Source organism: Paenibacillus sp. FSL H8-0315, from assembly GCF_038005365.1.
GTDB classification, from domain to species: domain Bacteria; phylum Bacillota; class Bacilli; order Paenibacillales; family Paenibacillaceae; genus Paenibacillus_AQ; species Paenibacillus_AQ odorifer.
Genome location: NZ_JBBOTA010000001.1, coordinates 5,767,145 through 5,824,815 on the forward strand (window position 1 = coordinate 5,767,145; position 57,671 = coordinate 5,824,815).

Below are 57,671 nucleotides of genomic sequence, written 5' to 3' on the forward strand. Positions count from 1 at the left end.
GGGCCAAGTCACTAATGCTAACCTTTCGGTATGTGTGAGCAATGGTTTTATGAAGGCTGTAAAAGAAGATCTGGACTGGGATCTCGTATTCCCGGATACAACCGATCCTGAATATAACGAAATGTGGGATGGCGATCTCGACAAGTGGAAAGCTGCCGGCAAAAACGTTATCCATTATCGCACCGTAAAAGCGCGTGACGTGTGGCGTACGATCATTGAATCGGCATGGAAATCCGCTGAGCCAGGCGTCGTGTTCATGGAATACTATAACCAGATGTCTAACAGCTGGTATTTCAACCCGATTATTTGTACGAATCCTTGTGGAGAGCAAGGCCTGCCAGGCTGGGGAGTCTGCAATCTGTCTGCGGTGAACCTGTCCAAGTTCTACGATGAGAAAAATCATGATGTAGATTGGGAAGATCTTGCGACTACAACCCGTTATTCGGTCCGTTTTCTGGACAATGTAATTGATAAAACACCTTATCATTTCCCGGAAAATGAAGCGAATCAGAAAAAGGAACGCCGCGTGGGTCTCGGAACCATGGGATTGGCGGAGCTGATGATTAAATTGAACATCCGTTACGGCAGCCCGGAATCGTTGGAGTTTCTGGACAAGCTATACGGCTTTATGGCTCGTGAAGCCTACCTTGCTTCGGCAGAAATTGCTGGAGAGAAGGGTTCCTTCCTAGCTTTTGATACTGAGAAATATCTAATGAGCGGCTTTATGAAAAATATAGTCGAAGCGTATCCAGAGGTTGGCGAAGCGATTCGTGAACATGGTATGCGTAACGTTACAGTGATTACACAAGCACCTACAGGTAGTACAGGTACAATGGTAGGTACTTCTACGGGAATTGAGCCTTATTTTGCCTTTAAATATTTCCGTCAAAGTCGTCTTGGCTATGATGAACAGTTTGTTCCAATCGCTCAAGAGTGGCTGGAAGCTCATCCGGGTGAAGAGCTGCCTGACTACTTTGTAACTTCGATGGATCTGTCAGCTAAAGATCATATCCGTGCGCAAGCAGCGATCCAACGCTGGGTAGATAGCTCTATTTCCAAAACAGCGAACTGCCCGTCTGACTTTACGGTTGAGGAGACGGCTGAGCTATATGAAATGGCCTTTGATCTAGGATGTAAGGGTGTTACGATCTACCGCGATGGAAGTCGTGATGTTCAAGTTCTGGAAACCACGAAGAAGGAAGACAAAAAAGAAGCTGCTACGGTTGCGGCAGAGGAAGCTACAACTACTGTAGAAGCAAGTACAAGTGTGGTAGCAGCAAGTCCAGCGCCTCAAGTGACTACAAAAGAGGCGGATAAACAATACAAAAAACGTCCGCAGGTTCTGCGCGGCGCTACCTATAAAATCAACACACCATTTGGGATGGCATATATTACGATCAATGACCTTGATGGAATACCGGCTGAAATCTTCCTGAATGTAGGTAAAGCAGGTTCTGACGTCTTTGCTATGGCTGAAGCATTAGGCCGTGTCTGCTCCTTGTTCCTCCGTTACGGAGATCATGGTGAGAAAGTGGAGCTGTTGATTAAACATCTGAAAGGCATTGGCGGATCAGGAGCTATCGGCTTCGGCGCGAACCGGGTTGAATCCATTGCTGACGCTGTAGCTAAGGCACTGGAATCACATGTGCTGAACAATGCTCATGATGATCATGTACCTGCTCCGATTGCGGCAACTTTGGAGCTGGAGGATTTCAATGAAGCATTAAATGCGGAGTTGAAATCGAGCGTTCCGTCAGCTACGGAAGATGGACATGGTGGTCATCATGGACATAACCATGCTACGGCTTCCCGTGACCTTTGCCCATCCTGCGGCAGCGCCTCGCTGATTAATATTGAGGGTTGTAAGACTTGTGGCAATTGCGGGTATAGTCGTTGCGGGTAAACGTTAGAGCCAATAAGTGTTTTATGGGAAAACTAGAAATGTGACTATGCATAGCTAAAAGCAAGTGATCATCGAGTGGAAGTGTTAACCTTTTATCTCAATGGATCGCTTGTTTTTTTATTATTGATGATGTTCATTGAGAGGTTTTAACTATATGAGTTTTAGATACTATAGAACTACATACAGACTATGATAAAGAATTTATTGAATTTAGGGTAAGAAATGCTTTGGAAATGATAAAGGTAGTATTTAAAGAAAAAGATAAGGTTGGAATTGCGATTTGGTAAGTAACAACGTATTTACGCGGTGTGTCTGATCTGTGAACTCGTGTCTAGCTAAGCTTTTTAACACAAAAACACGCGTACTTGTCTAACAAAGGTACGCGTGTTTTTGTTATTCCACTACGAGAGGAATTATTTTTACATATCTAAATTTTTGAATGCATAAGGCAATAAATCCCTTAAACTCAGCTCTAAGATTTCTTTTTTCTCATTGGTTAAATAGACAGGCATGTCGGGCAAACAGAATTCCGATAATACTTGTCTGCAGATACTGCATGGCGGCAGAAAATCCATTGTGTCACCTGCTACAGCTATAGCCTGAAAATCACCTTTAGTATAGCCCTTTGTAATAGCTGTGAAGATTGCTGTTCTCTCTGCACAATTAGTAGCGCCAAAAGATACATTTTCTACGTTTACTCCATTAATAACATTTCCATCTTTAAGCAATAAGGCTGCTCCAACTGGAAATTTAGAATATGGGGCATAAGCAGCTTTCTTTGTGTTACGTGCGCTTTCCATTAATTCTTCTTTATTCATAATACTCACCCTTTTTAAATAAGAATGAACCTTTCGGTCCCCTTATCGCCAACTTTAAGGTTGGCAGGACTTCTAATATTATAGTCACACCAAATGGTTGTCAACATGTACTACTCGAAAAGCATCTTTAGTGAATCATAGCTTTAAAATATAACTAGATATAGCAAATAGAAGTTACACATATTAAGCCTGCCATGGTAACCTTATCTTAAAAGCGACGAGTAGAGGGGTTTTGTAATGTGGGAGCGGCAGAGAATACATTTAAACAAAAAATATTGAGCAAAAAACCGGGTATTATAACATATGGGATGACACCACCGAAGGCAAGCCACGCACCAGAAAAGGTCTCGGAAATCGCCCAGAAACAGGTTGAGAGACTTAAAAACCTTGATTTAGATGCGTTAATTCTGTACGACGTTCAGGAAGAAGTAGACAGAGTGGATCATGAAAGACCTTATCCCTATTTACCAACGATTGATCCGGCTGTCTATGGTGATAAATATCTAAGACAGGTGGAGGTCCCGAAAATAATTTACCGGTGCGTTGGTAATGATACTAGAGCTCAGTTCGAGGATTGGGTTAAAACTGACGAAAATGAAGATAGATTTTCCGTGTATGTGGGCGCTTCGTCAAGTAAACAAGAGGTGAAATTGAATTTACCAGAGGCTTATAAGCTAAGTAAACAGCTAAATAACAATTTAACTTTTGGCGGAGTTGTCATTCCGGAAAGACATATAAAAAAGAATGATGAGCATATACGGGTTGTCGAAAAGACCAACAATGGGTGCAACTTTTTTATTACACAGGCAACTTATAATGTAGAGGCATCTAAGAATTTATTGTCTGATTTATATTATTACTATACAAATAACGGTTTTGAGATGGTTCCTATTTTATTTAATCTTGCACCATGCGGCACCGCGAAAACATTACAATTTATGAAGTGGTTAGGGATCAGTATCCCGGGATGGTTAGAAAACGAGTTAAAATACTCGAATGATATTTTGGATAAATCAATCCAGCTATCGCAAAAAATCTTTGAAGAATTACTAGATTTCGGGCTGGAGAAGGGAATTCCTATTGGTTGCAGTATTGAAAGTGTTTCAACAAGTAAGTTGGAGATTGAAGCGTCCGTACAGCTTGTTAAAGATGTGAAGGCTATTTTGGATAAGAAGCTGCCTACCAAATAGAAAAAGATTCCTCAAATTATTGAGAAACCCAGGTCATTTAAAGACCATGGGTTTCTTTTTAGGTTATATGCCACTAGGTCAAATTATTAAACATTATAGCCGAAGCCCAGTATAGTAAAAGACTTGTCCTGATCTTCCGGCACCATTCTGATTTCTACCTGATGCTCCCCACTAACCTCATTTTGATAAAGAATTACCGGATTGCAATGTGTCCAGTTATTCTCATGTGGATCAGCGGTGACTACAAGACAACCATCGACGTAAATGTTCGCCTTGCCAAATTCGCTGCTGCCAGAATCCTTGTATACGAGGATGAGATTTTTGCTTGTTATCGTCAGCTTGAAGCTGTGTTCCCCAGAAGACGCTGAATGCATCCAATTATGAGGGAATTCCGGAGTTCCGAAAGGATTGGCATCCATTTCTACCCGCTGCAAATCGGTATCGATCCCCGAAAATCCGCCCACCTCGATCCTGCCTGCGTCAATATGGCTTTTGCGGTCCAGCAGGAGGGTTCCCGCAAAATCATTCCCGATGACCGGATGTTGATCCAATAGGAGATCATCTTCGTCCATTAGCGTTTTGTGGGTTTCGGAGAATAAATAAGCCAGACAATCAGCCATCACCTGGTGACCATCATTAGTAGGATGATAGATATCATAGAAAAATTGCCGTTTCGAGAGGATGTTCCCCTCATTTTTGCTTAGGCGGAACTGCCCGGATACCGCATCTTTTACACTAACCATAGGAAGATTATAACGCCGCCCAATGGGGGAGAGCCGTTCCTGCAGGTTCCAGTCATTCATAAACACGCTGAACAGGAGAACTACTGCCGGTCTATTATCGGCGGAAAGTATTTTTAGGCATAAGCTTTCAAAACAGTTGCCTTTCGTTTCATCTCCTTCGTCGTTTACCGCAAATTCTACCACCACGATATCAGGTGTTACAGAACCTTCTCGGAGAATATCCCTTTCATAACGGATGACCCCAAGCTCGGACGGAGTTCCACCTACCCCAGCCTTCACAAAATGGATGTTCTCGCCACCATTCGTACCGAATAATTCCTTAAATCTCAGATACGATTGGTAGGCATAACATTCTGTATGGATCGGTTTAGCGCCTGCTCCCTGAGTAATGGAACCCCCAATATAAGCAATCGTGATATCCTCACCTTTTATAGCCTTATGGATGGTCGTTTTTAATCTTTTATTATTGCCCGGATGAAGCAAGGATTGGGTAATGATCTCCCGGTATTCGTTAGAATCAAACGCTACAGGCGGTTCAATGATTAGCTCTGGTACAGAATAACCGTCATGCAAATAAAAAATTATACTCGCGATGGCCAGTTCGCCTTCATGTTTAAATTCAAAAGCGAATTTGCCGAGCACTGCATCCTCTTCAGACCATTCCAAATCCTCTAACTTCAAGAGGACTTCTGAACCGTCGGAGGGACAGGGCACACGTATGCTGCTGCCTGTTTCGTATTTGCTGGTTTTGCCCCAGTTCTGCAATAGAAAAGAGATGGGCTCGTTCTGCTCATGATCCCTTCTCACAGACACTCCGATACTATGGACTAATTTGCGAAATCCAACGCAGTTTCCTAGTAGCTCCAGTATTGTCTCATCAGTGACGCCGCCAATATATCTGGCCTTGTCGATTAGATAGTTACCTTCCAGATAAACTTCCTGTGAAGGTGGACCTTCGGCCCGGGCTGTCGCCTCAATCGTGGTTTCGTAGAGCACAAAAAAACCGTTCCTGCGTTCAGCCGGATCCTTGGGCGCCTTTGGACCTTCAATCTTGCCTCCTGTAATGATCCCGTTATTGTTTTTCATATTGATCATCCTCGCTTTTTGTATAAGCTTTTCTTGTTATGGATGCGCTTGCAAAAAACATATTTTTATAAGAAGGAATACCTGTTAACAGTAACACCAAATATCCAGATTGTTCAACCAATAAACAAAGTTTCATTTAATAATTACAAAAAGTTGCTAGTTTACACATGGATGTTGAAATCGCTTACTTATATAATGTGCCTAGTCATACGAAAATAGGATGCTTAAGGGGAGAATTATCATGCCTACGAAGGAATTGCACCTTGTGAAGCAGGGCAGTGCTGCCAAGATTTACGTAGACCCCAAGGGGAAAGATTATGAGGGATTACACCGGGTGGCACAGTCTTTTGCAGTAGATGTTAAACAGGTAACAGAGGTTGAGCCTGAGATATATACACAATTGAACGAATTGGATGGAACAGTCATAATCGCTGGATCGATAGGGAGTAATGATTTTATCGATGATTTAATCGCGGAGGGAACCGTTGATGTATCGGTCATCCAAGGTAAAAGAGAATGTTATAAAATTCAGGTGGTTGAACAACCCACAGCGGGAGTGGACAAGGCGCTCGTCATTGTAGGAAGTGATAAACGGGGGACGATTTACGGGTTGTATTCGATCTCCGAAAAGATTGGAGTTAGTCCTTGGGTGTACTGGGCGGATATTGTGCCGGAGAAGAAGCCGGCATTGTCCATTCCTGATAACCAGCTTCATGTGATCTCCAAGGAGCCTTCGGTTAAATATAGAGGTATTTTTTTGAATGACGACTGGCCGTCTTTAGGTTCTTGGGTAACTCAAAGATTTGGTGACTTTAATGAAGATTTCTATGACAAGGTATTTGAACTCATTCTTCGCTTGAAGGGGAATTATTTATGGCCGGCGATGTGGAGCGCCGAATTCAGCCTGAATGGTAAAAGCAGCCCGATTGCCAACGCCAAGCATGCACAAGAATACGGAATTATTATGGGGACCTCCCATCATGAACCCTTATTCCGGGCAGGCAGTGAATGGCAGAAGGTATACAGCCAATACGGAACAAGTAACCTATGGGATTTCGCCCGTAATAAACAGGCGATTACAGATTTCTGGGAAGACGGAATCAAGCGCAATCAGGACTTTGATAACTTGATTACTCTAGGCATGCGGGGGGAAAGTGACTCTGCGCTGGAGGGCTCCGACCAGGAGAATATTGATCTGCTGAAGGACATTATACTTACGCAAAAAGAACTATTGAAGAAATACAATCTTGAACATGCGCCGCAAATTTTGGCCGTTTATAAGGAAGTTGAGAAGTACTGGTATGGCACTGCCGGGGTGGAAGGGTTGAAGGACTGGGATGTTCTGAATGACGTTACGATCCTGCTTGCTGACGATAACTTTGGCAATCTCCGCAAAATCCCGACGAAAAACGAACGTAACCGCAGCGCAGGATGGGGGATGTATTATCATTTTGACTATCATGGTGGTCCGCATTCCTATGAATGGTTAAATACGACCCCGCTTGAAAAAGTCTGGGAGCAAATGTGTATGGCATTCGACTATGGCATCCGTGATGTATGGATTGTGAACGTCGGGGATTTGAAGCCTATGGAATTGCCCATTTCCTACTTTCTGGATTTGGCCTACGATTTTGAGGCATGGGGGACAGGTGCAATCAATCGGACTGTGGAATACACCAACCGTTGGGTAGAGCAGCAATTCGGATATGTGCTGGAACAAGAGACATGTCTGGGAATCGCACAATTGTTAAGTGATTATACCCGGATGAACGGTCGGCGCAAGCCTGAAATTATTTATCCGTCCACCTTCAGTCCTATCCATTACAATGAGGCGCACAGAGTTCTGGAGCAAGCGGTGATGATCGAGAAGGCTGCCGGCAAATACGATGAGCTAATCCCGGAACAACTAAAGGATGCTTACTTCCAGCTCGTATATTTCCCTGCTGTTGCCTCGGCCAATGTGGTCAAAATGCAAATTTATGCTGGACTGAACCATCTATACGTTAAGCGAAATAGTATGTTGGCAAATACTTACGCTGCTCTGACCCGCGAAACCATCGAACGGGATAAGTATCTGGAGCTGGTTTATAATAGCGGAATTTCGAATGGAAAATGGCAGGGAATGATGAGTTCCCCTCATGTAGGGTATATACATTGGAATGCAGAAGGGTGGAAATATCCGGATGTAAACACCTTGACGCCCGCCAGAGGTTCTTTAATGATTGTGGATGTGGAAGGAACGGAACAAGCGTATGTTTCCGGCACGGCTAATCTTCCGGTAATTACAAATCTTCAAAAAGAAAACTATCGCATCACAATCAGTAACGGTGGAGATGCGGGTTTTGAATATCAGGTGCGGAGCAGCGTGGATTGGATCAAGCTTGAGAAAATACGCGGCTGGATTGAGGCAGGGGAGACGCTTCAGGTTTCCGTAGATTGGGAGAAGGTCAAAGAAGCATCGACGGGCGAAATTACGATCTCCGGTGCCGGAAATATAGTTAAGGTGAAGGCAGCCGTGGATTGGATAGACATTCCGGATATGCCACCGATGACATTCATCGAGACCCATAATATCGTGTCCATTGAAGCGGAGCATACCATAACTCGTGTTTCGAAATCAGGGGTGGTATGGAAGACCATTGACAGCTATGGACGTTCTTTATCCTCGGTTAAAATGTTTCCGGATGCTGTATCTTTTGAACAACCGGAGGATGCTCCTTGTCTGGAATATCAGATTCTAGTGCAGCAGGACACCGATTATAGCTTAACCGCGTATATTGCGCCGACAAACAATCTGTCACAAACTAGCGGGTTAAAATATGCGATAAGCTTCGATGATGAGGCACCCGTGATTAAGGATGCTTTACCAACGAACTTTGAAGGCGGCAATCATGATAATGAACCATGGTGCCGCGCGGTTATGGACAATATTCATGCTGTGACCACCAGCCATGCTTTAACGAAGGGTCTTCATACCCTCCGCTTTTACGGATTGGATGCGGGTCTGGTTCTGCAAAAGCTTGTATTGTCCGCTGCCCAGCTTCCTTATTCCTATTTAGGGCCGGAGGAGAGCTTTTATACTAGCGGGACGGCGTCCATTCTTAGTTAGGTTGAATTAAAAGGGCGAACAACTAGGTTGTTGCTTCGAATCCTCCGTTATTTCAGGGCAGATGACGGAGGATAACCCTTTATATTTTTGAAAACGTTGCTGAAGTAGGCGACATCTTGATAACCACAGTGCGCTGCCACTTCGGACACATTAAAACCACCTGCCGATAGAATCATCTCAGCATTGTTCACGCGCACCTTGTTTATAAATTCTTTACAGGTGGAGCCAGTGTTCTGCTTAAACAGCTTACCAAGATATACGGGATTTAGGGCAACCAAATCTGCCAGCTCCTTGATCGTAACTTCCTCCGAATAATGATCCATGATATAGGTCATCACTTTTTGGATTCTTAGATCTATCAGAGGTGTTTCTTGATGGTGGGCGATACTTAATAAGCGGTACACAATCAGTTGAAAGATGGCCCGGGCCTTCATTTTGTAGAAAGGTTGTTTGCCCATCCAGATATGTGAGAATTCTTTAATATCCTCTAGAATCTCTTTAGTTCTCCAATTCCTAGTTACAGTCTCAAAAGGGAGCTGCACATGATTGTCCTCACCCTCCCAGAAGAAATTGAAGGCAAAGGAACGCATGGGTGCCTCCTTGAAAGTCTGAGCTTCCCGAATGCTGCCAGAAGGGGCATAGAGCATATCCCCGGCTTCAACCGTGAATTTCTCTCCATTAATAAAATAGTCAGACTTCCCTTCTACGATGAAGGTAAGATCATGGAAATCAATTTTACTCCTCGTAATCTCCCAATCCGGGAAGGATCGGCGATCAACGAACAAAAAAACACGGGGAACAAGATTTTCGTATTTGGTAATGTCCATTTCTACCATCCCTCTTTCCTTATAAATAGATCCGCGCTAATGCCGATTGGTATATTATACAAAAATGAATCCGATTAAGAAATGGGATTGTAAATTGACTTTGCGCAATCAGAAGAATACAATAGTTTTATGACTATCGAACAATATTCCTTAAAAGATGATGAAAAGCGAGTGAAGATTTTTAAAGCATTAGCAGAAGTGAAACGAATTGAAATGATTCGTTATCTTCATCTCCATAAGGAGAACAATACATGTGGGTCCATTGGTGAATCTATGGGAATGGATAAATCCAATGTGTCGTACCATCTGAAGATTTTGTATGAAGCTGATTTAGTAAGTGTCACACGTATGGGGCAGAATAAGATTAGCCAGCTTCGAGAGGATACGTTTAGCGAATTATTACCGGGTTTCTTGGACAGTTTATAATATGTCCGGAAACCTATAATTTTTTCTTGATAGTTTGATAGTTTTATAACTATTTGATAATCATGTACAGGATTTGGTTAATAGTTATAGGTAGCAGCAAAAATAAATATTAATGGAGTAGTGATCTATGAATCAGTTGAAAAATAAACAGGTCCTGTTAATTTCACGTCCTGTAGGCATGCCAACCCAGCAAAATTTCGAGTTCAAAGATATTCCTGTAGTTGAAGCAAAAGAAGGACAAGTTGTTGTACGAACGTTGTATTTGTCAGTGGATCCTTATATGCGCGGAAGAATGAATGATTCTAAATCGTATATTCCTCCGTATCAGCTTAATGAAGTCATCGCTGGAGGACTTGTGGGAGAGATCGTAGAATCCAAATCGGAGCGATTCAAAGCTGGAGATAAAGTCATCGGTATGCTGGGCTGGCAGTTATATAATACTGTAGATGCTAAAGCAGTAACCAAAATCGATGATTCGATTGCACCTGTATCGGCTTACTTAAGTGTTCTAGGTTTAACAGGGCTCACTGCATATTTCGGTTTACTTGATATCGGGCAGCCGAAAGAAGGAGAGACTGTCGTAGTGTCTGGAGCAGCGGGTTCAGTGGGGATGTTTGTTGGACAGATTGCCAAAATCAAAGGCGCTCGTGTCGTTGGGATCGCAGGTAGCGATGATAAATGCGACTATTTGAAAAAAGAACTTGGCTTTGATGCAACCATTAATTATAAAACAACGGAAAATTTAGGCCAGGCTTTGGAAGAAGCATGTCCAAAGGGTGTGGATGTTTATTTTGACAACGTGGGTGGATCGATTTCAGATGCTGTGATGAGCTTGCTTAATGATTATGCACGTATTCCCCTATGTGGCGCTATTTCTTCCTATAATAGTACAGATGGAGATATGGGTCCACGTATTCAGAGCAGATTGATCAAAACCCGCTCCCTTATCAAAGGATTCGTTCTTAGTGATTACGCAGCCCGCCAGTCAGAAGGACTTCAAGAGCTTGGAAAATGGCTAACAGAAGGTAAATTAAAATATGAAGAAACAGTTGTTGAAGGATTCGACAATGTGGTTGAAGCATTCCTGCAATTGTTCCAAGGTGCGAACCTCGGGAAGATGCTTGTTAAGGTGAGCGACTCCGAATTCTAAAACAACACAAACAGCTCTGGTAGAGATTTTTATATATCAGGGCTGTTTGTATTATTACCAATCAAATCCGTTCAGACCATACCCTGTTTGGACTTCATGCATTTAAGATTGTATGTGCGGCCATAGGCTTTTGCATATTTGACGATTCGCTCAATCATGCTGGTGTCATTCAGTTTGGTAAACGGGCACGGATCGGGGGCAGTATTTACTTCCAAGATCCATGGTTTAAGGCGTCGATCCAAAGCAATATCCACACCGATTTCCTGCAGGCCGGGATAGGCTGTGCTCAGCTGTCTGGCGGAGTTCACTCCGATTTGTTGCATGGACCGGATCAACGCGCTACTATTCTCTACGTTTGTGTAGGATTCTAATAATGCCTCTACCGGATAAATCGTTCCCCCTTGGCTCCCATTCGTAACCACTTTGCGAGGATGAGCTACGCGACCCGCAATGCCTGTAGCTTCCCACCCACCCTTAAGATTTCTTTGCACCATAACCCGGATATCAAATGGCCTTCCCTCATAAACCAAAAGCCAAATCCCTTTTTGCACCAAATAGGACTTTCCTTGGGTCTCGCTAGAGATTGCCCGATAAGCCATCTCGTAATCAGAAAATGTATGTTTATGCGTACCGGACTGATAGCTGTAGGCTGGTCGTTTTTTGGAGGAATGATCTTGCGATCTTTCAATCCGGATTACACCCTGTCCCAAAGATCCACAGCAGGGCTTAATGTACACCATTTTATGTTTTTGCAACATCTCATAGAGTACGTTTTTATTCATTTTTTTCGTTACCGGGATATACTTCCTTAGCTCTTGTTTTCTAAGCAGTACCCTTGTTTTCGTCAGCTTATTGGATATCCGCCGTATTGGCTCCTTCATTTTGTTCCTCCGTTCTATATATCTATAGGCTATATTACGGGAATACGCAGTTTTTGCTTGGGCAACCACAGAATAATAGAACACATGCAAAGAATTCTACATATGAATATTGGAGGCATTTATTAAACTTGGGCTGCAGCATGCGGTCAACGGGAGGCGGCTATGATGCTGCTCGGGAAATTGCAGAATAAGGTGCAAGAAGTAATGGACGAATACCCTTGGTACAAGGGGCTGATCGATGGGGAGAAAACGAATTATAACCTGCAGAACTTACCTCTTATGTCTTCGAAAACACTTGAAACCTTCTATTATAACCAACCCATCGATCCTTCTTGGACTGTCTATAGGACGTCTGGTACAAGCTCAGGCCGTAGAAAAGCAATCCTTTACTCTGAGGAAGATGACAAACACTATGTGGATATTAAAACGAAGCTATTCGGCGAGCTTATTGCGGGAAGCGGATGTAACAGAGCGTTGGCGGATATGGGCACTGGACATGCAGCAAATACTGCGCTGACCATTTTTGAAAGGTTAGGATTGGAGAAAAGTTCAATACCCTTTGAACTGCCAATCGAACAGCATATTGAACAGCTTAAAGCTTTTAAACCTGACTTGCTCTATACGATGCCGTCCATCCTTGACCATATCGTATATGCTGCCGGAAACCCGCGTGAATTCGGAATTCGCAAGATTATTTTGGTAGGGGAAATTGCTCCGCCTGAGTGGCAGCGGAATATGGCTGGCTTGTTTGGTATTGATCCTAGAGATATCATCGATACTTACGGCTCCATTGAAATCGGTACGATCGCTTATTACTCCCATGATCATGGCAGGTACATTTTTGCCGACGGAATTTTTGCGGAAGGAATCGGGGTTCAGGAGTTAGACGAAGAAGTAAGGCCGCTTCGAAACAATGAAAGTATTCTGGTGCTTACCTCAACTGTCCGCAAGATGCTGCCAGCTCTTCGTTTTGTTACTTATGACGTTGTAAGGGATTTTAGGCCTGTGATGATAGACGGGGTTGAACAACAAAGCTTTGAGTCCATTGTAAAAAGAGTGGGTCAAGAACTGAAGCACGGTGAGAAGATCAGCCTGTACGATATCGAGCAGGTCGTATACCGTCATATTGAAGATGCGATCATTCGGGTCAAGGTAAAAAACAATGCGCTCTCTATTTATATCAAGAGTAAATCTGTGAAGCCCTCTATTATCCCGGTAATCAAAGAGGAAATCAGGGAGTGTATTCCGGAAATCGGGATGATGATTCGCAACCATCTGCTTGATGATATTGAGATCATTATAGTAGCTAAAGGGGAGTCGCTGGCCAGCGGGCAGGTCAAGAACAAGAAGTTATATTATCAGAAGGACAAAGCTAAGGTGGACATAAATATCCAAGGCGGTATCTTGTCGACTATCGGAAAAACGCCATTAATCAAGCTGAATAATTTGTTCCAGAACAGTGAGTTCGAAGTCTACGCAAAAATGGAACTGCTAAATCCGGGAGGAAGTGTGAAAGACCGTCCAGCTCTGCGGATGATCCATGAGGCATGGAAGGAAGGGAAAATCGGGCCGGGAACTACTATTATTGAGTCAAGTTCGGGAAATATGGCGATTAGCTTGGCGATGATTTGCCAATATTTAGGGCTGCGGTTTATTAGCGTGGTTGATCCAAGAACCACCACAACAAATCTGCAGATTCTGAAAACATTAACTGCAAAAATTGACTTTGTTAGCGATCCTGACCCTGATACCGGTGAATATCTACCTGCCAGACTGAATCGAGTGCAGCGACTCTTGGAGGAAATACCGGGCAGCTACTGGCCGAATCAATATGCAAACGCAAATAACTATTTGTCCCACTACCATACGACCATGAAAGAAATCGTGACTGAGCTTGGCGAAGTAGATTATTTGTTTTGCAGCGTAAGTACATGCGGCACGATTCGAGGTCTCGCGGAATATGTAAGGGATCATGGTCTGAAGACTAAGATTGTTGCCGTCGATGCGGAGGGAAGTACTATTTTTGGTGGCAACAAAGAGAAACGGCGGTTCCCGGGACTGGGTGCTGGCATCGTACCCCCTTTCTGCAGAACGGATTTAATCGACCGTATCGTGCATGTCTCAGACTTGGATATCGTAAAAGGATGCCGAGCACTCGCTCAGAATGAATCGATTCTGGCCGGTGCATCCTCAGGGGCTAACCTTGCCGCTGTTAGGCGTATGGAGCAAGAATTGGCTCCAGGATCTGTCTGTGCGGTGATCCTGCATGACAAAGGGGAGCGTTACCTCGATACGGTATACTCTGACCCATGGATTCAGAATGAATTTGGGCAGGAGTTCTCGGCTGACGGTGGAGATGTCCTTGCTTAACGAACGGCAAAAGGAGGTTGTGGAATGCTGTATTTAAACGATCGGGACATCCGGGAGGTGGGGCTTGATTGGCCTTCTCTCGTGGAATCGATAGAAACTACGGTGCGCATACTTGATTCTGGAGATTACGCGCAGCCCGTAAAACCTTATCTAAGGTATAAAAATCCTCAAAATCGTATTATTGCAATGCCCGCATACGTAGGGGGGAACGTGAACGCAGCAGGGATCAAATGGATTTCCAGCTTCCCGGATAATATCCAGGTTGGTCTTCCCCGCGCGCATAGCATCATTGTCTTGAATGATCCCATTACGGGCGAGCCTATATCCGTCCTAAGCTCTCCGCTCCCCAGCATCGTAAGGACAGCTTCCATCAGTGGACTGATGATTGGCTACTTTTTGCAGGCACGTTCACTTGAACGGATTTATCTTGGCATTATCGGCTGGGGACCAATCGGGCAATATCATTTTCAAATGGTTATGGCATTGTACGGAGATCGAGTTGAACGTGTCCGCATCTTTGATATAAGGGAAGTAGATTTGTCAGACATCTCATCTATATATAAGGATAGGATAGAAGTGGAGGAGACGTGGGCGGACGTTTATCGAAAGTCCAATATCTTTATCACCTGTACCGTATCCAATCATAGATATATCGATATGCTTCCGGCGGAAGGTAGTCTTCTACTGAATATTTCACTGCGTGATTATAAGCCTGAGGCATTAGCTTCGGTGAAGGCCATAATCGTCGACGACTGGGATGAGGTGTGCCGCGAGAATACTGACATACAGCAGCTCCATCTGAAACATGGGTTAACTCGTGCCGATACCCGAATGATTACCGATGTCGTCTCGCGCCATTGCCTGAATGAACTCAGAGCAGATGAGCCGATTTTCTTTTGTCCGATGGGGATGGCGGTTTTTGATATCGCAACAGCGGTATACTTCGTGAAGAAGGCTAGAGAAAAAGGGATCGGGACTGAGCTACAGTAAGGTTGTAGGCATACGTTCGCTATGGGATTTTTTATAGATTTTTCTGATGTAACTAGACTATGATCCGTCACTTTTAAGGGTGGATTGCTGTCTAGTTTTTTTATTGTCTTGTTAACGTTCCATTCATAATACTCTGATAATCTCTATAAGTGTTAGGCGGATGATCATCCACCCCAATAAATGATGACTCGGAGGATAATAATGTTGACACCTATGAAAAAAAGGCTGATCGCTGGTCTGACCCTATTGGCTGTGATTAGTGCCGGCTTTGGCGCAAGCTTGGTATTTCCTGGGAAACAGGCCTCGGCTGAGAACCAAACGGGTCAAACCGGACTGCCGGCAGCGCAAATTGAAGCATTTGCCAATCTCGATGATACCGCGGGACTGACTAGCTTCGTTGATGGAATTATGGAAAAAGATATGAACCGGCTGCAAATTCCGGGAGCGGTTATCTCCATTGTAAAAGACGGCAAGATTATTTTGGCCAAAGGTTATGGCAGTTCCAATCTGGAAGAAGCGGCACCGGTTAATCCGACAACCAGCATGTTTCGAATCGCTTCAACAACAAAGCTGTTCACCTGGACAGCGGTGATGCAAATGGTCGAACAAGGTAAGATAGATCTGGACACTGATATTAACACCTACCTGAAATCAGTGAAGATCCCTGTTACTTATCCTGAGCCGATCACGATGCGCCATTTGATGACACATACAGCGGGGTTTGAAGAGGGTGGAGTGGGTTATCAAATCACTACCGACCCTGCCAAATTGCCGGGATCAATCTCGGAAACACTCAATAAGCATATGCTGGCACGGGTAAGACCCCCCGGAGAGATGAGTTCTTATTCGAACTTCGGGGCTACTCTCGCGGGTCTGATTGTGGAGGAAGTCAGCGGTGTTCCTTACAATGACTATATACAAAAGTATATTTTCGATCCGCTCGACATGAAATATTCGACGGTGGTAGAGCCTTTGCCGGAGTCATTCATACCCAATCAAGTTGTAGGGTACACGAGTGAGAACGGTAGCTTTATTCCTGGCACACTTACCTTCGAGGGCGGCTTTCGTCCTGCCGGCTCGGGTACAGTATCAGCAGTAGACATGGCGCACTTTATGATTGCCCATCTGCAGAACGGGAAATATGGTGACCAGCAGATTCTTAGAACGGAGACTGCAGAACTAATGCATTCAACGGCGTACCAATTCGATAAACGTATGCCGGGAGTAGATCTGGGGTTCTCTGAGAAACGCATCAATGGTCTTAGACTAATCACTCATGGTGGTTCCGACCCCATGTTTAATACAGAGTTTTATCTTGTGCCTGCCAAGCATGTAGGTATCTTTGTTTCCTATAACGGCGGTCAGGGCGGTGATTCCGCGGCAGGCCTAGTCCATGCCTTTTTTGAGCGCTATTATCCCGATCCTGAAGCGAAGCAGCCTGAATTCTCCACTTCTGCAGAATCTGTTCAGAAATATGCGGGAACCTATCAATTCACACGCCGTAACCACAGTGATATTGATAAATTTTTCAATTTTTTTGCCCAGCTAAATGTTAAGGTAAAGGACAATAAGCTATCTTTGGGAAGTGGTAGTGAACAACAGTTGTATAGAGAAATCGCTCCGAATCTGTTCCAGCTCGAGGGAGGCACCGAACAAATCGGCTTCCGCACAAATGATACCGGTAAGGTTACACATATGCTCTTAGGTATGGCACCGGAAATGCCACTGGAGCGTACGCCACTCTTGAATCAGAATAAGTTTTGGCTTATCGTACTTGGCGGCTCGGGGTTGATTTTCATCACTGCATTGCTTGGACTAATCTTCTCCAGACGCAAGATCAAGGCGATGACGCCTCCGGAAAAGTGGGCCATCCGCTTATCTGCGGGAACTGCTGGGTGGGCGCTGCTATCTTTCGTTACGATATTTATGGTGGTTATGTCCATGGATACGATGCAGAAGTTCAGCGGTATCAGTCTTTCGCTTTCGCTCAGTTTAGTTATGCCAATCCTTTTGGTTGGACTGACTTTAGCTTTGCTAATCTCGGCTATACTGGTTTGGAAGAATAAATACTGGACAGCTTTCAAGCGTGTGCATTATACACTAGTGGCACTTTCGGCTGTAGTGATGACTCTGTTTTTCTACTATTGGAACCTGTTGGGTTGGCAGTTCGGATAACTTCGTTTCTTGTCAAGAATATATCATATATAATGTAAGCTTAAGAGAGGAGGACAATCGTGGCTACTATACTTATTGCTGATGATGATGATAACATCCGAAAGCTAATGTCTTTGTTTTTGCGAAAAGAAGGTTTTGACCTCAAAGAAGCCAGGGATGGCACCAAAGCGCTGTCCATTATAGAGAACTCGCGAGTCGATCTCGTCATCCTAGATATTATGATGCCAGGATTGGATGGTTGGGATCTGTGCAGAGAAATCAGGCGCTCTGATGCCAACATTCCCCTCCTCATGGTGACGGCTAAAGGAGAATCTGCACATAAAGTGAAAGGTTTTCAACTCGGCACGGATGACTATCTGACCAAACCGTTTGATCCGCTTGAACTGGTGATGCGAGTAAAAGCTTTGCTTAAACGCTCGCTGGTTGTTTCTTCCCAGTCTGTGCAGTTGGGCAATGTGGTGCTTAACCGCCGCACTTTCCAGGTTACGCGTGATGAAGAACCGGTAACGATTCCTTTGAAGGAATTTGAGCTACTGTTTCTGCTGGCTAGTCACCCTAGGCAAATCTTCACAAGAGAACAGTTGATTTCTCAAATCTGGGGATTGAACTATGAAGGAGACGGCCGGACTGTAGATGTGCATATAAGCCGGTTGAGGGAGAAATTCTGCGGTAACGACGAGCAATTTCAAATCGAAACGGCCCGCGGCCTAGGATACCGGCTGATCCCTGCGCTATGATCAAGACATTGTATGTACGCGTCGTTCTCACGTTTCTAGGCATCATTATCTTTAGTCTGATCTGTTCCTTTTTCATTGGTTTGTATGTCTTTCAGAAACAAATAAGTTACGAGGGACAGAATGAAATGATCACAGTGGGGAAGGAGATCATTCACCGTTATGATGACGCCAAGCCTGAGGATACAGACGAGTTCTTGAATAGTATGGTTAAGGTATCTGCATACCCTATCCACTTGTATAATCATTCCGGGGAATATACCTTTTATGGGCTCAAGGATAGTCCGGCCGTCACTATCACCCCCGAGGCTGTGAAACAAGTGCTGCAAGGAAAACTCTATCGTTCCTCCGCGAAAGATAAGGATACCTTTATCGGGATGCCCTTTATGTTTAACGGGGAGTGGCAAGCAATGTTCTTGCAGTATTCTGCCGAGAACGAAAATATCGTCAATCGGATGCTGCTCTTTGTGCTTTTACTCGTGCTTTTACTGGGTAGTCTATGCATTCTTATTGCCGCCAGATATTTGGTGGAGCCGATCAAAGCTTTGACGAATGCGACAAGAAGGCTGGCCAAGGGTGATTTCGAGGTAGAGCTTAAAGTAAACCGAGTAGACGAAATAGGGGAACTGACACAAAGCTATGTGGAGATGGCCGGGGAGCTGAAGCAGCTGGAACTGATGAGGCAGGATTTCGTATCCAACGTTTCTCATGAAATTCAGACACCGCTTACGTCTATTTCCGGCTTTGCCAAGGCATTGCAGAACAATGATCTAATCGTGGAAGAGGAACGTTCTGAATATCTTGATATCATCATTGCAGAGAGTGAACGTCTGTCGAGGTTAAGTGATAATTTGCTGAAGCTCGCTTCCCTGGATTCTGAACATCATCCCTTTAATGCAGGTTCCTTCAATCTTGACGAGCAGATTAGAACCATCGTTGTGACCTGTGAGCCACAATGGTCAGCCAAAGGCATCGTTATCGATCTTGAGCTGCCGGAAGCTGTCAAAATTAAGGGTGATGAAGATCAGCTGAAGCAAGTATGGATGAATTTGCTGAGCAACAGCATCAAGTTCACACCTGAAGGCGGGAACATCCGCATTAGTATAGATGACAGTGCAGCAGATGTATCGGTCACCATCAGTGATAACGGGATCGGGATTTCCCCGGAAGAGTTCAACGCCGTATTCCAAAGATTTTATAAAATAGACAAGTCACGGAATGGAAACAACAATGGCAATGGCTTGGGACTTGCAATCGTTAAAAAAATTGTCTCCCTGCATCAGGGAAACATAGAAGTGGACGGTGCGGTTGGAGCGGGAACGACGATTATCGTCAGGTTGCCCCATAAGTGAAATTAAGGGTTTGTCTGATTCTTGGATTGCCGTACGCCAAACATAATGAAATCCTTGAATTGCCGGTCCATAACCCGATCTTCCTCCGTAACCACACCCCCCCGCTGATGAGTAATAATGACGGCTTTTTGTAAATACATGAAATACAGGTGGGTGGACTTGTGCAGAATGTCCAGCCACTTATTTTTTTCCTCCGGAGCGACTGATATGGACTCAAGGAGAATTAACCGTGAATACCAGCCTTCCATAGCCTGCTTAAAGTCAGGAAGTTCCGCGGGATTTTTGGAAAGCGTGCTGTAGTAAACTCCAAAAATGGCATCATAGTAGATCAGGGCTTCCTGCTGATCTCTTAATGCCAGATATTTATCGAGAATGTTCTCCAATGACTGTACAGGGTGTTTAAAATCAAAATCAAACAGCAGCTGTCCAAACATCCGCTCCAGATTAAGGACATAGATTTGAGCGGCTAACTCTTCCTTGTCTTTATAATGATGATACAAAGTACGCCGGGAGATGCCGGCTTGTTCCGCAATCTGTGCCATATCCGTGCGCTCAATACCTTGAGCACAGAATAAGCTAAGCGCTGTATCCTTAATGATCTCCCTTGTCATTTGCATTTGCTTTTCCCGCAAATTCATTGATTTTCTCTCCTGTCTTGTTGCAACTCTTCCGCTGCTTCTAGCACTATTTCTGAGCTGGCTTCGAATTCATGAGGAATTTGCTGCCCACTGAATAGGGGTTCTGCCGGTTGATCGCATCACCTAACCAATTCAGAAGCTTCACACCATCCTGTTCAGCCTGAAAGAAGGTCTCTCTGGTGGCAAAAGTGTGCGGAGTTGTACCCGTCTTAGCGTTCAGTCCATAGTCGGTGAGATAGTAATAATAATTAGGTAAAGTGGCTGCCAAAGAAGAAACAGATTGCCGCATTTCCTGTGACCACTCATTAATGATGCTTTGATCTCTTGGCCCCTTGTAATCGTTGATATTGTTCTGAAAGTGGATTAGAATCTCGTCAAATACCGAGTAGGATTGCAATATTATCGCATTCGCAGGAAGTAGATGGCCGTTCGCTTTAAAAGCTGCCCCGATGATATCCGCTTCAGGGGCATATCCGAAGTTCTTCACGAAGTCTGCCTGCCATTCCTGCTTCACAACATTTGGCCACTTGTCTGATTTCAAGAAGGAACTGTCTGAATATTGGAAAATCTCGGAGTTCTTGTAATGAGAGGCGATCTCGGGAGCCCAAAAAGCGGACCCGAAGCCACCGGCACTTTCGCCAGCAATCAGTAGTTTGCCGGGTTTATCCACGTTGGCATATATCCAATCGAGGCTGCTTCGCACATTATTGCTGCCGTTATAACGCATAGTAAAGGGGCTGCCGTCATCTTTTTTATATTCAACTTTGCGGTTGCCGATATGGAAGTCACCGGTTGAATAGGGAAGGTAGACCACATTCCAGCCATGAAAAGGATTGGCAGGGTTATCCGTATCCATCATGCCTCTCAGCAATGTCAACATATAGAAGGGGATGTTCTGGAAATAGTTGCCTGTATCTCCACCTTTAATAAAGTTCATAAGCTTGATGGGGTGTGCGGCACTTTGGGCATCCCAGCTGGCTCCGCCACCGGAAAAAAAGATGATCCAGTTATTATTTTCACCCTTTTTATTCCACAAAAAATACTCTGATCCATCACTTGATATGACATTTCCGTCTAGCGTGACTTTATTCCACTTGTAAGGCTTCACTTCCGCAATTACAGGGGTGGTAGTCGCCGGTCTTTTGATTACAAAAGCGCTGATTGCAAACATGGCAATCAAAACAAGGCTGAATAATCCAATACCTGTGAATATTGTGATTTTCCTCATTTTTCTCATATCCATCTCTCCCTTACTCGGAGTATACGTCAAGATCACTCATTACACAAGGTGTATACTTAAAAGCATAAGAAACAATCGTGAGAAAATATATAAAGAGGTGTCCTCGCAGCCTTTGATCCATGGCTACAGGGACACCTCGATTGTGTATGTTACTTTATTTGTATGTTACTTTATTAATTTTGCTGCTTCGATTTCAAATGTTTTTAGTTCGTAAGGTTCAAGTATAAAAGTAATGACAGGTTCAGTGTGGACTTCCCCTTCAGGACGCTCCATTAGATTACACTCTTGCCACGAAATAATATTCAAGTCGCTAGTCATATCAATTTGCTGGCGGCTTCCGGAATAGTCGTGCACACGTACGATTAATTTTTGACCATCCTCAGACTTCTTGATCGCAGAAACCATAACCGTTTGAGTAGAAAGGCGAATAAGCGACTTGGTTGCTACTTCTGCTTGCCCCATGGTGCTCCGTAGAGGGTTGTTGACGGACCAAGCTTGACGGACGGTGTCACCCTGTAGCCAATCCCCAGTATGAGGCAGGATAGAGTAGGTGAAAGTATGTTCACCTTGATCCGCTTCAGGGTCAGGGTGCGTTGCCGATTTGATTAAGGATAGACGCATCACATTATCCTTGATGTCATAACCGTATTTGCAGTCGTTCAGCAAGCTAACGCCATAACCACGATCTGATAAATCTGCCCACTGATGCCCCACAGTCTCGAATCTAGCATAATCCCAGCTAGTGTTCCAATGTGTTGGACGTGTAACATTACCGAACTGGATATCATAAGTGGCTTCGGTAGCTCGTATTGCAACAGGGAAAGCTACTTTCATTAGCTGTTGTCGCTCATGCCAGTCTACCTTTGTCACGAAATCGATACGACGATGGTGTGCATGTAAGATCATTTGCTGCTTAATCGTGGAATCCATATAACTCCATGTGAATTGTACAACACATCGCAGTGAACCCTTTTCTATGACTTCAATGCTGCGGCAGTCGGTGACTTCACGTTTCTTTTGCTGATAGTAGATGTCAATGTCCCAAGCTTCATGGGCTAGGGGTTTATCTTCAAACACTTGGAACACGTTACCGTGACTTCCGTTTGCTAATACTTGTCTTTGTTCATTTATATCATAGATGGATACTAATTGACCTTGTTCGTTCCACTCAATTTCGAAGTGAGGCGTTGAGATTCCTGATTCATTTAGCTTGAATGGAGCGCTTAGTGACTTAGAATTCACATCTTCTACGAAGGAGATCGTTGTGTATCCAAGAGAAGGAATGTTAGATACTTCAACGATCCAGCGCTCACCTTCACGCTGAGCTTGTAGTTGTTTTCCTTCTGAGCTTATCCAATGTCCTTTTTCCATCCCGGCTTCAACAGTAATTTCTACGAGTTCTGTCAGCTCCCAAGCAGCATTGTTCCAGATCGTATATTTACCGGCTTCATTTCCGCTCACAAGTGCCTTACTGGATTGCTCCCAGACAGACTGACCTATTGCTTCTGCTTGTGCATATTCAATTGTACTGTCTTCATACACTTCACGAATCGAAGAGCCCGGAATAATATCATGGAATTGGTTGCGCAAAATAATTCTCCAGCCCTCGTCTAAATCGGTCTGACGATAGTTCGACCAGTCACCTGTCATTACACTTTGCAGTGTATTTAGCCATTCCGCCTCACGGTATAGCAGTTCAAGCTTACGGTTCATCCGCTTATTGTAGGCTTGGCTTGTGTAAGTGCCGCGGTGATATTCTAAGTAAAGCTCGCCATCCCATACATGGACATAACGATCCGTATTTGCAACAGTTTCTTGCAGGGTACGGAAGTAGTCTCCCGCTGTTCCTGTTTCAATCTTCGGCAGACCGGGAAGATCGTTTAGCCTGCGGCGCATCTCTAGCATTTCACGGTTCACACCCCCGCCACCATCGCCATATCCGTAAGAAAGTAACAGATTGCGATTCACTTCTTTATCCCGGTAAGTATCCCAAATTCCTTTCACAGTCTTAGGAATAATCCGGCCATTATAAGTGTAGAACCAAGAATCTTCTTCGGACCAAGGCTCAGGCGTTGTAATAAAGTGTGTTAACACCTCTGTGCCATCAATCCCACGCCATTGAAAGGTATCATGGGGCATCCGGTTATATTGATTCCAGCTAATTTTTGTGGTCATGAAGGTATTAATTCCTGATTTTTTTAGAATTTGTGGCAAGGACCAGCTGTAGCCAAATACGTCCGGCAGCCATAAATAGTCACATTCAACCCCAAATTCATTACGTAAGAAGCGAGTTCCATAGAGTAATTGACGGACTAGAGACTCCCCTGAGGTCAAGTTGCAATCTGCCTCAAGCCACATACCTCCGCCAGCTTCCCAGCGTCCTTCAGCCACACGTTCACGAATATTTTCATAGATTTCTGGATAGTCATTTTTGATATATTCATAGAGTTGCGGCTGAGTCTGTAAAAAGGTATAGTCCGGGAACATTTCCATCAGACGTAGTACGGTTGAGAAGGAACGCGCACATTTCTCACGGGTGTGTTTCAATTGCCACAACCAAGCTACATCAATATGGGTATGGCCAATACAGGTAACTGTGACGGGTGAGGACTTCTCCATTTTGTTAATTTCATCACGCAAATAATTGCGGGCTTCCCCGATCGAAGCGTAGAAGTTGTCTGAACCTGGACGAGACCAGTCGATCAGAAGAAAGGAGCGGTCTACTGCACTCATAAGTTGTGTATATTCTGGTGTTTTGGCATCGAGTACGTTCAGCGTCTCAACTACAGCAAGCGCGGTAAAATAGAAATCATCCGTTGGTTCATCCAGCCAACAAATTTCAGCCATGCGAATCCCATGTGTCTGATCCTTTTTTGGGCCGCCACCTTCGAGTCCCGACCATAACCGGAAGGTCAGTGGAAGCTGAGTGCCTGCCGTTTCATTTGGCAAGAACACTTCGGTATGATTGGAATCCACACCTTGATAGGGTTTGCCGTTGAAAAAGAATAAGGATTCAAATCCGGAGTTATTTCCAGCACCCGTCTCGCCAAAATCAAATCGACCCAGTACTCTACGGCCTGCCCAAGTAGCGGGTACTTCTATATTTGTTGTTAGCCATAAATACAAATCGCGGCCTTTCCAAGTATCTCCAACTCGTAGCTTAGACCATTCTCCATCCACGGGCGGTTCGGCTGCAATTTCACCTTGTTCGTCAATCATAGAGTTGAAAAAAGGAATGTGTATACGATCCCTGTAACGATATTCGGAAATTTCGTTTAGTTGGGAGTTGAGTTTGCGTTTGGTTAGAAACATGAGTAATAGCCCCTCCAATATGTTGATGGGGGACGAGGAAATTAAGATCTATTTGGGTTATTATAGGTTTGTTTGGGGGGTAGAAATCAACTATAGACGATTTTGTGTGAGTTGTAAACTCTCGGTGGAGAGAAAAGTTGGAGCGCTAGAATATATAATTTAAAAAATGCATGCGCTTCCATTGCAGAAAAAGAAGTGTGATGTTAAGCTTCTAATCCTAAAGGTGATATTCAGAAAGAAGGTGGCTTTGTTGAATGTAAAGAAATTTTATCAAAACCATTTGCAGAAAAAACTGTTCAATAAAATTTTAGCTATATACTCTTCGATCATAATAATTACGTTAATTGCCTCATCCATTACCGTATATAAATACTATGAACAGACGATCACTCGCCAACATGTAGATGCCAATCGGGAGGTGCTGGATTATGTAAGTTTGTATATGAATCAGCAGTACGAAAGCATCCAGGTAGCCATCCAGCAAATTTATAGCGATGCCTCTGTTAGTGAGGATTTGTCCTACTTTTTGCAAAATGATTATGGGGATTATCTTAAATACCGTTTAGATCAATATGCAGACATAGGGAGCTCCGTTCCTCATACGTTCGATACTTATTTCAAAACCTATTTGAATCAGAAAAACGGGATTTATGACGTTATTTTATACAGTACAGAGAAAGAATTTTATTATTTATATAAAAATAATACCCGACAATTCTACTTGAGCGACATGGACGGTTCTAAGCAAAAGTTATCCTTACCGAAGAATGGCTGGGTCTCGCATGAAACCAAATTAGTGCTTAAGGAAATAAGAGAAGACAATAACAATTTGTATACAATGACTAGGGAAATTAAAGATCCGATTACACTGAAAACGATCGGGATGCTCATAGTAGATTTTGACGCAGAACTTATTTCAAAATGGCTTGGCACAAAAGTTGCAGAAAATAATGGTCAATTGTTGGTCTTAACCCCAAGCGGTGACGTTATATATGATTCATTGGGAAGGTATATGGGACAGCGATATCCACATCTCGATGCGCTTCATGCGGATGGCTGGACAACACTGGATGGGATCTCCAAGGTTAACTTAAATACAACGAATAGCTCAGGTCTCATTATGGCAGGGATCATTCAGAAGTCACAGGTCAACAACGAAATGAAAACGGTTCGAACTTGGATTATCGGGATTACCACAGCGCTTATTATTACTGCAATGTCTTTTACATACGGAATTATTTTACGTTTTTCTAAAAAAGTGAAGATCATTATCAAATCTATGAAGCGCTTACAGGAAGGTGATTTAAGCACACGTATTCACCTAAATCGAGAAGATGAATTGCAGCTAATTGCCAACAACTTTAACTATATGTGTGAAAGGTTAGAACTCTATATTAATAAAGTGTACATTTCGGAGCTTACGCAGAAAAATGCAGAGCTAGTTGCACTTCAATCGCAGATTAATCCACACTTTTTATATAACACACTTGAGGCGATTAGGATGCGGGCAATTACGCAAGGAGCGAAGGATGTAGGTCAGATGATTTACATTTTATCGACATTATTTCGAACGATGATTAAGAAAAGCATGGTCGTTACAATATCTGATGAGATTGAATACTGCAATTTGTATCTGGAGCTGTTTCAGATTAGACATAAAGATAGGCTCCAAATCATATCACAAATAAGTCCAGTTGCCATGAATTGTTCTATCGTTAAATTGCTCATCCAACCGGTCATTGAAAATTATATTGTTCACGGATTTAGACCTGACCGTTTTGGCAATCTCATCCGTATTGAAGTTACTGAATCTGGCGGGGAAATTCAAATTGCTATAAGTGATAACGGGAATGGAATTACTGCCAGCAAGCTGACAGAGCTACAGCAAATGCTTCAAGTCAGTATGAGAATGGATGAACCTCCTTCTTCGGTAGGCCTATGTAATGTGAATGAACGAATTAAACTTTATTATGGGACTGAATATGGATTAACGATCGCTAGTGAAGTAAATAAAGGAACAATAGTCATCATGAATATACCAGTAGTAAGGGAGAGTACTAATAATGCACAATATACTTATCGTGGATGATGAACCTCTTATTCTTGAAGGATTACGTTCAGTGATTGAATGGGAAAAATATGGATTGAGAATCGCGGGACAAGCGTCTAATGGGGAAGAAGCTTTAGAATTTCTACGCAATCATAATGAAGGGATCGACATATTAATTACTGACATTACGATGCCAAAACTTACGGGACTTGAACTGATTCAGCAAATAAAGGTTTTTGATTCAAAAATGAGGTTTATAATCTTGAGCGGGTATGAGCAATTTGAGTATTTAAAAGCTGGAATGAGTCTAGGCATTGAAAATTATATTCTCAAACCCATTAATATACATGAGTTGGAATCAACCATTGAACAAATTGTTGAAGTGCTGAATCAAGAGGATGTTGAACAATTTCATGCTAAAGATGATTGGCAAGTTCTACGCAATAATATTCTAAACCGCTGGGTAACTGGCAATATAGGCCGGCAGGAGCTACAGCACCGTTCAAAAGTCTTAAATATCTCACTGGACTGTTCATTTTTTACGGTGGCTGCGATTCGGCTTATCACCGAACAGGATGACGATGAGGGCCAGGATAAACTCCATAGGAATCAGCTTATGGATGAATGTTATCGTATCGCTGTGAAATCATTAGAGCAACTTGGAACCGTTATTGTATTTATAGATATGGAAGGTGATCTTGTTCTTATTATTGCTGAGCGGGCTGAAGCTGAGAACAAAGAAGAGCTTTATTGTGTACTGGAGCAAGTGCAATGTGAGATTATGCATGAGTTAGAAAAGTCTGTCTGGATAACGATAGGAAGTAAGGAGCATGCTTTTCAGGAAGTCCCAAATAGTTATAAAAAGGCGAAGAGTTTATATGTTGATCATCTTATGCTACCGGGTTACCCGATTATAGATGTGGAACAACTATCAAAGATGGTTCTGCATGAGGAGAAGCTCGAAATTGATTATGAGGAATTCACCAAATTATTATTATCTGGAGACCGGGAGGCTACGAACCAATTTATCGCAGAAACGTTCGAAAAGCTGTTTGGCTGTGGCATGATTACCCGCATTGATAATTACAACGTAGCGATTGAGTTAATGTTGATTGCTAAGAAAATGGAGAAAAACTCTAATTTTAGTGCCGTGTTTAATCCATTGCTGCGCATACATACTATTGAGCAATTGGTGCACCATGTGCAGGAAAGTGTGAAAGAAACACTGGACCAATTATCATTAGTAAATGATGAGCTCAGTCCGAATATGAGATATATGGTTGATCAAGTAAGCAAACACTATAGAGAAGAGCTATCCCTGAAAACGCTCAGTCAGCGTATGGAAATGCATCCTAATTATTTGGGCCAGCTATTTCAGAAGGAAATGGGCCGTAGTTTCTCTGATTATGTTAATCAATTTCGAATTGAAAAGGCAAGACAATTGCTGCTTCAAACTACGTTACTAACCAACGAAATTGCAGCTGAAGTAGGATATCCGGATCCAGCATATTTCTATCGCCAGTTTAAAAAATCAGTAGGTGTATCGCCGACAGAGCTTCGGAATATGTACAAAAAAGCAAAATCCTAAAATAAAGGAAATGTTCCTGAGTATCACGTTCAAGTACGGGCTTCATGGACGTTGATAACGAGAATGTTTCCTTTTTTTTGCTCAAATTTAAGGGGAAATAGACTTTTTAAATGTCCCTTCTGCTGTGGATCTTTAATTTTTACATCTGATTCTGGAGTTTTTCAACTTTATGAAACCGCTTTTATAGCGCAGAATTAAGGGTAGTTAAAGGGGCGAGGGAAAAAGATCGAAGGGATATATAGGGGTTGTTTGGGGATAGAGAGAAGGGGGATGTGGAATAATGCCTGCATTTTTCAAAAGTTTAATTAAGGATAAAGTACTCTGGTTTATGGTATTACCAGGGACATTATGGTTCCTGATCTTTTGCTACTTACCGATGTTTGGAACAGTAATTGCATTCAAGGATTTCAAGATTCATCGGGATGGATTCTTTGCAAGCGTTTTAAATAGTAAGTGGGTTGGCCTTGAAAATTTTAACTTTTTGTTCTCGACGGAGGACGCCTATATCATTACAAGAAATACGATTCTTTATAGCTTGGCGTTGATCTCTCTCGGTTTAGTTCTTGCGGTGGGCATTGCGATCACCTTAAATGAACTTGTGAACAAACGGATGGCTAAAGTTTATCAAACGGCGATGTTTATGCCTTACTTCCTTTCTTGGGTCATTATTAGTTTCTTTACCTTCAGCTTTCTGAGTGTAGATAAAGGAATATTGAATCAAGTGGTTGTTTACTTCGGAGGCGATCCTATTTCCTGGTATGGGGATACTCGCTTTTGGCCATATATCCTAATTTTCATGGGGATTTGGAAATCAATTGGTTATTCAAGTGTTGTTTACTTAGCGGCTATAGCGGGTATCGACAAGTCCTACTATGAAGCAGCTATGATTGATGGGGCCAGCAAATGGCAGCAGATTAAGTTTATTACACTTCCTTTGCTTAAACCTTTAATGGTAACGCTAACGATTTTAGCGATTGGTGGTATTTTTAGATCGGACTTCGGTTTATTCTATCAAATCCCTCGGGATTCAGGTGTTCTATACTCCGTAACGAATGTTATCGATACTTATATTTATCGCAGCATGAGTACGACAGGTAATCTAGGGATGAGTACAGCAGCGGGTCTATATCAATCGATTGTTGGATTTATCATGGTGCTTGTAACGAATTCTATTGTGAAAAAGATCAGCAAAGAGAATGCGATATTCTAGAAAGGAGTTAGTGACGTTATGGCAGTATTCAAACGTAAGCCAAAAGAAATCGACAACAACGCCATTACTCCTTTATGGAATGTGGTACTCAATATTATAATTGGCATCTTCGCTTTTACTTGTGTGTTTCCGTTCTTGTTTGTCATAGCCATTTCTTTTACAGATGAGAAAGTACTTGCTCTAAATGGATTTAGCTTGTTACCCGAAAAATATAGTTTAGCAGCTTATCAGTTTGTTTTTAACACAGGTGATCAATTGCTTCGTTCCTTTGGTGTTACTTTGATGGTTACTGTACTAGGTACGCTCATTAGTTTATTTCTAATAACAACTTATGCGTATGTTCTCTCTCGAAGATCATTTCGCTATCGTAATTATTTCAGCTTCTTCGCCTTCTTCACGATGTTATTCTCAGGCGGAATGGTTCCCAACTATATCGTGGCTACGCAGTTTTTACATTTGTACAACACGATATGGGCTTTGATATTGCCCATCGCGATGAATGCATTCTTTATTCTAGTAATGCGGACCTTCTTCCAGACTAGCGTACCTGATGCACTCATTGAGGCTGCCAAAATTGATGGGTCTGGTGAGTTTCGGACCTTCCTGCAAATTGTACTTCCAATCTCTTTACCGGGGATTGCAACGATTGGATTGTTCTGTACGCTGGGCTATTGGAATGATTGGTTTAATGCCCTGCTGTATATAGATGATGCGAGTCTTGTTCCACTCCAAGCGATGCTGATGCGAATTCAGAATAATATGGAGTTTGTCATTCAGAACAGTATGCAGATGGGATCAAGCTTTGAGATTGCTGCAACCTTGCCAACAGAAACCGTTCGTATGGCGATGGTTGTACTGGCGACCTTACCTATAGCACTAGCGTATCCGTTCTTCCAAAAGTATTTTGTACAAGGCTTAACCGTGGGCTCTTTAAAGGAGTAACACTACTAAGATGTATTTATTCGAATCGCTAGGACAGGAATCGATATAAATAAAGCGTTCATTAATCTAAAGGGGGAAAATAGAAATGAAAATGAAAAAAGGCTTAACACTCGCTCTTGCAGGGACAATGCTTTTTTCTGGCCTTCTAGCTGGATGTGGTTCGAATAATAATACAAATGCTGCTAAAGAAACAAACAATTCAGCGGCAGCAGGGAATTCAGCAGGGAACACATCAGAATTAAAGCCATATGAGTTGAAGATGTATTTAATTGGTGGACCTCAAAAGGATTTAGATCTTGTCTTAAAAGAAGTTAATAAATATACCCAAGAAAAAATTAACGCGACGTTGAACATTACGATGTTCGATTGGGGCGATTACGATAAGAAGATGCAAGTCATCACCGCTTCCGGTGAGCCTTATGATATTGCCTTTACCTCTTCTTGGACAAATGACTTCCGTCGTAACGCTGCTAATGGGACGTTCTTGGGTCTGAATGATCTGCTAGATAAGTATGGTAAGGAAACGAAAGAAGTTTTGGACCCTCGTTTCTTAGAAGGAACTAAGATTAAAGGTGAGATCTATGGTGTTCCTGTAAATAAGGAGCTTGGACAGCAATGGGTATGGCGCTTCAATAAGAAATATGTTGATAAATATAACATGGACATTTCCAATATCCGTACATTGGATGATCTAGAGCCACTTCTTAAAACGATTAAAGAGAACGAGCCGGCTGATATTACACCTCTAGCTGTTCCTAAAGGCTTTAAACCATTCATGCCATTTGACTATGTACTAGGTGATGAGCTACCTATCGGGGTCTATATGGATTCCACAGATGGCAAGGTTGTTAATATTCTGGAGACACCTGAACTTGCAACATCGTTAGATACGATGCGTAGACTTTACACAGCAGGTTACTTACGCCCAGACGTTGCGACACTTGAAGGTATTGATAACATTAAGACCGGTAAATGGTTTGCCGATCGCGAAATCACACAGCCTTATGCAGAAAAAGGTTGGTCTCGTTCAGCAGGTTATGAAATTGTAACTTCGCCTATGCATGAGCCTTATGTATATACACAGTCCGCCGCAGGTTCGATGCACGCGATTTCCGTAACCTCAGGTGATCCTGAGCGCGCGATGATGTTCTTGAATCTTTTGAATACAGATAAGTACTTACGCAATTTGCTCAACTATGGTATTGAAGGCACTCATTATAAGAAAATCTCCGACAATGTCATTGAAGATCTGCCAGCTATGCAAGATAGCTATGCAATGCCAGGCTTCACACTTGGGAACATGTTACTGACTTATCTGCATGCTGATGACCCTGCTGATAAATGGGATGCTTTCAAGAAGTTTAATGATTCTTCAAAAGAAGCCCCTACCTTCGGTTTTGCATTTGATCCTACACCTGTAAAAACAGAAGTAGCGGCTATCAACAACGTAACTAAAGAATTTATGCCAGCGCTATACACAGGTTCTGTTGATCCTAAAACATATCTGCCAAAAGCAGCGAAGAAATTTAAAGAAGCTGGACTTGATAAAGTCATTGCAGAAGTTCAAAAGCAACTTGATGAGTGGAACCAGACAAAGAAATAAGCTATGAACGTAACACGCCTAAGATTAATCACTAAAGGTAACACAAATAGGATTAGTGGAGACGGGCAGCTATGCTGCCCGTCTCTCTATCTATCCCCATTTATTATGAAGGAGTGAGAATATGGAACAATTCCGACTTCCCACCATCTCTATGCCGAAGCTGCCGCTTCCTCAAGCGGTTCAAGAAGTATTGAACGAAGCAGAGGAGAAGTTAGCTCATCGGCCGAAGCTGTTGCAGCTTTTTAAGAACTGTTTTCCCAATACGCTTGAGACAACGACTAAGCTTATGGATGATGGGACAACGTTTGTAATTACAGGAGATATCCCAGCTTCTTGGTTGCGAGACTCTGTGGAGCAGGTTATGCACTACGTGCCCTTTGCTAAAAACGATCCCGATCTTCAGCGGATTATTGGCGGGTTAATTAAACGTCATATCGAGTATATTCATATCGATCCGTACGCCAATGCGTTTAATGAGACAGCGAATGATTGGCATTGGAGCACTAGCGATATTACGGAAATGTCCCCCTGGGTGTGGGAGCGTAAATTCGAGATCGATTCTCTTTGTTTTTCCATGCGTCTGGCTTATGCCTATTGGAAAGAAACCGGAAAGGCTGATATATTCGACGCCGGATTTAAGGCAGCAATGTTCAAAATATTCAACCTGTTCAAAACTGAACAGCGCCATAGTGAATTATCTCCATACCGCTTTACGCGTAACAATGGGATTCCTGAAGATACACTGCGTAATAACGGTCTAGGTATGCCTGTTAATTACACGGGTATGGTCTGGTCCGGATTCCGCTCGAGTGATGATGCATGCGACTTTCATTACAACATCCCGGGGAATATGTTCGCTGTTGTTGCATTACGTCATATGCAGGAATTCGCTGAATGGGTATTCCGTGATCTAGAATTTCTGGAACAGCTTAAAGCATTAGAAGCTGAGATTGATCACGGAATTCAATTGTATGGTATTTATCGTCATCCGAAGTTCGGTCCAATCTACGCCTACGAGACCGATGGTTATGGCAACTACTGCTTGATGGATGATGCGGGAACACCAGGACTCCTGTCGATTCCTTATCTCGGCTATGTAACCGCAGAGGATCAAATTTATCAGAATACGAGACGATTTGCTCTGAGCAAGGAGAATCCTTTTTATTTTGAAGGAACCGCAGCGAAGGGAATCGGCAGTCCGCATACTCCCAAAGACTACATCTGGCATATGGCATTATCGATGCAAGGTTTGACGGCATCAACTAAGGAAGAAAAGCTGGAGATGCTTGAGATGTTAGAAGCTACAGATGCGGATACTGGCTTTATGCATGAGGGATTCCATGTTGATGATCCGAATACGTTCACTAGAAAATGGTTCGCCTGGTCCAATAGTCTGTTCTCCCAACTTGTCTATAAAACGATGAAGGAAGGACTACTATGACCAGCCCGAGCAGACCTGTCATCATATTTTATGATTCTGATTTTCCAATTTCCAGTCCCATTCCTAGCGATGCGATTACATCTATGAGTGAGTTCGGATCTATTGTAAATGAGAATCTGCTTGCACAAACGCTTCGGGAAACGGAAGGCGGCTGTTTCATCAATCTGCATGCCCCTTATTTCCCGAAAGCGGCCTGGATTGCCATTCTTGAATACCTGCAAAGAGGTGGCGGGCTGATTAGCATTGGAGGCGCACCCTTCAAACAACCTGTTCGTTGGGAAAATGGCCGATGGCATGTCGAAGCGGAGCAGACTTCCTATCATCAGGAGCTGTATATTCATGAGGCACTTCGTGTTGAATGCTCACGCAACCATTCATTGCTTGCCTTGGATGTCATTCCTCTGCTTAAGGGTCAAGAATCTCTTTTTCTAACGAGTGCGGACACATGGAACCTCGTGCCACATACGACAAAGACGAGTGATTTACCACATCAAATGGGCTCGGCAGGTCCGATGAGCACACGGATTTACCCGCTCTTAAAGGGAATTACGTCCGAGGGTCGAGAAACCGCTGCCCCAGTGGTTCTTTGGGAGAATACGATTGGTTTATATGCAGGTTCACGCTGGCTGTTCGTAAATACACCTGCAACAGCTTCTTTTTGGGAGCAAAAAGGTCCTTCCGCGATATCCAATTGGGCTCGTTTCTGCAGCAAGGGTGTTACGGAAATGTGGGTTAAGCCCAATTACGCGTCTTATGAATCAGGAGAACGAGCTTCCCTAACCCTTCAGATTCAGCAGCTTGAACGAGTGAGACCTTCTATGCGAAATGAAGATACATGGAATTTCACAATTCATGTAGAGCATGAATCAGATACCTCTTTGAAGTGGTCTCAGAGTTTGGAAATGAAGGCGAATGCAGAACTAAACATGGTGCGTCTGCCTATTCCTTTGGAGATAAGTAGGGGCCTCTACCAGATTGTCTGTGAAGCAGAAGCCAGTGATGGTGAGGTTCGCATTCTGAGCCAAGGGTTCTGGGGTCATGCTCCTGAGCTGCTGGCAGCAGGCCATCCGGTAACGAGCGGCAGAGATTATTTTATAAAAGATGGGCGTCCGCTACCAGTGGTCGGCATGACTTATATGGCGAGTGATGTGGCACGAAAATTTCTTTTTCTGCCGAACGTCGGAGTTTGGGATCGTGATATGGGCCAGATGCGGAAGGCCGGGATTAACTGGATCCGTACAGGGATCTGGACAGCTTATCGGAATGTGATGCAAGACGATGGACATGTCTCGGAAGAAGTATTGCGGGCGATCGACGCCTTCATCATGACGGCGAAAAAGCATGATCTTCAGGTGACGTTCACGTTTTTCTCCTTCACACCGGAAACGTGGGGAGGGGTGAACCCTTATCTGGACCCACAAAGTGTGGAAGCTCAGAAGCGGTTCATTCGGTCTATTGTATCTTGTCATAAAGATTCTTCGAATGTAGACTGGGATCTTATTAATGAACCGTCGATGTTTGATCCGGACCGTATTTTCTCGGACGGCCCGAGTTCATGCCATGATCGCTTTGAGCGACAAGCTTTTAGGGAATGGCTACAAGAAAGACATGGTGTAATCGAAGTGCTGCAGGAACGCTGGAATATGACGCCCGCACAGCTTCCGGACTTTGCTTCGGCAGGGCTGCCTGAAGCAAAAGAGATGAACTTCGACGTACAAGATATGCACAGTGCTAAGAGGGGGACACGCTGGTTGGATTATTGTTTGTTCTCTATGGAAATGCATAACCGTTGGGTGAAGCAATTATACGATACCATTAAGGAGCAATGTCCAGCTCAGATGGTTACGGTTGGCCAGGATGAGGGACTAGGAGCGCAGCGTCCTTCGCCGTTTTTCTATGAGGAAGCGGTAGATTACACTACTGTGCACTCCTGGTGGTTTAACGACTATTTGATATGGGATGGCATTTTTGCCAAAACCCCCAATAAGCCAAACCTAATTCAGGAGACTGGCGTCATGTATGTAGAAACTCCAGATGGCCGAGCCAAACGTTCAGAACAAGAGCTGCGGAATTTGCTGGAACGCAAATATGCTTACGCTTTTGGAACGGCAGGTGCGGGAGCTATTCACTGGATCTGGAATACGAATTTCTATATGGATAATGCGAATGAGTCCCATATCGGAGCGCTGAGAGCGGATGGAACCGAGAAGCCTGAGGCAGACGTATCTTATGATTTCGGGAAGTTTATAGAAGGTATCCGTGATATATTTGGTAATCGGAAATTGGAAGAGATTGCGGTGGTGTTCCCTTATTCGAATGATTTCTCTAATCGAAAGTTGGCTTTTGCGTCTACAACAGAGCTTACCCGCATTCTGTCTTATGAGCTCAAGATGTCTTTTCGGGGGGCTTCTGAATACCACCTAGATGATTTGGAGAAGAACCCTGCGAAGCTGATTATACTGCCAAGCGCGCATAACTTCGCTGATGCAGCGATGGAACGGTTGTTACATATCGTTGAAGAGACAGGAGCGGTATTGCTTGCCACTGGACCGTTAGGCATTGATGCCTACTGGCGTTCTTCGGATCGGTTGAGTGATATTCTTGGCAAACGTGAATTGCGTAATGTGCGCCGCGAAGAAGTGCTTATGCTTCAAGGTCAAGTACTGCCTGTCTCTTTCGGCCACCGCCGGATAGCTGAGGTGACGAAGGAAACGATCATTCAAAAAAATGGTGGAAGTTCTACTATAGACACTGTCGTGAACCTTCCGCTGGGCAAGGGTCGACTCCTATGGAGTCCACTGCCAGTTGAATTGAGTGAGCGTAGGGATACTACGGCTGCACTTTACCGCTACGCGGTTAATGCTGCTTTTGTGGAACGTGATTTTGAATGGATTAGTGGTGGGGACTTAGCGGGTATCTACGGACGAAAACTGAGCTTTGCTACGGGTGCACTTTTTACCTTCGTGTCGGAATATGCCCAGGATGCAAAGATCGAGGTGAAGGATTCGGCCACTGGCCGAACTTATTCGTTCGTGTTGGAACAGGAACGTTCTGTTCTTTTTGCCACGGATAGTAAAGGAGATTTGCTTGGTGTTTATCGCCCGCAGGAAGTCGAGATTCATGTCAATTATCCACATCTTCTACATTAAGCAACTTGGTAGATAGAACGCATTGCATATAAGGAGGTCTTCACTTTGGAAAGCTCAAAACAATCAATTAGCCCTCAGACAGCCCATATCATTTCCCATACACACTGGGACCGGGAATGGTATCTTCCCTATGAGAAGCATCATGTACGCTTAGTGAAACTGGTTGATGAATTACTGAACCGGTTGGATGAGGATAACGAATTTAAGAGTTTCTATCTGGATGGACAGACGATTATTCTGGAAGATTATCTTCAGGTACGTCCAGAAAATCAAGAGCGGCTACAGAAATATATTACGGAAGGTCGCCTTCTAATAGGACCTTGGTATATTTTGCAGGATGCGTTCCTTACTAGTGGGGAGGCCAATGTTCGTAATATGCAGATTGGCCATCAGGATTCGAAGCGTTACGGGGAACCCTCCAAAATCGGTTATTTTCCGGACACCTTTGGTCTAGTCGGCCAGACTCCACAATTAATGCTGCAATCCGGCATCAATAATTCCTTTTTTGGAAGAGGTGTGAAGCCCACTGGATTCAATAATACGGTGTCGGATGGAGGTTACGAATCCTCATTCTCGGAGCTGATTTGGGAAGGTCCTGATGGATCAAAAGTGCTCGGCATCCTATTTGCCAATTGGTATTCTAACGGAAACGAAGTGCCTGTAAATGAAGCAGAAGCCAAAGTGTTCTGGGAGAAAAAGCTGGCAGATGCGCGGAAGTTTGCCTCTACAGGTGAGCTGCTGTTCATGAATGGTTGTGATCATCAGCCGGCTCAACTGGATTTGCCAGAGGCTATCGAAACTGCGAAGCGGTTGTATCCAGATATGGAGTTCATTCATTCGAACTTTCCTGATTACCTTAAGGCCGTAGAGGGTGTAATGGATCGCAGCAATCTGTCGACTGTAAAGGGCGAACTGCGGAGCCAGCATACCGATGGATGGGGTACGTTAGTGAATACCGCGTCTGCTCGTGTCTATTTGAAACAGAGGAATCAGGAAGGGCAGATCTTGCTTGAAAAGTTGGCCGAGCCACTTGCTTCGTTCGCACATTTACTGGGAAAAGAGTACCCCCATCATCTGTTCACCTATGCATGGAAGACATTAATGCAGAATCATCCACATGATAGTATTTGTGGATGCAGCGTGGATGAGGTACACCGTGAGATGGTCACCCGTTTTGACAAAAGCCGTCATGTGGCAGAGACCATTGTTGAGGATAGTAAACGAGTGATTGCAGAAGCTGTGGATACGTCCGGATTTACCACATATGGTGAAGACGTGCTTCCATTAGTAGCGATGAATATGACGGGTTGGAGTCGCACGGGTACTGTGAGCGTAGAACTTGATGTGGCGCGTCTATATTTGCGAGAAGGGTTCTCTCTGGAAGAAACGGCTAGCCGTATGACTGGAATTGACTTGCACGGTCGTGTGTTAGTAGACGATCAAGGGAATAACATTGCCTGCCAGCTGGAGGACTTGGGGCTTCAGTTTGGTTATGATTTGCCAGATGATAAGTTCCGTCAGCCGTATATGTGCCGCCGGGTAAGACTTACCTTTGAAGTCGTAGAAGTTCCTGCGCTAGGTCTTCGATCATATGCTTGGGTTCGCCGAGCAGATGCAAAACTGCCAATAGCAGCTGAATCTTTGTTATATGGAGATCGGGTGCTGGAAAATGACGTTATCAAGGTAGTCATTAATGATGATGGTTCGTTTATGCTAAGTGACAAAACTAGTGGAATGACCTATCAAGATCTTGGCGTATATGAAAACACCGGGGATATCGGCAATGAATATATGTACAAACAGCCAGAGGCCGAACAAGCTTTGACGACTAAAGGACTGAAGGCTAACATTTGTGTACTGGAAAATACATCGTTTCGCGCCGCTATAGAAATTAAGCATAAATGGGAGATTCCAGCCTCGGCAGATGATAAGCTGGATGAGGAGCAGCGTGCACTGGTTTACTATCCGGAGCGCAAAGCTCAGCGCAGTAGTGACACAGTCATTCTAAAACTTCGTACTGTAATCACCTTGGAGCGGGGCGGAAAGGGATTGCATATCGAAACGACAATAGATAACCAGGCCAAAGATCACCGGATTCGTATACTGTTTCCAACAGATTTGAACGCTGTCACGCATCGTGTAGATTCGATGTTCGAGGTTGCTGAGCGGAATATTGAACCAGCCACAGAATGGAAGAATCCGAGTAACACGCAACATCAGCAAGCCTTTGTTGATGTTAGTGATGGGAAAGCGGGTCTAACCGTCGCTAATTTTGGATTAAATGAATATGAAGTGCTGCGAGATGGGCGTAACACTATTGCGATTACACTGCTACGTTCTGTTGGCGAACTTGGTGACTGGGGGCTATTCCCTACTCCAGAAGCGCAGTGTCTTGGAGAGCACGTTGTTCGTATGGAGCTAATCCCGCACACAGGTGAGGGTATAACTTCTGGTGCTTATGCTGAAGCTTACCAATTCCAGGTTCCGTGGATTGTATGTCAGACAGATGTACATGCAGGTGTGGTTGCGTCGGTGTATACTCCATTCGATTGGGAGAGTAAGGAACTCGCATTTTCTTCACTAAAAATGAACGAGCAGACTGGAGATATACTGATGCGTTGGTACAACATGAGTCAGCAGAACACCAACCTGGCCTTCCATTCGTCTATTCCACAGCAGTATTTCTATAAAACGACGATTCTAGAAGAGGAGAGCCACCCAGTCTCTAGGGATGAGAAAGGTAGCTTTGACTTACTGATCGGTCCATGCGAAATTGTAACGATTGGTATTAGAAAATAAATGAAAAAGGACGGTGTCCAGAGAGTCGTATGACTTTTGGATATCGTCCTTTTTTGTATAAATAAGTATCTTAGGAAGAAGATTTGCTGCGCGCAGTGGATCCAAGATGATCAATCTGCTCTTCCAGAACCGCACTTGCTTGGCCTAAAAACTGCGAAATAAGGGCGAGCTCTTCATCCGTATAAGAAGCTGCGAGCTTAACCATGGCGGTATGGAGCGGTTGGTACGTATTAATGACATCATCTTTATTCTCATATAATGGCACAATAATCACTTTACGGCGGTCATTCGGGTCATTTTGTCTGCGGACATAGCCATTTTTTTCGAGCCGGTCTATTAATGCCGTAACACTGCCTGTGGTCAGACCGGTTAATTTAGACAGTTCTCCGGCAGTGATCGGACCTTTCTCCCGTAGAATATCTATAGATAAGAAATCATTATTGTATAACCCAAGTGAGGCGGCTACATTTTGTTGGTACAATACCGTTCGGTTTCCCAAACTGCGCATAAGCAAGGTGAATTGTTCCTGCTCTGGTGTAGGTTGTTCGTGGCTTGACAAAAGATAACGCTCCTTTTAAAATAATTATATCTTGATAGTCAAGATATTAGATTATAAAGTTATTTGAAAATTTTATGATTTATCAAATACATTCTATCGAAATTAGAAATGTTTTGCAAAATAATTGCAATACAACAACTTTGGGCAACCATATGGATAGAAGATATAACTACGAACCATTGGGTTGAATTGAGAGGGGAATAGATGTGAAAGAGACTATTGTTATTAAAGGTGCAAGAGAGAATAATCTGAAAAATGTCTCGCTCACGATTCCTAAGTATAAGCTAGTTGTCCTGACAGGACCTTCGGGATCAGGGAAATCGACGTTAGCTATGGATACACTTCAGCGGGAATGCCAAAGACAGTATTTGGATTCCATGGGCATGACTTCAGATACGATCAGCAAACCAATGGTGGAATCTATTATTGGACTGTCTCCGTCCATTAGTGTTGGACAACATGTCACCAATCGTAATCCCCGCTCTACAGTTGGGACAGTCACCGACATCTATACGTTTGTCCGGTTTATATTTTCCAGATTAGGCGAGCGGGTTTGCCCTTCCTGTAGTGGCAGCATTCCACCTTCTTTTGAAGCGAGGGGATTGCTGATCGAGGAAGACGAGGAAATACATGGTCAAACGATGGGTTGTCCGCATTGCGGAGCTGAGCTTGAGAAGCTGGGCATGTCACACTTTTCTTTTAATAAGCCGGAGGGAGCTTGTGAAGCCTGCGGTGGTGTTGGATCTGTGGCAACTATAAATGAAGCGGCAGTGTTTAATCCAGAGCTTAGTATGCGTGAGGGTGGGGTGGCCTCGCTGAATGGTGTTCATCGTGATATACAGATGCGTATATTAGTGGCCGCTGGCAAGCATTTTGGTTTTGAGTTTGACCCAGATCAGCCCTTAAAAAATTACGGCGAAATTCAGCGCGACTTGTTATATTACGGAGTGGAAAGTGAGGCGTTTAAGCGCCATTTTCCCAATGTTAAGCCGATTCAAGGCACCAAATTTGAAGGCGTCATTCCTGGTTTGTGGCGGCGATACAAGGAGAAGGAAGGAGAAGCTGGTACACAGGAAAAAGACGGCGGATTTTTTCATGAGCAGCAATGCCCGGAATGTCTTGGCGCTCGCTTAAAAAAAGAAGTTCGTCTCGTTGGGGTAGCTGGCGCATCGATTACGGAGGTATCGGATTGGTCATTAAGTGATGTTTACGAGTGGACGAAAGGCTTGGAGGCGGCTTTGCCCGCCGAGGGATTTCATCTGCTTGAACCCATCCTTCACGATATGCCTACCCGATTAAAACGGATTGTCGATGTTGGTCTTGGTTATCTTTCCATGAACCGTCAGACGGTCTCCCTCTCTGGTGGAGAGGCACAGCGGCTGCGCCTTGCCTCATTGCTGGGGTCTGGTCTGACTGGAGTGTTATACATTCTAGATGAACCGACGACCGGGCTTCATCCACGGGATACTGTTGGCCTCATTCGTGTGCTTCAGGAGCTGCGCGATTTGGGTAATACGGTGCTCGTTATCGAGCATGATATCGAGATGATGCGCGCTGCCGATCATATTATTGATATGGGTCCGGGTGCTGGTCTGGACGGCGGGCAAGTTGTTGGCGAGGGCAGCATTGAGGATTTGATGGCAATCGAGACTTCTGTTACGGGAGCCTATCTTAGAGAAGAGCGTCATAAGACTGCTGCATACGTTCGCCGGAAAGGTGACGGAAAACAAATCACCATCCGACAGGCACAGTACCGGAATATTGATATCCCGGAGGTTTCATTTCCTCTAGGTTGTCTAGTTTCTGTAACTGGGGTTTCGGGTTCAGGCAAGTCGACACTAGTCTTTGATATTCTTGCGCAAGGCAGTGCGAAAGAACATGAGCAAATAGGCTGTGTGGAGATTGCGGGCTTAGATCAGGTTGGAAATATAGTGATCTTTGACCAATCGCCCATGGGTAGAATGTTGCGTTCTAATGTAGCGACATATACAGATGTATTCACACATCTGCGCCAGCTGTTTGCTGCATTGCCGGAGGCGAAAAAAAGAAAACTGACCTCCAAGCATTTTTCCTTTAACACACCGGGTGGACGCTGCGAAACCTGTCAGGGTCTTGGGGTGCTGACTGTAGACATGAATTTCTTACCCGATCTGGAGGTTAAATGCCACGCATGCAAGGGGAGAAGATTTACGGATGAGGTTCTCCAGGTGAAATATGATGGATATTCCATCTCGGATCTGCTGGACATGTCCGTACAGGAAAGCTTGCCGATTCTCAAATCAGAAGCCAAAATGGCGGGGATTATCGAGACATTGTGTGAGGTGGGTCTCGGTTACCTTAAATGGGGACAATCTGTCAAAACCTTATCCGGTGGTGAAGGGCAACGGATTAGACTGGCTAAAGAGCTGAGCAAACCTTCCAAAAACCATACGCTCTATCTGCTCGACGAACCAACAACAGGCCTTCATCCGTCAGACATCAAGCAGCTCCATACCTTATTGAGCAAATTGGTTGATACGGGAAATACCGTCGTAGTTGTGGAGCACAGCTTAGAGTTGATTCGAGAGTCCGACTGGGTGATTGACATTGGCCCTGAAGGTGGCGTTGTGGGCGGTAAGCTTGTAGCTGAAGGTACACCGGAGCAGGTTGCTGAAGTGCGGGAATCCTACACAGGGATGTTCCTGAAACGGATTCTGGTTGAAGGGCTGTAATCAAAAAAGGAGGTGTCCAAAAGCCATGAAAATGGCTAGGACACCTCCTTTTTTTGAACTTAAATCAAACCTCTGCTCCAACGCTAAACTTCGTCTGAACGTTTGAACCAATCCCATTCACGCGTACTTAGCAATTTCGGATTAATTGATGAATTATACTTACGTAGCACTGTAGGATTAACAGATGAATTTGCACGTACGTTACATCTTAGGATTAGCAGATGATCATGAGTCGATGGTGTTTGATCCACAGATGATTAGGATACGGTAGCATCAGACAGCGAATGACCATGCTTCGGCGGCATTGGACTCAGCGGACCTTAAATGCAGGAAAATCCGTCATTTGGAGTATTATCGGACCGCATAGCTCCTATTGGCGGAAAAATCACCGTATAAGAGCCTGTTTCTAAGGAATAGCTGCGCTGGAGTCCGATGGATTGCTGAAAAAGCGATAAATTAGTAAATAGCGTCATTGGAGTCCGAAAGCCTCAGCAGGAGATCATGGTATCAGTAGCAGTAGCAGTAGTGGTAGCGGTAGCAGTAGACCCGGCGAATGATCATACTTCGGCGGTATCGGACTCAGGAGTCCAGCGAATGATCATTCTTCGGCGTATCGGACTCAGCAGACTTTAAATGCAGGAAAATCCGCCATTTGGAGTATTATCGGACCGCATAGCTCCTATTGGCGGAAAAATCACCGTATAAGAGCCTGTTTCTAAGGAATAGCTGCGCTGGAGTCCGATGGATTGCTGAAAAAGCGATAAATTAGTAAATAGCGTCATTGGAGTCCGAAAGCCTCAGCAGGAGATCATGGTAGCAGTAGCAGTAGCAGTAGTGGTAGCGGTAGCAGTAGACCCGGCGAATGATCATACTTCGGCGGTGTCGGACTCAGGAGTCCAGTGAATGATCATACTTGGCGGTATCGGACTCAGCAGACCTTATAAGCAGGAAAATCCGCCATTTGGAGTATTATCGGACCACATAGCTCCTAATGGCGGAAAAATCACCGTATAAGAGCCTGTTTCTAAGGAATAGCTGCACTGGGGTCCGATAAGTTGCTGAAAAGGCGATTAATTAGTAAATAGCGTCATTGGGGTCCGAAAGCCACAGCAGGAGATCGTGCATCTAGCGCAGCTTAATAATCTAGCAGACGTCCATTATCATGCCATTGCCCGTACATTTTATTTTCTTTAGTGTTTGCTATGAATTTGTCTAATTTACTCTTAAATAAATCTGGCTGATGTTTATTGCTTTGGATCGTGTCGATCCGAACTCTTTTATAAAGGGCTGGAAAGGCCGTGAAATTCTCATATACTTGCCTGTCCTCTTTTAGCCGTTGCTCTATAATCTTATCTACTATAAAAGAATCAGGGTTCATATCAGGAAGTATCCGTTTTCCTTCAGCACTCATTAACCCCAGCTTTTCGAGGCGGCGGACACGCTCTTTATTCAATTCAGTCCAAGAGCTTCTTTTGCTTCGGGGAGAGAGTCTTTGCGCCAGCTCCGTTTCCGAAATTTTCTTTTTCACTCCATCGATCCATCCAAAACACAAACATTCCTCAACTACGTCCAAATATAGCAACGTTTCTGGGTTTGGCGTCATACTAACGAGTACCCAACAAGATTGTTCAGTCTTACAATTCTCCTGCAGCCAAACTCTTAAATCTTCTCTCGTTTTTACTGTAATTAGATTTTTAATCTCCATAATTAAAATACAATTTCCTTTCTAGGTATGGAGTGGAGCGTCTTGCCCATCCGAGATTAAATTGCTTTTGCAGGAACCTGATACCAAAAAAGAGCATAGTCATTCATGGTGGAAGCATGGCCTAACTGCCGTAACATAGTAGATACATTGCCTCTATGATAAGTCCCGTGATTGGCGACTTGCAACACAATTTCTGATAGGCGTGTTTGGCGGATTCCGGCGAATGGATTGTCAAGCAGAATGGTTTGCTCCAAATCGGATTGGTTGTGTAACCATGCTTTGTATTGTTCTGATAGCTGGGCAAAGATATTTACGTATTCATCCACAGAATCTAGAATGCTCAAATTTAGCGGGATACTTTGTTGAAAAGCCTCTGGCATGGCAGTGCCTGTTAATACAAGATACCACATCGTATCAACCGCATAGATATGGCTAAGGGCATGAGCGATGGTGGGAAATGAGCTGTTCACTTCTTGACTTAGCACAGAAGGCGGGAGTTCCTTGATTCTCCCCAGGATAGTTTGGTTTGCCCATGTGTGGTATTTAAACATTTCTACTGGATAATTTGTCATTCGTACATTCTCCTTTTGAATGGTCATGGATTTGTTTTTTGTTACTGTAGTTAATATAAAAGAAGAAGTATGACATCAGACTGTCATACTTCTTCATAAAGTTTGAGTGTGTTTTGAAGCTGCTCTTTTAAAATACCTCGCAATGCAGGGGGTTCGAGGACTTCGGCCCCGCTGCCGAAACTCAGCAGAATGGACCAAAGCCAACGAGCTTCCAATGGCTTATACACAGGAATTCGCATCGTCATGCTTTTATCGGAATGAAATTCCTTGTCGACTAGATGAAACTGATCCAAAGCTTCTGCCAAAGCCTCAGGGCCCACCCGGATTACTATTTCCTCCACCTGATCTGCCCTGTTTGAACAGCCAGCCTCTTTGGGTACCTCATGTTGCGAATGAAAGGTATCCTGCGTCAGGAACAAATTCAGCATCCGGGAAAGTCGGAACTCCCGATAGTCCTGCCGAGCCCGGCAATAACCATAGATGTACCAGTTGCTATATTTAAAATGAAGCTTTACTGGTTCCATTTCACGGGTTGTACGTTCATTTTTTACACTGATGTAATCAAAACGGACAACATTTCGTTCCGATATAGCCGCACGTAAAAGAGGAAGTGCGTCAGGATCCGTACGCCGGGTTTCAAGATCCACCGCGAGACTAGAGGTCTGTGGCTCCGTTCCAATCGTTTGCAGCCGTTCAATGGTTCCTTGCGTATGCTCATCTTCAAACACGGAAGAAAGACTGTTCAGTACAGTAATCAGAGAAGTGACATCATACGAACGGAGCAGGCTTTTATCCATTTTATATCCGTCCATAATGCCATATCCACCTTTAGTTCCCTGATACGATACGACCGGGATGCCAGCGGCACAAATCACATCGATATCTCTATAGATTGTTCGCTGGGAAACCTGAAACTCTTCAGCCAGCTTGGAGGCAGATAAAACTTCGTGGTTCAATAGCTTGTAGATCATAGAAATCAATCGTTCCAATTTCATGTGTGCATTCCCACCCATTAGTCCATTTCGTGTTACAGCGTGATTATATCATAGATTTTTTCGGGCTAATTTTGGGCGGGAGGAGTTTTGTTGTTGGTGATGAAGAAATATCCTATGACAGAGTCTGACAGAGCTGATTAATCTATTTACAGATTAAATCCGCAGGCTCGCCAGATAAATCATTAACAGAAATAATAGCATCGTTTTTTTTCACAGGTGGGGTCCAATATTGCACATTCCCAGGCAGGTCATCGAACCATTCGGCGTCCTTTGGACAATCTAGAATCATAAATTTTCCGTATTCCTGATCTCTGGATTGATGGTATTTGAGATAGGCTTTTCCGTTATCAATGGCGAGAATTTCTATTTTTCCTGAGGTGTGGCTCATGGATAAGCGTACTCTTTTGCCAAGTCCTGAGGTTCTGGCTTTGGCTTCTTCTACAATTTGATAGACTTGCTCGAGCGGTAATACGAAATCTCGGTTTCCGGCTACGGGCCGGTTCACAAAGAAGTAGTAGGGTGTAACGCCAGCCCATGAAAGCCGGTCCAGTAGTTCCCCTAAAATAACGGGATCATCGTTGATGCCTTTGAGGATGGGGGTCTGATTTACGACAATTGCCCCTGCGTTGTGGAGAGCTTTAAATGCTTTTTTGGCTTCAGGTGTGATTTCACGAGGATGATTGATGTGCGCCATAACATAGATTCGTTTGTCTTCGGTAGAGTAAGTACGAATCAGCTCCAGCAGCTCTTCGTCTTCAGAGATCCGCATCGGATTAAATACGGGAATTTTGGAACCCAGTCTAATGATCTTAACATGCTCAATGCTTCTTAGATTTTCAATAATGGATCTTAGCTTCGGTGTGGAGAGAATTAAACTGTCCCCGCCCGTAAGAAGTACGTTGTTAATCTCCGGATTATTTGCGATATACTCCAAACCCGGAGAGACATCAGCCATCGCCTCTTTCACGTCATTTCGGAACAGACGCTTACGGAAACAGTAGCGGCAATAAGCCCCGCAGACCTCGGATACAATCAGTAGTGCAGTGGTTCTATACTTGTGCTGACAACCAGGTACCACATAATTCGTGTCCTCATCGGAGGCGTCCCAGCGCCCATACTCCAGCAGTTCACCTTCGTTAGGAATAACCAGCTTACGGATGGGATCATTTGGATCATCCCAGTTAATTAAAGACAGATAGTAGTCATTTACACGAAAAACAAACTTGTCCGTAATTTCTTTCAGATTCTCTTTTTCCAGCTCAGACAACATAGCTATTTTGTTAATATCCGTGAAGTACTTTACCTTTTGCACGTACATCTCTCCTTTGTCTCGTAGTGTGAGAAATGAGGGAGCCTTAGTGTCAAAGGCCAATCTACTGCCAGCAGGGTCCAAAAAAAGCACAAAAAGAGACCCTTAGCAAGGGTCTCTGGTTATGTAAATAACATGAAAAGCAGACCCATCCACTGCTGACGAGGTTAGCTGACGGACTCGGGTAAGATGGTACCCTACATTCTAATGCTCAATGATTCGCCCCAATTAACTGGTTCCCCCGCTTTTCAACTGTAAAAGTTGGAAATTAAGCGTAGATAAAGTATACCCTATGAAGTTTTGAAAAGTCAAAAGACAATCCTAGATTCACCTTTAATTGCTAGCGCTACTTCCGCCGAGTAGTTTAGGCAACAGCGTTAGCAGCTTCTCCCGGGTTAACGCATCACTAGAGTTCCATTTGCTTCCGTCGAGCAGATAAACATGTCCCTGACGTACTGCCGGGAGATTGTTCCAAAGTGAACTGTCTAGTAATCGTTCCATCGCAGCTCGCGAGTCTTTGCGTTCCGGAATGAGCATGAAGATATGATCTCCGGCGTAGGCAGGCAGTCGTGTTGGATCAACTTCGGCGAACCCTAACTCTTCGTCCAATATGGCCTGGATCTCTTCGGTCGGTTGTAAACCACAAGGGGCATAAAGCGCAGTGGAGAATCCGGACATTCCCATAGCATACAGATGATCCCCATGATCATAGACCAAAGCAGAGGCGGTTTCTCCAACTTGGAGGGTTGTCGTGTAAAGCTGCTGCCACATGGCAGCGTTTTTGATTGTGAATGACTCCAGCCATGCTTCGGCTTCGCGCTGTTTACCTAGCCAACTGCCTAATGTCCGCATTCGGTTGTCGAGAGATGCAAATGAATCAAAGGTGAGTGTCGGAGCGATACCAGAAACTGCTCTGTAGGCTCTTTCATCACTATTTGCCAAAATGATCAAATCTGGGTTTAGGGAAGCGGTCAACTGCGGGTCCAGTGGAAACCCGACGTTGGCGAGCTTCTTAAGCCGATGTTTATAGACGCTGTTCCGGGCGAACGCTTCATCTCCACCGATAGGCTTTACACCTAACGCGAGAAGGTCGCCAAGTGTCTCGCCATGATAGACAATACGTTTCGCTCGTTCAGGAATTTCCACCTCATGACCCGTCCAATCCTTGACGGTAAGCTTACGACCTTGCTGATGTGCATATTGTCCGGGTGTAACTCCGGTTTTTTGCCGAAAGCGGCGGCTGAAATAGTATTCATCCGAGAAGCCGACCAGTCTGGCGATTTCCCGCAGTGGTTCAGTCGATTCCTGCAGGAATCGTTTGGAATGATTAATGCGCAGATCCGTCAGGTATTCAAGCGGCTTTTTACCCGTAAGCTGCTGAAAGATCGGTGTATATTGCCAGATTGATATTCCCGCCAGTTCAGCTAACTGCTTCACGGTGATACTCTCTGTATAATGCTCCTGAATGAATGTTATGGTCTTTTCTACGGATTCCGTAGGACTTGGCAGGTGTTTGGAAGGGTAATTATGCTCAAAAAGTAGCAGCAGCAATTCTTGGAATTTTAATTGTCGCTTGAATTGTTGTACATCATCGGTGTTATTCCTGTTCATGAGCAGGTCTTCGACTAGTCGGATTACCTTGGTGAACGGGTGCACAATTAACTCCCGTCTGCCGGAAAGCAGCTCTCCAGAATATCGTTTAGGATGCTCGGTTGTATAAATTGCTGTAAAGGTGATGAGGTAATAATACAACGTCAGCTCCTGGTTGTTCGTACTATAGGAGATTCCAGGAGATAGTAGATAACATTTATCCGTACTTAGTATCACGCTTTGATCATCGAGGTTCAATTGTCCGTTCCCTCCAGTAAATATGAGAAGGGTATAGTCCTGGGTTGTACGCGTCATAGAGCTTGAATCGGCAGCTTGAATCATCAGTTCGGCCTCGTTTAGTTGAAATAGCAGAGAGTGGAGTGGGGGGCAGGACGATGATGTATGCAGCATGGGTTCAGCCTCCGTTCATTTGGTGAGAATGATTATCAATGAATTCATTGTATATAAAAAAAAGAAGCATATCAACAGCTGTTGACATGCTTCTTGCAGTTTTTTATCAGCCTTGTGTTAAACTCTTCATCACAGAAGGTTATTTCATATTCAATAGCTGTGGAATTTCGCCAAGCAGCCATTCTCTTGTTGTCGCATCACTTGAAGTCTTCATGATGTCTTGTGTATAGACATATCCGTTCTTGACGGCAGGAAGGCTCTTCCAGATAGGGCTCTTTAATAGATTCTCTGTGGATTGTTTTGCTTCTTCTGCCACTGGAGTCAAGAGGAATATCCGGTCTCCGGCATATTCTTTCAGGACTTCCATGGATACTTCCTGGAACCCTTTACCTTCATCAAGGATCGTCTGAATAGCTGGAGTTGCCTTGAAGCCATTCTCCCCATAGAGTACCTGTGAAAGTCCGGTTGCTGCCATTATAAACAGTCTGTCTCCTGGATAATAAGTGAAGACCGCAGCCGTTTCGCCCTCTTTCATGCCTGCGGATTTCAATTGCTTCCACATGTTCTCTTCAGCGGTTTTATACTGCGCAAGCCATGCTTCTGCTTCAGTCGTTTTCCCAACAATTCCACCAATGTCCAGCATACGTTCCTGGAGTGGGGCAAAGGTATCAAATATTATAGTGGGTGCAATTTTGGAGAGCTGTTCGAAATCAGCTTCATCTGTGCCCGCATAGATGATCAGGTCAGGCTGAAGCTCCAATGTTTTTTCCAGATTGATAGGGAAGCCTACATCCTCCACACCTTGTAATTGATCTTCAAAAACCTGGCCTTCACCCATAGAAAGAGGATAACCTACCGCCTGCACACCAAGTGCGAGCAAATCGCCATAAGTTTCTCCAGAATAGATAATTCGCTGTGGATTCACCGGAATCTCTACAGTATGCCCTATGTAATCTGTATAGGAGCGGGTAGTCGCTGCTGCTTCATCTGTACTGCTATCTGAGGGTTCTGCTAAAGGTACCGCGGTTGCAGCGGAAGAGTTCCCGGTTGCGTTCACCGTACTATTGGCAGAGGATTGTTCCTTTGAGTTTCCGCACGCCAGTAGCAATGTACTCAGCAAAAATAGTACACATACCACAGCGAAGGACTGTCGTACCTTGTTCATATCTTATTGCCTCCCTATTATATGTAACGACCACCAATAATGATAATCATTCTCGATTAAAATATATCATAAATTAAAGCCTCTTTTTACTCAATGGACAAAAAATAACCCCGTAATTTGATTTGTACAATCAAGTAAAAAGGTTGTGTTTAAAATTATTTTGAATTATTTTTAGCTGCTTGGAAAAATACTCTAAATAACAGCAATCGAGAGAAAGAGAGGGAGCTTGTCTTCATAATAAACTTGGCAAAGGAATCCCTTGAAGCACATAGGATTGTGGTGTTTTTTTGAATCTGATTACTGTTATGTATTAAGAAGTTCAGGTGATGAAAAAATCCAGGTTTGTCCACATTGATTGTAATCGTTATCATTACGTGGCATGTTATCTACCGTGCTTGACGTCAGTAGAAGGGCTTTGTTATGGTTTTTATAGTCAAACGCAAGCCGAAATAGCTTTTTGTAGAATATGCAGAAGGTTTTGCGTAAGATATTCTAACCAAACATAATACGAGGGAGATGGTTGATTGTGATCAAAGGAATTATTTTTGATTTTGACGGAACGATTATCGACACGGAGACTGCTTGGTACACCGCATTTAACGAGGCTTATGCAGAATATGGAGTGGATCTGACGCTTGAACAATATTCCACCTGCATCGGCACGAGCTTGAACAGTTTTAATCCTTATGAATATTTAATGACTGATCTTAAGCTAGCGATTGACAAAGAAGAGTTCAGTAAGGCTGTTAAACAGAGACACAGCAAACTTATGGAGCTTGAAACAATACGACCAGGCATTCAGCATTATCTTGATTCCGCCAAAGCAGCTGGACTGCGCGTAGGGCTGGCCTCAAGTTCTTCACTGGAATGGGTGGAAAAATATCTGAATCAATTGGGTATTCGCGAGTATTTCGAATGTGTTCGGACTGCCGACCATGTGGCAAAAGTGAAACCAGATCCCGAGCTATATAACCAAACGTTAGCTTGTCTTGGAATCACAGCTGATGAGGCGGTTGCTATCGAGGATTCACCGAATGGATCTAAGGCAGCGGCAGCAGCTGGCATCCGTTGCATTGTGACGCCTAACGAAATTACTAATTTTCTTGAATTCGATAAGCAGCACCATAAAATTGATAATCTAAGTCTTCTTGAATTTGATCATGTAGTTACTCAACGTTGCTTCGTATAGAGAAACCGAGAAACTAAGTTCAAATTAAAGGGGGATACCAAATTGAGAGCCGTACATTTTGGAGCAGGTAATATTGGCAGAGGTTTTATTGGGCCTATGTTGTCGGACTCCGGTTACAATGTTTGTTTCGTCGGAAGAAATAAGAGTAAAATTGCCCAATTGCAAAAACGTGGGCAATATCCTGTCACCCTAGCTAACAAGAACCGGGACAGCTTTATTGTTGATAATGTTACTGCAATCAATCTGAATGATACTGAGGACGTTACTAGAGCTATAGCAGAAGCTGAAATTGTGACAACTGCCGTCGGAATATCCGCTTTAAAAGATATTGCTGAGACCATTGCGCAGGGCATCGAACGAAGGCTTGAAAATAGCAGAAATCTCAACCCTCTTCATATCATTGCCTGTGAGAATGGGATTGGAAGCAGTCAGAAGTTGAAAAAATCAGTTTATCGGCATATGAAGCAATCCTTCAAGGAACTTGCCGACCGCAATGTCGCTTTTCCCAATGCGATGGTGGACCGGATTGTACCTATGCAGAAAAATACAGATTCACTTGAAATCCTCGTTGAACCCTTCAGTGAGTGGGTTATTCCCCGCAGTGGAATGATTGGTAATTACAATGAAATTAAAGGCGTCCATTATGTGGATTCGCTGGCGCCATACCTCGAACGGAAGCTATATACTGTGAATACAGGTCATTGCAGTGCAGCCTATTTTGGATACCTGGAAGGTTATACTAGCATTCAAGAAGCGATGTCTGATCCCGAAATCAGAGTTCGTGTTCACGGGGTGCTTAAGGAAACAGGGGCCTTATTGGTGCATTTATATGGCTTCAAGCCCATAGAACATGACCGGTATATAGAAAAGATGATGGAACGATTCACTAACCCCAACTTTAACGATAAAATTACACGTGTCGCCCGCTCCCCGCTTCGCAAGCTTTCACCTAATGATCGACTCGTAAAACCGGCAATGCTTGCTCATGAACTTGGTTTTGAGACCTCACATTTAGTCTCAGCTATTGCCTCTGCACTTTATTTTGATCATGAAAAAGATCCAGAAGCCTTACAGCTTCAAGCGGACATCCGAAACCACGGGCTAAGTGAAGTCATTGCTGCACAACTAAAAATCCCCAGGGAGCATCCGCTTCATGGTCGTATTATTTTGGAGTCCAACAAATTACGCGCGAGATATCCTCATAGGACTAGAATGAAGACAATAAACGTCAGGGTACCCTACTTTTAATATAAATCGATGGTTATAAAACTATAAAAGAGTGTTCTCTGCTGGATGGGCAAGAACACTCTTTTTATAGGTTACGAAGGTCTGTAAGTCTCTAATCCAATTCAATCCGCAGAACAACCGGAGTCTCACTGCGAACCGAGGTCGTTTTTATAACCAAGGCTTCATCGGTTCTTTCCCATGCAGGTTGTTCCTCAAAACCTAAGATTTTGATCTGTTTAATCATCCCATGGAAGTGCGCAGCGTTTTCTTTAAGGGATTTGATTTGCACTATACCGTTGTTTGGATAGACAAGAACAGTAGCGTAAAGATAACTGCCTTTTACCGTAAAGCGGATATCTTCATTAGTGAAAATTTTCGTGATCCCATCTGTAAACTGACCTTCAACGATCTCTGTAGGGCCTTCCCCGAAGGTGCGCCAGTAGGTCGTATCATAGATTGCTTCACCATTCACCTTTAGCCATTCTCCGATGCCAAGCAGAATCTCCTGATCCTGAGCTGGAATGCTGCCGTCCGCTTTAGGGCCTATATTCAGCAGCAAGTTGCCGTTTTTGCTTACGATATCTACTAAATCTCTGATAATTTCTACGGCAGATTTATAATCATTTTCCGGTGTATAACACCATGAATTTTTAGCTACTGCTGTATCCGTTTGCCAGAAATAAGGTTTAAGCTCGGAGAAATGACCTCTCTCAATATCTGGGATCGCTGAGCCAAACATGAAGGCATCATGCTTATAATTGATTGCAACCGGAGTTCCCCATTCCTCTCCCTTATTGTAATAGTAAGCGGCGAACTTTTTGAGATAGGGTTTGAAGGCAGCTGTATGAATCCACCAGTCAAAGTAAAAGATTTTCGGCTGATAATTGTCTACCAGCTCGCAGCAGCGAATCAACCAATCCTCCAGAAATTCTTGATTAGGTGGGGAGCCGAATAAATCGTGATGATCGGGTTCGGGCATAGATGGCCAATAGAAATCTCCACATACAAGCGGTTCATGGATATCGGAATCAAATTCCTTGCCATGAGACAGGAAGAACCAGTGCTCAGCTCTATGGGAAGATACACAAAACTCTAATCCCTGCTGCTCAAAAGCGTCTTTCATTTCCCCGACTAAATCCCGCTTAGGACCCATCTCATATGTGTTATAGTGAGAGTAAGCGCTCTTATACATTTGAAAGCCGTCATGGTGCTCTGCAACAGGCATCACGTATTTGGCACCAGATAATTTGAAGAGATTGGCCCATTCCTCAGCATTGAAATGCTCAGCCTTGAACAAGGGGATGAAGTCTTTATAACCAAAGGTTTTATGCTCGCCATAGGTAGCAAGATGATGTTCATATTCCCGCGAACCCTGGATATACATATTTCGGGGATACCACTCATTGGCGAAAGCCGGAATAGAATAAAGGCCCCAATGAATGAAAATACCAAACTTAGCGTTCTCATACCACGTAGGCACTTGAAATTCACTTAGTGAATCCCAATCGGCTTTGAATCTTCCAGTTGCGATCGTATCTTCGATTACTTTTAAATATTTGCTTTTATCCACCATTTTGCAATCATCCTTTCAAACGTTTATTTCTTCTTCATTCTAGTGATTAGATGTGGGAATCAAAATGTAGGACATTAACTTTTAGATGTACAAAACTAACCTGATAAGGCGGAGTAAGGGATGGATAACCATGTTTTGCTTACAAATTATTTATCCAATTTAAAGGTTGATTTAATTATGGCTGATTACAATCTTTGTGGCCGTGACTGGAAAGATCTTGACTACACACCTGACTATAGTAAATTTTATTTTATTTGCGATGGGGAGGGTTGGTTAAAGATTGGAGATCGAGAATATTATCCGAAGCCTGGTCAGCTTTTTTTGATGCCTGAGGGAGTTAAGCAATCTTATTCTTGCATAAGTGATCAACCCTTTGAGAAGTATTGGTGCCATTTCAGCGCAAAAGTCGGAGACATTAATCTATTCAAAATGTTAGAGTTAAGTCATGTATGCAGAGAAGTAGATCCTCATGTAATCCAAAAGATTTTCAGCAGCCTAACGAGTCATATGAAATCTGATGCGGTGTATGCTCATTTATTAGCCAAAAGTAAGTTAATGGAGTTATTCTCTTATTTTATTATGAACATAGATGTAGATGATATCACCTTTAAGAATCTGAGCTCGATCGAAAAATTAACGAAAGTATTAACGTACATAGACGCTCATATCGAGCGAAATATCACCATACACGAGCTTGCCGAGATTGCGTACATGCATCCCAACTATTTTATCCGGCTATTTAAACAGCAAATCGGAGTTCCACCCATTCAGTATATCACCCGAAAAAAGATAACTAAGGCCAAGGAGCTATTGAGGGGGACGCAAAGTTCTGTCGGTGAGATTGCCCATGATCTTGGTTTTAGCGATCTCTATTATTTCTCCAAACAGTTCAAAAAAAATGTAGGTTTAAGCCCTTCGGAATTCAGACAAGGAACAGTAGCTGTGAAATAAATAGAAGAAGGCCGTCCTGTGTGGTAGAAACCAACCAGAGACGGCCTTTTTTATAAGTGGAAGAGATTAGAGCAGTGAGACAGTGAAACGGAAGATGTACGGGCGATTAGCCGGCAGAGTGAACTCTTCGTGAGTTGGTGCGCCCCAGCTGTCGTCCCCGCCAACACCCATTTGCTTGTAGTTAACTCTTAGTACGCTTTTGTTCGAGACTGGCAATTTATAGACGTGGTCATGGGCTTCCAGTTCTTCAGGCTTCCAAGGCAGGGCATTAACTTCGATAGGCGTTGCACTTTCAAAATAGAATCCTGTTCCATCGTTGCTCTCTGTAATTGAAGCGAATCTGACATCAGTCTTGTTGCCGCACTCTTGAGGTTTGAGATAAGGTGTGAATTGATCACTGACCTTACCAGTGTAACGTCCAAGTGGGGCTCCGGTTTGTCTATCCCAATAATTCTCATGAGGTCCGCGGCCGTACCATGACAGGGTATCAAGACTTCCATCTAGAACGAACATCATTCCGAACTCAGGGATTTCTGGCAGAACGCTGCTGCCCGGATTCAGTTCTTGCGTGATCTCTAAAGTCCCGTCAGCGCGAATCACATACTGGACCCGAAGCGTGGAATCCGGACTTGTAGCCAGAAGGTAGCTGGCAGAGACGAAACAGAGAGAGCCTTCGGTTCTAAATGTAAAGCTGATTAAGTGTTGTTTATGCGATGCCTGCTTCCATACTGCACACCGCTGTGGCAATTTATTACCACAATCATTATCAGTGACTGCTCTCCAGAAGTTAGCTCTTACAGGTTCAAGCAGACGTTCTTTGCCTGAGGAACGATAAGAGTTCAGAGCACCCGTAGTGGTACTAAAGCTCAGTTCGAAATTATCACCTTGTACATTCAAAACATTCTCAAGCTCGCTGACACGCAGTGGTTCTGCGATTGTCTTTGAGGTATTGGTTACAAAACGGGGTGACAGAATGAACTGTTCCCAAGCGATTTCGTGATTGGCTTCTGCCCATATAGTAGCTGAAGGCTGAATAAAGGAAAGATTCAGAACTGCTTCATGATTGCCACGCAGTGAATCCAGCTCGTAAGGAACTTTGCATGAAATGTTCTCACCTGGTGCACATGAGATCTTCAGCAAGCCTTCTTGTGCAGTTACTCCGTCTAAACGAACTTCCCATTTGAGATCGTATTCCTTTAAGTTGGTAAATAAGAAGGAATTGCGAATCTGGAAGAGTCCTTCTAGGATATTTTCAGCCGTTACTTTAATATTTTGATAACATTTTTTGACCTCAAAGAGCTTAGGAGTAACCGTACGATCAGCAAAAAGCAATCCGTTGCCACTAAAGTTGCCATCATGAGGCGATTCACCAAAGTCCCCGCCATAAGCGAGATATTCAATTCCCTCGGAGGTGTGGGTCCGAATGGCTTGATCTACCCAATCCCAAATGAATGCACCTTGAACAATATCATATTTGTCGAACAAGTCACAGTATAAGTGCAGCCCACCGCATGAATTGCCCATGGCATGACTGTATTCGCAGAGGATATAAGGCTTTTTCGGATTATTAAGCGCATATTTTTCAACATCCTGCGGTTTAATGTACATAGTAGATTCTATGTCACTTGCTGCTTCCGATTCTCTACAGTGGAAGATTCCCTCATAATGAACCGGCCGCGAAGGATCGATTTCTCTCAGGTAGTCGTGCATAGCGATAAAATTGTCGCCTCCGAAAGATTCATTGCCGAGAGACCAAATGATGACTGAAGGGTGGTTTTTATCCCTTTGCATCATGGAGTTGCAGCGGTCAATGACATTGGCCCGCCATTCCGGTTTGCTTCCAGGGACATTCCCGTCATTCAACCCTTCTTGGCTGTATGCCCAGGTGCCGTGAGTTTCCAGATTAGTTTCGTCAATCACATATAATCCGTATTCATCACATAACTCGTACCAGACAGACTGATTCGGGTAATGGGAGGTTCGAACAG

Annotated in this window: 39 protein-coding genes and 1 riboswitch (2 of these 40 running past the window's edge); of the genes, 23 read left to right on the plus strand and 16 right to left on the minus strand. The window is 43.9% G+C overall.

Annotation, left to right across the window (positions count from 1 at the left end; genetic code table 11):
• Positions 1–1,903: the 3' portion of an adenosylcobalamin-dependent ribonucleoside-diphosphate reductase gene (locus MHB56_RS25000; protein ID WP_445667754.1), read on the plus strand. The gene continues 737 nt to the left of window position 1, outside the view; the window shows 1,903 of its 2,640 coding nt (coding positions 738–2,640); its start codon lies off the left edge, out of view; its stop codon occupies positions 1,901–1,903.
• Positions 1,904–2,322: 419 nt separating this feature from the next.
• Here MHB56_RS25000 and MHB56_RS25005 read toward each other — a convergent pair whose 3' ends face one another.
• Entirely contained in the window at positions 2,323–2,721 is a 399-nt protein-coding gene (locus MHB56_RS25005) for a cytidine deaminase (RefSeq protein ID WP_036689594.1), read from the minus strand.
• Positions 2,722–2,960: 239 nt separating this feature from the next.
• Between MHB56_RS25005 and MHB56_RS25010 the strand changes: the two genes are divergently transcribed.
• Positions 2,961–3,911, plus strand: a complete 951-nt coding sequence (locus MHB56_RS25010; RefSeq protein ID WP_256720931.1) for a methylenetetrahydrofolate reductase — start codon at positions 2,961–2,963, stop codon at positions 3,909–3,911.
• An 86-nt stretch (positions 3,912–3,997) separates the two neighbouring features.
• Here MHB56_RS25010 and MHB56_RS25015 read toward each other — a convergent pair whose 3' ends face one another.
• Positions 3,998–5,740, minus strand: coding sequence for an SGNH/GDSL hydrolase family protein (locus MHB56_RS25015; protein WP_341144128.1), 1,743 nt, complete (start codon positions 5,738–5,740; stop codon positions 3,998–4,000).
• Between the two features lie 241 nt (positions 5,741–5,981).
• Between MHB56_RS25015 and MHB56_RS25020 the strand changes: the two genes are divergently transcribed.
• A complete protein-coding gene (locus tag MHB56_RS25020; protein ID WP_341144129.1) occupies positions 5,982–8,849 on the plus strand; it encodes a glycosyl hydrolase 115 family protein in 2,868 nt (955 codons plus the stop codon).
• A gap of 47 nt (positions 8,850–8,896) precedes the next feature.
• On the opposite strand, the gene MHB56_RS25025 is transcribed toward MHB56_RS25020, so the two are convergent.
• A complete protein-coding gene (locus tag MHB56_RS25025) occupies positions 8,897–9,676 on the minus strand; it encodes a helix-turn-helix domain-containing protein (RefSeq protein ID WP_076186480.1) in 780 nt (259 codons plus the stop codon).
• Positions 9,677–9,805: 129 nt separating this feature from the next.
• On the opposite strand from MHB56_RS25025, the gene MHB56_RS25030 reads away from it, so the two are divergent.
• A complete protein-coding gene (locus MHB56_RS25030; RefSeq protein WP_038569940.1) occupies positions 9,806–10,102 on the plus strand; it encodes an ArsR/SmtB family transcription factor in 297 nt (98 codons plus the stop codon).
• A 127-nt stretch (positions 10,103–10,229) separates the two neighbouring features.
• Positions 10,230–11,252, plus strand: a complete 1,023-nt coding sequence (locus tag MHB56_RS25035; RefSeq protein WP_076186483.1) for an NADP-dependent oxidoreductase — start codon at positions 10,230–10,232, stop codon at positions 11,250–11,252.
• Between the two features lie 71 nt (positions 11,253–11,323).
• On the opposite strand, the gene MHB56_RS25040 is transcribed toward MHB56_RS25035, so the two are convergent.
• Positions 11,324–12,133 (minus strand): YheC/YheD family protein, encoded by an 810-nt coding sequence (locus MHB56_RS25040; protein WP_076129991.1) that lies wholly within the window; start codon positions 12,131–12,133, stop codon positions 11,324–11,326.
• A 162-nt stretch (positions 12,134–12,295) separates the two neighbouring features.
• On the opposite strand from MHB56_RS25040, the gene sbnA reads away from it, so the two are divergent.
• From sbnA to MHB56_RS25065, 5 genes are all read left to right on the plus strand, one after another.
• On the plus strand, positions 12,296–14,503 hold the full coding sequence (gene sbnA, locus MHB56_RS25045; RefSeq protein WP_339281937.1) for a 2,3-diaminopropionate biosynthesis protein SbnA: 2,208 nt from the start codon (positions 12,296–12,298) through the stop codon (positions 14,501–14,503).
• A gap of 24 nt (positions 14,504–14,527) precedes the next feature.
• On the plus strand, positions 14,528–15,493 hold the full coding sequence (locus MHB56_RS25050; RefSeq protein WP_339281938.1) for a 2,3-diaminopropionate biosynthesis protein SbnB: 966 nt from the start codon (positions 14,528–14,530) through the stop codon (positions 15,491–15,493).
• A 201-nt stretch (positions 15,494–15,694) separates the two neighbouring features.
• Positions 15,695–17,668 carry a serine hydrolase domain-containing protein gene (locus tag MHB56_RS25055; protein ID WP_341144130.1) on the plus strand — a complete coding sequence of 658 codons (1,974 nt, stop codon included), beginning with the start codon at positions 15,695–15,697 and terminating at the stop codon, positions 17,666–17,668.
• 59 nt (positions 17,669–17,727) lie between these two features.
• Positions 17,728–18,405, plus strand: coding sequence for a response regulator transcription factor (locus MHB56_RS25060; RefSeq protein ID WP_076100805.1), 678 nt, complete (start codon positions 17,728–17,730; stop codon positions 18,403–18,405).
• Entirely contained in the window at positions 18,402–19,754 is a 1,353-nt protein-coding gene (locus tag MHB56_RS25065) for a HAMP domain-containing sensor histidine kinase (protein ID WP_339281940.1), read from the plus strand. Before MHB56_RS25060 ends, MHB56_RS25065 begins: the two co-directional genes overlap by 4 nt.
• Before the next feature lie 2 nt (positions 19,755–19,756).
• Here the strand turns inward: MHB56_RS25065 and MHB56_RS25070 are convergent, their stop codons facing one another.
• The 3 genes from MHB56_RS25070 to MHB56_RS25080 form a co-directional block, all read right to left on the minus strand.
• Positions 19,757–20,392, minus strand: a complete 636-nt coding sequence (locus MHB56_RS25070) for a TetR/AcrR family transcriptional regulator (protein ID WP_339247881.1) — start codon at positions 20,390–20,392, stop codon at positions 19,757–19,759.
• A 46-nt stretch (positions 20,393–20,438) separates the two neighbouring features.
• The gene (locus MHB56_RS25075; RefSeq protein WP_179086337.1) at positions 20,439–21,629 is read right to left on the minus strand and encodes a pectin acetylesterase-family hydrolase; all 1,191 of its coding nucleotides are present in this window, start codon (positions 21,627–21,629) and stop codon (positions 20,439–20,441) included.
• 168 nt (positions 21,630–21,797) lie between these two features.
• Positions 21,798–24,944: an alpha-mannosidase gene (locus MHB56_RS25080; RefSeq protein ID WP_341144131.1), complete on the minus strand. Its 3,147-nt coding sequence runs from the start codon at positions 24,942–24,944 to the stop codon at positions 21,798–21,800.
• Positions 24,945–25,194: 250 nt separating this feature from the next.
• Between MHB56_RS25080 and MHB56_RS25085 the strand changes: the two genes are divergently transcribed.
• The 8 genes from MHB56_RS25085 to MHB56_RS25120 all read left to right on the plus strand — a co-directional run bounded on the left by MHB56_RS25085 (position 25,195) and on the right by MHB56_RS25120 (position 39,726).
• Positions 25,195–27,033, plus strand: coding sequence for a cache domain-containing sensor histidine kinase (locus MHB56_RS25085; RefSeq protein ID WP_175617386.1), 1,839 nt, complete (start codon positions 25,195–25,197; stop codon positions 27,031–27,033).
• Positions 27,008–28,582, plus strand: a complete 1,575-nt coding sequence (locus tag MHB56_RS25090) for a response regulator transcription factor (RefSeq protein ID WP_076186496.1) — start codon at positions 27,008–27,010, stop codon at positions 28,580–28,582. The genes MHB56_RS25085 and MHB56_RS25090 overlap by 26 nt, the downstream gene beginning before the upstream one ends.
• A 280-nt stretch (positions 28,583–28,862) precedes the next feature.
• Positions 28,863–29,792: an ABC transporter permease gene (locus tag MHB56_RS25095; protein ID WP_341144132.1), complete on the plus strand. Its 930-nt coding sequence runs from the start codon at positions 28,863–28,865 to the stop codon at positions 29,790–29,792.
• Positions 29,793–29,810: 18 nt separating this feature from the next.
• Positions 29,811–30,734 carry a carbohydrate ABC transporter permease gene (locus MHB56_RS25100; protein WP_038569957.1) on the plus strand — a complete coding sequence of 308 codons (924 nt, stop codon included), beginning with the start codon at positions 29,811–29,813 and terminating at the stop codon, positions 30,732–30,734.
• Between the two features lie 85 nt (positions 30,735–30,819).
• On the plus strand, positions 30,820–32,337 hold the full coding sequence (locus tag MHB56_RS25105) for an ABC transporter substrate-binding protein (RefSeq protein ID WP_076129999.1): 1,518 nt from the start codon (positions 30,820–30,822) through the stop codon (positions 32,335–32,337).
• Between the two features lie 121 nt (positions 32,338–32,458).
• Entirely contained in the window at positions 32,459–33,778 is a 1,320-nt protein-coding gene (locus tag MHB56_RS25110) for a glycoside hydrolase family 125 protein (protein ID WP_341144133.1), read from the plus strand.
• Positions 33,775–36,927 (plus strand): beta-galactosidase, encoded by a 3,153-nt coding sequence (locus MHB56_RS25115; protein WP_341144134.1) that lies wholly within the window; start codon positions 33,775–33,777, stop codon positions 36,925–36,927. Before MHB56_RS25110 ends, MHB56_RS25115 begins: the two co-directional genes overlap by 4 nt.
• Positions 36,928–36,972: 45 nt before the next feature.
• On the plus strand, positions 36,973–39,726 hold the full coding sequence (locus tag MHB56_RS25120) for an alpha-mannosidase (protein WP_341144135.1): 2,754 nt from the start codon (positions 36,973–36,975) through the stop codon (positions 39,724–39,726).
• Positions 39,727–39,796: 70 nt separating this feature from the next.
• On the opposite strand, the gene MHB56_RS25125 is transcribed toward MHB56_RS25120, so the two are convergent.
• Positions 39,797–40,234 carry a MarR family transcriptional regulator gene (locus tag MHB56_RS25125; protein ID WP_341144389.1) on the minus strand — a complete coding sequence of 146 codons (438 nt, stop codon included), beginning with the start codon at positions 40,232–40,234 and terminating at the stop codon, positions 39,797–39,799.
• Between the two features lie 257 nt (positions 40,235–40,491).
• Here MHB56_RS25125 and uvrA point away from each other — a divergent pair, with 257 nt between their 5' ends.
• Positions 40,492–42,996 (plus strand): excinuclease ABC subunit UvrA, encoded by a 2,505-nt coding sequence (uvrA, locus tag MHB56_RS25130; RefSeq protein WP_341144136.1) that lies wholly within the window; start codon positions 40,492–40,494, stop codon positions 42,994–42,996.
• 501 nt (positions 42,997–43,497) lie between these two features.
• Positions 43,498–43,629 carry a hypothetical protein gene (locus tag MHB56_RS25135; RefSeq protein WP_341144137.1) on the plus strand — a complete coding sequence of 44 codons (132 nt, stop codon included), beginning with the start codon at positions 43,498–43,500 and terminating at the stop codon, positions 43,627–43,629.
• Positions 43,630–44,131: 502 nt separating this feature from the next.
• On the opposite strand, the gene MHB56_RS25140 is transcribed toward MHB56_RS25135, so the two are convergent.
• From MHB56_RS25140 to MHB56_RS25165, 6 genes are all read right to left on the minus strand, one after another.
• On the minus strand, positions 44,132–44,701 hold the full coding sequence (locus MHB56_RS25140) for a YdeI/OmpD-associated family protein (protein ID WP_341144138.1): 570 nt from the start codon (positions 44,699–44,701) through the stop codon (positions 44,132–44,134).
• 56 nt (positions 44,702–44,757) lie between these two features.
• Positions 44,758–45,273 carry a DinB family protein gene (locus tag MHB56_RS25145; RefSeq protein WP_076130596.1) on the minus strand — a complete coding sequence of 172 codons (516 nt, stop codon included), beginning with the start codon at positions 45,271–45,273 and terminating at the stop codon, positions 44,758–44,760.
• Positions 45,274–45,356: 83 nt separating this feature from the next.
• Positions 45,357–46,268: a helix-turn-helix transcriptional regulator gene (locus tag MHB56_RS25150; protein WP_341144139.1), complete on the minus strand. Its 912-nt coding sequence runs from the start codon at positions 46,266–46,268 to the stop codon at positions 45,357–45,359.
• A 142-nt stretch (positions 46,269–46,410) separates the two neighbouring features.
• Positions 46,411–47,586 carry a KamA family radical SAM protein gene (locus tag MHB56_RS25155; protein WP_445667755.1) on the minus strand — a complete coding sequence of 392 codons (1,176 nt, stop codon included), beginning with the start codon at positions 47,584–47,586 and terminating at the stop codon, positions 46,411–46,413.
• 132 nt (positions 47,587–47,718) lie between these two features.
• Positions 47,719–47,862: riboswitch (cyclic di-AMP (ydaO/yuaA leader) on the minus strand.
• 48 nt (positions 47,863–47,910) lie between these two features.
• The gene (locus MHB56_RS25160) at positions 47,911–49,578 is read right to left on the minus strand and encodes an AraC family transcriptional regulator (protein WP_341144141.1); all 1,668 of its coding nucleotides are present in this window, start codon (positions 49,576–49,578) and stop codon (positions 47,911–47,913) included.
• A 139-nt stretch (positions 49,579–49,717) separates the two neighbouring features.
• Complete coding sequence (locus tag MHB56_RS25165) at positions 49,718–50,743, minus strand: ABC transporter substrate-binding protein (protein WP_341144142.1); 1,026 nt, start codon at positions 50,741–50,743, stop codon at positions 49,718–49,720.
• Between the two features lie 526 nt (positions 50,744–51,269).
• Between MHB56_RS25165 and MHB56_RS25170 the strand changes: the two genes are divergently transcribed.
• Complete coding sequence (locus tag MHB56_RS25170) at positions 51,270–51,932, plus strand: HAD family hydrolase (protein ID WP_076130591.1); 663 nt, start codon at positions 51,270–51,272, stop codon at positions 51,930–51,932.
• A gap of 42 nt (positions 51,933–51,974) precedes the next feature.
• A complete protein-coding gene (locus MHB56_RS25175) occupies positions 51,975–53,180 on the plus strand; it encodes a mannitol-1-phosphate 5-dehydrogenase (protein WP_248547992.1) in 1,206 nt (401 codons plus the stop codon).
• Positions 53,181–53,271: 91 nt separating this feature from the next.
• Here the strand turns inward: MHB56_RS25175 and MHB56_RS25180 are convergent, their stop codons facing one another.
• A complete protein-coding gene (locus tag MHB56_RS25180) occupies positions 53,272–54,732 on the minus strand; it encodes an alpha-L-fucosidase (RefSeq protein WP_341144143.1) in 1,461 nt (486 codons plus the stop codon).
• 120 nt (positions 54,733–54,852) lie between these two features.
• Between MHB56_RS25180 and MHB56_RS25185 the strand changes: the two genes are divergently transcribed.
• On the plus strand, positions 54,853–55,683 hold the full coding sequence (locus MHB56_RS25185; protein ID WP_341144144.1) for an AraC family transcriptional regulator: 831 nt from the start codon (positions 54,853–54,855) through the stop codon (positions 55,681–55,683).
• A 66-nt stretch (positions 55,684–55,749) separates the two neighbouring features.
• Here MHB56_RS25185 and MHB56_RS25190 read toward each other — a convergent pair whose 3' ends face one another.
• Positions 55,750–57,671: the 3' portion of a glycoside hydrolase family 2 TIM barrel-domain containing protein gene (locus tag MHB56_RS25190; RefSeq protein WP_341144145.1), read on the minus strand. The gene runs 1,189 nt beyond the window's last position; 1,922 of the gene's 3,111 nt are visible here — the last part of the coding sequence; its start codon lies off the right edge, out of view; it ends in the stop codon at positions 55,750–55,752.

Bases quoted from the DNA above. Each gene is read 5' to 3' on its own strand.
- MHB56_RS25005 (WP_036689594.1), bottom strand. From the start codon at position 2,721: ATGAATAAAGAAGAATTAATGGAAAGCGCACGTAACACAAAGAAAGCT.
- MHB56_RS25015 (WP_341144128.1), bottom strand. From the start codon at position 5,740: ATGAAAAACAATAACGGGATCATTACAGGAGGCAAGATTGAAGGTCCA.
- MHB56_RS25020 (WP_341144129.1), top strand. From the start codon at position 5,982: ATGCCTACGAAGGAATTGCACCTTGTGAAGCAGGGCAGTGCTGCCAAG.
- MHB56_RS25025 (WP_076186480.1), bottom strand. From the start codon at position 9,676: ATGGACATTACCAAATACGAAAATCTTGTTCCCCGTGTTTTTTTGTTC.
- MHB56_RS25030 (WP_038569940.1), top strand. From the start codon at position 9,806: ATGACTATCGAACAATATTCCTTAAAAGATGATGAAAAGCGAGTGAAG.
- MHB56_RS25035 (WP_076186483.1), top strand. From the start codon at position 10,230: ATGAATCAGTTGAAAAATAAACAGGTCCTGTTAATTTCACGTCCTGTA.
- MHB56_RS25040 (WP_076129991.1), bottom strand. From the start codon at position 12,133: ATGAAGGAGCCAATACGGCGGATATCCAATAAGCTGACGAAAACAAGG.
- sbnA (WP_339281937.1), top strand. From the start codon at position 12,296: ATGATGCTGCTCGGGAAATTGCAGAATAAGGTGCAAGAAGTAATGGAC.
- MHB56_RS25050 (WP_339281938.1), top strand. From the start codon at position 14,528: ATGCTGTATTTAAACGATCGGGACATCCGGGAGGTGGGGCTTGATTGG.
- MHB56_RS25055 (WP_341144130.1), top strand. From the start codon at position 15,695: ATGTTGACACCTATGAAAAAAAGGCTGATCGCTGGTCTGACCCTATTG.
- MHB56_RS25065 (WP_339281940.1), top strand. From the start codon at position 18,402: ATGATCAAGACATTGTATGTACGCGTCGTTCTCACGTTTCTAGGCATC.
- MHB56_RS25070 (WP_339247881.1), bottom strand. From the start codon at position 20,392: ATGAATTTGCGGGAAAAGCAAATGCAAATGACAAGGGAGATCATTAAG.
- MHB56_RS25075 (WP_179086337.1), bottom strand. From the start codon at position 21,629: ATGAGAAAAATGAGGAAAATCACAATATTCACAGGTATTGGATTATTC.
- MHB56_RS25080 (WP_341144131.1), bottom strand. From the start codon at position 24,944: ATGTTTCTAACCAAACGCAAACTCAACTCCCAACTAAACGAAATTTCC.
- MHB56_RS25090 (WP_076186496.1), top strand. From the start codon at position 27,008: ATGCACAATATACTTATCGTGGATGATGAACCTCTTATTCTTGAAGGA.
- MHB56_RS25095 (WP_341144132.1), top strand. From the start codon at position 28,863: ATGCCTGCATTTTTCAAAAGTTTAATTAAGGATAAAGTACTCTGGTTT.
- MHB56_RS25100 (WP_038569957.1), top strand. From the start codon at position 29,811: ATGGCAGTATTCAAACGTAAGCCAAAAGAAATCGACAACAACGCCATT.
- MHB56_RS25105 (WP_076129999.1), top strand. From the start codon at position 30,820: ATGAAAATGAAAAAAGGCTTAACACTCGCTCTTGCAGGGACAATGCTT.
- MHB56_RS25110 (WP_341144133.1), top strand. From the start codon at position 32,459: ATGGAACAATTCCGACTTCCCACCATCTCTATGCCGAAGCTGCCGCTT.
- MHB56_RS25115 (WP_341144134.1), top strand. From the start codon at position 33,775: ATGACCAGCCCGAGCAGACCTGTCATCATATTTTATGATTCTGATTTT.
- MHB56_RS25125 (WP_341144389.1), bottom strand. From the start codon at position 40,234: ATGCGCAGTTTGGGAAACCGAACGGTATTGTACCAACAAAATGTAGCC.
- MHB56_RS25135 (WP_341144137.1), top strand. From the start codon at position 43,498: ATGGTATCAGTAGCAGTAGCAGTAGTGGTAGCGGTAGCAGTAGACCCG.
- MHB56_RS25140 (WP_341144138.1), bottom strand. From the start codon at position 44,701: ATGGAGATTAAAAATCTAATTACAGTAAAAACGAGAGAAGATTTAAGA.
- MHB56_RS25145 (WP_076130596.1), bottom strand. From the start codon at position 45,273: ATGACAAATTATCCAGTAGAAATGTTTAAATACCACACATGGGCAAAC.
- MHB56_RS25150 (WP_341144139.1), bottom strand. From the start codon at position 46,268: ATGAAATTGGAACGATTGATTTCTATGATCTACAAGCTATTGAACCAC.
- MHB56_RS25155 (WP_445667755.1), bottom strand. From the start codon at position 47,586: ATGTACGTGCAAAAGGTAAAGTACTTCACGGATATTAACAAAATAGCT.
- MHB56_RS25160 (WP_341144141.1), bottom strand. From the start codon at position 49,578: ATGCTGCATACATCATCGTCCTGCCCCCCACTCCACTCTCTGCTATTT.
- MHB56_RS25165 (WP_341144142.1), bottom strand. From the start codon at position 50,743: ATGAACAAGGTACGACAGTCCTTCGCTGTGGTATGTGTACTATTTTTG.
- MHB56_RS25180 (WP_341144143.1), bottom strand. From the start codon at position 54,732: ATGGTGGATAAAAGCAAATATTTAAAAGTAATCGAAGATACGATCGCA.
- MHB56_RS25185 (WP_341144144.1), top strand. From the start codon at position 54,853: ATGGATAACCATGTTTTGCTTACAAATTATTTATCCAATTTAAAGGTT.